This window comes from Psychrobacter sp. AOP7-A1-24 (assembly GCF_052376235.1).
GTDB lineage: Bacteria > Pseudomonadota > Gammaproteobacteria > Pseudomonadales > Moraxellaceae > Psychrobacter.
This window is the reverse complement of the sequence record NZ_JBQSVM010000008.1, coordinates 1-57,671: the sequence shown is the minus strand read 5'-3', so window position 1 is coordinate 57,671 and position 57,671 is coordinate 1. Positions and strand designations below refer to the sequence as shown.

At 42.3% G+C, this 57,671-nt stretch carries 41 protein-coding genes (1 of these 41 running past the window's edge); 28 read left to right on the top strand and 13 right to left on the bottom strand.

Features of this window, described 5'->3' with window-relative positions; genetic code table 11:
- On the top strand, window positions 1-414 hold the end of the coding sequence (locus ACT3QQ_RS04510) for a sodium-dependent transporter (protein ID WP_444527093.1). The gene continues 939 nt to the left of window position 1, outside the view; the window shows 414 of its 1,353 coding nt (coding positions 940-1,353); the start codon falls outside the window, past its left edge; its stop codon occupies window positions 412-414.
- Between the two features lie 131 nt (window positions 415-545).
- Here the strand turns inward: ACT3QQ_RS04510 and tgt are convergent, their stop codons facing one another.
- On the bottom strand, window positions 546-1,697 hold the full coding sequence (gene tgt / locus ACT3QQ_RS04505; RefSeq protein WP_444527092.1) for a tRNA guanosine(34) transglycosylase Tgt: 1,152 nt from the start codon (window positions 1,695-1,697) through the stop codon (window positions 546-548).
- Between the two features lie 264 nt (window positions 1,698-1,961).
- Between tgt and ACT3QQ_RS04500 the strand changes: the two genes are divergently transcribed.
- A complete protein-coding gene (locus ACT3QQ_RS04500; RefSeq protein ID WP_444527091.1) occupies window positions 1,962-2,618 on the top strand; it encodes an SOUL family heme-binding protein in 657 nt (218 codons plus the stop codon).
- Between the two features lie 64 nt (window positions 2,619-2,682).
- Here the strand turns inward: ACT3QQ_RS04500 and asd are convergent, their stop codons facing one another.
- A complete protein-coding gene (asd, locus tag ACT3QQ_RS04495) occupies window positions 2,683-3,816 on the bottom strand; it encodes an aspartate-semialdehyde dehydrogenase (RefSeq protein WP_444527090.1) in 1,134 nt (377 codons plus the stop codon).
- A gap of 417 nt (window positions 3,817-4,233) precedes the next feature.
- Here asd and ACT3QQ_RS04490 point away from each other — a divergent pair, with 417 nt between their 5' ends.
- Window positions 4,234-5,364 (top strand): endonuclease/exonuclease/phosphatase family protein, encoded by a 1,131-nt coding sequence (locus ACT3QQ_RS04490; protein ID WP_444527089.1) that lies wholly within the window; start codon window positions 4,234-4,236, stop codon window positions 5,362-5,364.
- Between the two features lie 477 nt (window positions 5,365-5,841).
- Here the strand turns inward: ACT3QQ_RS04490 and ACT3QQ_RS04485 are convergent, their stop codons facing one another.
- Both ACT3QQ_RS04485 and ACT3QQ_RS04480 read right to left on the bottom strand, forming a co-directional pair.
- Window positions 5,842-7,233, bottom strand: a complete 1,392-nt coding sequence (locus tag ACT3QQ_RS04485) for a peptidylprolyl isomerase (protein WP_444527088.1) — start codon at window positions 7,231-7,233, stop codon at window positions 5,842-5,844.
- Between the two features lie 156 nt (window positions 7,234-7,389).
- A complete protein-coding gene (locus ACT3QQ_RS04480; RefSeq protein WP_444527087.1) occupies window positions 7,390-10,458 on the bottom strand; it encodes an LPS-assembly protein LptD in 3,069 nt (1,022 codons plus the stop codon).
- 381 nt (window positions 10,459-10,839) lie between these two features.
- Here ACT3QQ_RS04480 and ACT3QQ_RS04475 point away from each other — a divergent pair, with 381 nt between their 5' ends.
- Together ACT3QQ_RS04475 and murU are read left to right on the top strand one after the other, a co-directional pair.
- On the top strand, window positions 10,840-11,943 hold the full coding sequence (locus ACT3QQ_RS04475; protein WP_444527086.1) for an aminoglycoside phosphotransferase family protein: 1,104 nt from the start codon (window positions 10,840-10,842) through the stop codon (window positions 11,941-11,943).
- A 46-nt stretch (window positions 11,944-11,989) separates the two neighbouring features.
- Window positions 11,990-12,727 (top strand): N-acetylmuramate alpha-1-phosphate uridylyltransferase MurU, encoded by a 738-nt coding sequence (murU, locus tag ACT3QQ_RS04470; protein WP_444527085.1) that lies wholly within the window; start codon window positions 11,990-11,992, stop codon window positions 12,725-12,727.
- 323 nt (window positions 12,728-13,050) lie between these two features.
- On the opposite strand, the gene cydB is transcribed toward murU, so the two are convergent.
- The 6 genes from cydB to ACT3QQ_RS04440 all read right to left on the bottom strand — a co-directional run bounded on the left by cydB (window position 13,051) and on the right by ACT3QQ_RS04440 (window position 22,401).
- A complete protein-coding gene (cydB, locus tag ACT3QQ_RS04465) occupies window positions 13,051-14,067 on the bottom strand; it encodes a cytochrome d ubiquinol oxidase subunit II (RefSeq protein ID WP_444522326.1) in 1,017 nt (338 codons plus the stop codon).
- Window positions 14,067-15,563 carry a cytochrome ubiquinol oxidase subunit I gene (locus tag ACT3QQ_RS04460; RefSeq protein WP_444519459.1) on the bottom strand — a complete coding sequence of 499 codons (1,497 nt, stop codon included), beginning with the start codon at window positions 15,561-15,563 and terminating at the stop codon, window positions 14,067-14,069. The genes cydB and ACT3QQ_RS04460 overlap by 1 nt, the downstream gene beginning before the upstream one ends.
- Window positions 15,564-16,014: 451 nt before the next feature.
- Entirely contained in the window at window positions 16,015-18,489 is a 2,475-nt protein-coding gene (locus ACT3QQ_RS04455; protein WP_444527084.1) for an esterase/lipase family protein, read from the bottom strand.
- Window positions 18,490-18,867: 378 nt separating this feature from the next.
- The gene (locus ACT3QQ_RS04450) at window positions 18,868-19,992 is read right to left on the bottom strand and encodes a tetratricopeptide repeat protein (protein ID WP_444522324.1); all 1,125 of its coding nucleotides are present in this window, start codon (window positions 19,990-19,992) and stop codon (window positions 18,868-18,870) included.
- A 239-nt stretch (window positions 19,993-20,231) separates the two neighbouring features.
- Entirely contained in the window at window positions 20,232-20,870 is a 639-nt protein-coding gene (coq7, locus tag ACT3QQ_RS04445; RefSeq protein WP_444519835.1) for a 2-polyprenyl-3-methyl-6-methoxy-1,4-benzoquinone monooxygenase, read from the bottom strand.
- Window positions 20,871-21,069: 199 nt separating this feature from the next.
- Complete coding sequence (locus tag ACT3QQ_RS04440) at window positions 21,070-22,401, bottom strand: MFS transporter (RefSeq protein ID WP_444527083.1); 1,332 nt, start codon at window positions 22,399-22,401, stop codon at window positions 21,070-21,072.
- Between the two features lie 464 nt (window positions 22,402-22,865).
- Between ACT3QQ_RS04440 and ACT3QQ_RS04435 the strand changes: the two genes are divergently transcribed.
- Window positions 22,866-26,372 carry an autotransporter assembly complex protein TamA gene (locus ACT3QQ_RS04435; protein ID WP_444527082.1) on the top strand — a complete coding sequence of 1,169 codons (3,507 nt, stop codon included), beginning with the start codon at window positions 22,866-22,868 and terminating at the stop codon, window positions 26,370-26,372.
- Between the two features lie 85 nt (window positions 26,373-26,457).
- Window positions 26,458-31,449 (top strand): translocation/assembly module TamB domain-containing protein, encoded by a 4,992-nt coding sequence (locus ACT3QQ_RS04430; RefSeq protein WP_444527081.1) that lies wholly within the window; start codon window positions 26,458-26,460, stop codon window positions 31,447-31,449.
- Window positions 31,450-31,593: 144 nt separating this feature from the next.
- Here ACT3QQ_RS04430 and hemP read toward each other — a convergent pair whose 3' ends face one another.
- Entirely contained in the window at window positions 31,594-31,752 is a 159-nt protein-coding gene (gene hemP / locus ACT3QQ_RS04425) for a hemin uptake protein HemP (protein ID WP_444519836.1), read from the bottom strand.
- A gap of 299 nt (window positions 31,753-32,051) precedes the next feature.
- On the opposite strand from hemP, the gene ACT3QQ_RS04420 reads away from it, so the two are divergent.
- The 19 genes from ACT3QQ_RS04420 to ACT3QQ_RS04330 all read left to right on the top strand — a co-directional run bounded on the left by ACT3QQ_RS04420 (window position 32,052) and on the right by ACT3QQ_RS04330 (window position 54,634).
- Window positions 32,052-33,167, top strand: coding sequence for an NUDIX domain-containing protein (locus tag ACT3QQ_RS04420; protein ID WP_444527080.1), 1,116 nt, complete (start codon window positions 32,052-32,054; stop codon window positions 33,165-33,167).
- A gap of 427 nt (window positions 33,168-33,594) precedes the next feature.
- The gene (locus tag ACT3QQ_RS04415) at window positions 33,595-34,674 is read left to right on the top strand and encodes a lipocalin family protein (RefSeq protein ID WP_444527079.1); all 1,080 of its coding nucleotides are present in this window, start codon (window positions 33,595-33,597) and stop codon (window positions 34,672-34,674) included.
- 331 nt (window positions 34,675-35,005) lie between these two features.
- Window positions 35,006-36,448, top strand: coding sequence for a glyceraldehyde-3-phosphate dehydrogenase (locus tag ACT3QQ_RS04410; protein WP_444527078.1), 1,443 nt, complete (start codon window positions 35,006-35,008; stop codon window positions 36,446-36,448).
- 289 nt (window positions 36,449-36,737) lie between these two features.
- The gene (gene cgtA, locus ACT3QQ_RS04405; protein ID WP_444519468.1) at window positions 36,738-37,943 is read left to right on the top strand and encodes an Obg family GTPase CgtA; all 1,206 of its coding nucleotides are present in this window, start codon (window positions 36,738-36,740) and stop codon (window positions 37,941-37,943) included.
- Window positions 37,944-38,020: 77 nt separating this feature from the next.
- Window positions 38,021-39,193 (top strand): glutamate 5-kinase, encoded by a 1,173-nt coding sequence (proB, locus tag ACT3QQ_RS04400; RefSeq protein ID WP_444519469.1) that lies wholly within the window; start codon window positions 38,021-38,023, stop codon window positions 39,191-39,193.
- 90 nt (window positions 39,194-39,283) lie between these two features.
- Window positions 39,284-40,420, top strand: a complete 1,137-nt coding sequence (gene hemE / locus ACT3QQ_RS04395; RefSeq protein WP_444527077.1) for a uroporphyrinogen decarboxylase — start codon at window positions 39,284-39,286, stop codon at window positions 40,418-40,420.
- A gap of 109 nt (window positions 40,421-40,529) precedes the next feature.
- The gene (argC, locus tag ACT3QQ_RS04390; protein WP_444527076.1) at window positions 40,530-41,597 is read left to right on the top strand and encodes an N-acetyl-gamma-glutamyl-phosphate reductase; all 1,068 of its coding nucleotides are present in this window, start codon (window positions 40,530-40,532) and stop codon (window positions 41,595-41,597) included.
- A 103-nt stretch (window positions 41,598-41,700) separates the two neighbouring features.
- Window positions 41,701-42,567 carry a hypothetical protein gene (locus tag ACT3QQ_RS04385; protein ID WP_444527075.1) on the top strand — a complete coding sequence of 289 codons (867 nt, stop codon included), beginning with the start codon at window positions 41,701-41,703 and terminating at the stop codon, window positions 42,565-42,567.
- 173 nt (window positions 42,568-42,740) lie between these two features.
- On the top strand, window positions 42,741-43,136 hold the full coding sequence (locus ACT3QQ_RS04380; RefSeq protein WP_444527074.1) for an ATP-dependent Clp protease adaptor ClpS: 396 nt from the start codon (window positions 42,741-42,743) through the stop codon (window positions 43,134-43,136).
- Between the two features lie 637 nt (window positions 43,137-43,773).
- Window positions 43,774-46,308 (top strand): ATP-dependent Clp protease ATP-binding subunit ClpA, encoded by a 2,535-nt coding sequence (gene clpA / locus ACT3QQ_RS04375; protein ID WP_444527073.1) that lies wholly within the window; start codon window positions 43,774-43,776, stop codon window positions 46,306-46,308.
- Window positions 46,309-46,482: 174 nt separating this feature from the next.
- Window positions 46,483-47,220 carry a uracil-DNA glycosylase gene (locus ACT3QQ_RS04370; protein WP_444527072.1) on the top strand — a complete coding sequence of 246 codons (738 nt, stop codon included), beginning with the start codon at window positions 46,483-46,485 and terminating at the stop codon, window positions 47,218-47,220.
- 18 nt (window positions 47,221-47,238) lie between these two features.
- Complete coding sequence (gene tadA, locus ACT3QQ_RS04365; RefSeq protein WP_444527071.1) at window positions 47,239-47,772, top strand: tRNA adenosine(34) deaminase TadA; 534 nt, start codon at window positions 47,239-47,241, stop codon at window positions 47,770-47,772.
- Window positions 47,773-47,960: 188 nt separating this feature from the next.
- Window positions 47,961-48,728, top strand: coding sequence for a (d)CMP kinase (cmk, locus tag ACT3QQ_RS04360; RefSeq protein ID WP_444527070.1), 768 nt, complete (start codon window positions 47,961-47,963; stop codon window positions 48,726-48,728).
- 307 nt (window positions 48,729-49,035) lie between these two features.
- Window positions 49,036-50,724: a 30S ribosomal protein S1 gene (gene rpsA, locus ACT3QQ_RS04355; protein WP_444519478.1), complete on the top strand. Its 1,689-nt coding sequence runs from the start codon at window positions 49,036-49,038 to the stop codon at window positions 50,722-50,724.
- 323 nt (window positions 50,725-51,047) lie between these two features.
- On the top strand, window positions 51,048-51,347 hold the full coding sequence (locus ACT3QQ_RS04350; RefSeq protein ID WP_444527069.1) for an integration host factor subunit beta: 300 nt from the start codon (window positions 51,048-51,050) through the stop codon (window positions 51,345-51,347).
- 59 nt (window positions 51,348-51,406) lie between these two features.
- A complete protein-coding gene (locus ACT3QQ_RS04345; protein WP_444519480.1) occupies window positions 51,407-51,814 on the top strand; it encodes a lipopolysaccharide assembly protein LapA domain-containing protein in 408 nt (135 codons plus the stop codon).
- A gap of 104 nt (window positions 51,815-51,918) precedes the next feature.
- Window positions 51,919-52,617: an orotidine-5'-phosphate decarboxylase gene (gene pyrF / locus ACT3QQ_RS04340; protein ID WP_444527068.1), complete on the top strand. Its 699-nt coding sequence runs from the start codon at window positions 51,919-51,921 to the stop codon at window positions 52,615-52,617.
- 224 nt (window positions 52,618-52,841) lie between these two features.
- Entirely contained in the window at window positions 52,842-53,639 is a 798-nt protein-coding gene (locus ACT3QQ_RS04335) for a metallophosphoesterase (protein ID WP_444527067.1), read from the top strand.
- A gap of 158 nt (window positions 53,640-53,797) precedes the next feature.
- The gene (locus ACT3QQ_RS04330; protein WP_444522305.1) at window positions 53,798-54,634 is read left to right on the top strand and encodes a histidine phosphatase family protein; all 837 of its coding nucleotides are present in this window, start codon (window positions 53,798-53,800) and stop codon (window positions 54,632-54,634) included.
- Between the two features lie 154 nt (window positions 54,635-54,788).
- Here the strand turns inward: ACT3QQ_RS04330 and rpsT are convergent, their stop codons facing one another.
- The gene (gene rpsT / locus ACT3QQ_RS04325) at window positions 54,789-55,055 is read right to left on the bottom strand and encodes a 30S ribosomal protein S20 (RefSeq protein WP_296134742.1); all 267 of its coding nucleotides are present in this window, start codon (window positions 55,053-55,055) and stop codon (window positions 54,789-54,791) included.
- A gap of 464 nt (window positions 55,056-55,519) precedes the next feature.
- Here rpsT and ACT3QQ_RS04320 point away from each other — a divergent pair, with 464 nt between their 5' ends.
- The gene (locus tag ACT3QQ_RS04320) at window positions 55,520-56,221 is read left to right on the top strand and encodes an NAD-dependent epimerase/dehydratase family protein (protein ID WP_444519484.1); all 702 of its coding nucleotides are present in this window, start codon (window positions 55,520-55,522) and stop codon (window positions 56,219-56,221) included.
- A gap of 173 nt (window positions 56,222-56,394) precedes the next feature.
- Window positions 56,395-56,931 (top strand): ribonuclease E activity regulator RraA, encoded by a 537-nt coding sequence (gene rraA, locus ACT3QQ_RS04315; protein WP_444527066.1) that lies wholly within the window; start codon window positions 56,395-56,397, stop codon window positions 56,929-56,931.
- A gap of 118 nt (window positions 56,932-57,049) precedes the next feature.
- Here the strand turns inward: rraA and ACT3QQ_RS04310 are convergent.
- A partial coding sequence (locus ACT3QQ_RS04310; protein WP_444527065.1) for a BCCT family transporter occupies window positions 57,050-57,671 on the bottom strand: 622 nt, incomplete at its 5' end.

Below are 57,671 nucleotides of genomic sequence, written 5' to 3'. Positions count from 1 at the left end.
CTATTCTTCTTGCTTATTACCTTTGCCGCTATCACTTCATCTATCTCGTTACTTGAGCCGACTGTTGAGCTATTGGAAGAGCGTACCTCAATGAGTCGTACTGTATCGACTATCGCTGCCAGTACCGTAATTTGGTTATTAGGTATTGCCGCATTGTTATCATTTAACCTATGGTCTGACTTTACTATTATGGGTAATGGCATCTTTGATGCATTGGATAAACTTACCAGTAAATTCCTATTGCCTCTAACAGGTCTTGCCGCTATCTTATTCGCTGGCTGGAAAATGAATCAACGTAATATCCAACAAGAGCTTGGGCTGTCTAACGGTGCATGGCAGCTGTGGCAAATTGTTGCGAAGTTCATCGCGCCAATCGCTGTTGTAGTAGTATTCGTAACTTCATTGATGGGATAGTAGTTATCATTGTCGATTCTATCTGAATCATTGGGTTATAAAAGCAGCACGAAAAAAAGGGCTTAAGATTATTCTTAAGCCCTTTTTTATTTCAACAGATTTAGATAACAAGTAGTGAATGCTAAACAGGATTAACGCAAGTTTAATTCAGGAACCGTTTGACCGCGTTTGGTATAAAATTCGCTGACAAATTCATCAAATTTATCTTGCTCGATAGCGTCTCTAATACCCTGCATCAAACGTTGGTAGTAGCGCAAATTGTGAATAGTGGCTAGTTGAGCGCCCAGCATCTCTTTGCACTTATTAAGGTGATATAAGTAAGCACGGCTAAAGTTTTGGCAAGTATAGCAGTCGCATTCAGGATCTAATGGGCCTTCATCGTTGCGATATTGGCTATTACGAATGCGTACCACTCCAGCGTTGTCTGTATCGCCTGTCACAAAGTAATGGCCGTTACGGGCGTTACGCGTTGGCATCACACAGTCGAACATATCGACGCCGCGGCGTACGCCTTCAACTAAATCCTCAGGCTTACCAACACCCATAAGATAGCGCGGCTTGTCTGCTGGCATATCATCAGGCAGGTAGTCTAAGACATCTATCATCTCTTCTTTGGGTTCACCAACTGAAAGACCGCCAATAGCATAACCATCAAAGCCAATCTCTAACAGGCCTTCAAGCGACTGCTGACGCAAATCAGGATACATACTGCCTTGTACAATACCAAATAGGGCGTTGGTGCTGCCCAGTCTGTTGTGCTCATCAACACAGCGCTGTCCCCAACGTAGTGATAGCTCCAAAGATTTTTTGGCTTCATCATGAGTTGCTGGATAAGGGGTACACTCATCGAACTGCATGACGATGTCTGAATTCAGGCTATACTGAATCTGCATGGATTTTTCTGGTGAGAGAAATATCTTTGCGCCATCGATAGGGGATTTAAAATTCACGCCTTCTTCGGTGATTTTACGCATCGCGCCAAGGCTAAAGACTTGGAAACCACCTGAATCAGTCAAGATAGGTTTGTCCCAATGCATGAATTTATGTAAGCCACCAAACTTATCAATGACTTCGGTACCCGGACGTAACCATAGATGAAAGGTATTGCCCAAAACAATATCAGCACCAATGGCTTCGATATCACGTGGCAGCATGCCTTTGACCGTGCCATAAGTACCAACAGGCATAAAAGCAGGCGTTTGTACGTCGCCATGATTGAGATGAACTGTACCACGGCGTGCACGCGTTGCACCGCTGGCCGTTTTATGTAAGACAAATTGCATATGATAACCGCTATTTAAGCTATGAAAATGGCGCTAATTATAGCATTGTTAGCGATTTTTTTGGACATGGATATTCAGCGCTAACGATATATGGTCAGTATATGTTTCGGTAACTTTATTTAATGTCGCCTTGTTATAACCAAAAAACACAGAGAGTACGTTAAAAGACACAGACAGGGCTGACGCTGTATTGATACAGTAGAAATTATACAAGTGAGGTAATAGTTATTGCCAAACTACGCTTTTAGACGCTGGAGACACAATATGAAAAAAACAGGGTATTTATTATTGGCAGGTGGATTATTGTTAATATCGAAAGGGGTGGTAGCTGCTGAGACAGAAGAGCCAGAGTACACGTTATTGGCACAAACAGATGACTTTGAGTTGCGTCGCTATGATGAGCAACTAGTAGCGCAAACATGGGTGAGTGGTGACCAGGACTCAGCAAGTCGTGAAGGGTTTAAAGTGTTAGCGGACTATATTTTTGGTAACAACACAGCACCAAGTGGAAGTAGTAGTAAGATTAGTATGACTGCACCTGTCACGATGCAAGCTGATAGCACAGACAGCAGTGAGTCACAGAAAATTGCGATGACAGCACCAGTCAGTATGCAACAGGAAGATGGTAAGTGGCGCGTACAATTTACGATGCCTAGTCAATATACGATGCAAACATTGCCTAAGCCAAACAATCTAAACGTTGAGATTATAGAAGTACCCGCACAGACGTACGGTGTGATTAAATTTTCAGGGTTGGCAGGTAGTAAAAAAGTCGCAACTAAAACGGCAGAATTACAATCTTGGATGGAAAGTCAAAAACTAAATGTGACAGGACAACCTGAATTAGCGCGTTATAATCCACCTTGGACGCTACCATTTTTACGTCGCAATGAGGTGATGATTGCGTATCAACCCGAGTAGTAAGCAATCCATAAAAAAAGACAGCAATTGCTGTCTTTTTTGTGCTTAATTTAGGATGTCTGCGTTAGACGTTTTGCTCACGGATGATGTTAAGCATACGGCGTAATGGCTCAGCAGCACCCCACAATAACTGATCGCCAACAGTAAATGCGCCTAGATACTCAGGGCCCATATTAAGCTTACGCAAGCGGCCAAGGGCAACGGTTAGGGTGCCGGTGACGGCTACTGGAGTTAGACGATCCATAGTGGATTCTTTGTCATCTTCGACTAAGTCTAACCACTCATTACCACTGTTTTTGAGAGCAGCTTCGATCTCTTCTAGTGGAATGTCTTTTTTGAGTTTGATCGTTAGGCCTTGTGCATGACAGCGCATAGCACCGACACGTACACACATACCATCAATAGGAATTGTACTGGCTTCGTCGTTACCTAGAATTTTATTAGTCTCAACGCCGCCTTTCCATTCTTCTTTTGACTGCTTGTTCTCTAGCTGCGCATCGATATAAGGAATCAAGCTACCTGCAAGTGGTACACCGAAGTATTGCTTAGGGAAATCTATTGAGCGTTGAGTCTGAGCGATTTTTTTATCAATCTCAAGAATAGCACTAGCAGGGTTGGCCAACTCGTCTTGGACAGCATCATGTAATACACCCATGCCATTGATGAGTTCACGCATATTGTTTGCACCAGAACCACTAGCGGCTTGATAAGTCATCGCGCTGACCCATTCAACCCAGCCCTTGTTAAACAGCTCACCGATAGCCATCAGCATCAACGACACTGTGCAGTTACCACCGATAAAGTCTTTTTTGCCATTGGCTAGAGCGCTATCAATGACAGCACGATTGACTGGATCTAGAATGATGATACTGTCATTTTCCATACGTAATGTACTTGCTGCATCAATCCAATAGCCGTTCCAACCACTATCACGTAATGGTTGATGAACTTTTGACGTGTAGTCACCACCTTGACAAGTAATAACGACATCACAAGCAGCAAGTGCTTCAATATCATGAGCGTCTTTTAGTTGGCTGGTTTCAATACCATCAAACTTTGGTGCATCACCACCAGCATTACTGGTAGAGAAAAACACAGGCGTGATGCCATTGAAGTCGTTCTCTTCCTGCATACGTTGTATCAGTACTGATCCTACCATACCGCGCCAGCCTACCAAACCTACTGTTAAATCACTCATGAAGTTCAATCCTATTTACAATTATTTGTTGCATCGTCAACCGATAACAATGCCGTGAATAGCGCGAAAAAGCAAGGCGTTTCGGCCATTATTTGGTCGTTTTCGATACACTATTTACTATGTTGACTATAACTTTAAGTTATTACTACTGAAGAAGTACTTGGCTATCTAGCGACCTCAAAAACATAATATTCAACAAAGCGTTCATTATACCGAGTGAGCTGATATTGTAACGTTTTATGATAGTTGTCGCATATTTGAGACTCATCAGTAGGCGAGAATCTTTCGAAATGATAAAGTAAGTCTCAAGCATTGCTTTTTTAACATTGATTGAATTGCCACCACGCTATTTTTTATAAAATAAAAGTTTAACCAATATATATCATCAACACTCCAATCAACGGTTAGTATCTACTTATGGATCTATCACTATTATATTATGCCCTACAAGGTCTAGCAGGATTCATCGCATTTGTCACAATGTGGGGCTGGTTGCCGCTGGATAACTGGTGGGTACGTGGCGTTGAGTTTCCACGCATTCAAATAATGGTGCTTGGGGTTATCGCTTGGGTCGGTATGATGATGTTTTTCTCAGAGTGGGAGCTATGGCAGTGGGTATTGTTTGTTGTGTTAAGCGGTACATTAACATTTCAACTGAGAATGGTACTGCCTTATACCAAACTGTGGAAAAAAGAAGTCCAAAAGGCAAAGGACAAGCCCGAAGGACAAGCGCATCAACTAAAACTGATGGTATCAAATGTATTGACGCCCAACGATGAAACGCAAAAACTGGTTGATTTGGTTAAGCAAAAGCAGCCGGATATTTTAATTACCCTTGAGAGTGACAAAAAATGGGAGCAAGCCTTACACCAGATTGAGCCTGATTATCCTTATACAGTGAAAGTACCACTGGATAATTTGTATGGCATGCATTTGTATTCTAAGCTTGAGCTTATCGATCCTGAAATTAAATATCTGATGATAGATGACATACCTTCTATTCATACGCAGCTGTGCTTGCAAGGGGGCCGTGTCGTTTGGCTATATTGTTTGCACCCTATGCCGCCTAGCCCAACTGAAGCGGATAAATCTACCACGCGCGATGCTGAGCTACTCATGGTAGGTAAACATATAAAAGAAAACAACCAAACCGCGATATTGGCAGGTGACCTTAATGATGTGGCATGGTCAAAAACCACTCGTCGTTTCCAGCGTATCTCTGGACTGTTAGATCCTCGCATTGGTCGACATTTTATTAACACTTTCCATGTTAAATATCCATTCTTACGCTGGGCTTTAGATCATATTTTTCATAGCGCTTGCTTTACGGTAGTTGATATTCAGCGTATGCCATCTATAGGGTCTGATCATTTTCCTGTGATGACTACTTTGCAATATGAGCCAGAAGAGACAAGCAAGCAAGAGGGCAATACGCCTACTGCACAAATAGAAGATATCCAAGAGACTGATGATAAAATCGAAGAAGGAAAAAAAGAAGGCGAAAAAGTTTCAGAAGAACATAAAAAAGAGCAACGCAGTTTTGGTTGATAAAAGAGGCTATTTATCAGCTGTCATATATAGAGATGACGTAAGCATATGCTTACGCAAAATAGAGTCTTTAGCTTCTATCGGCACCAAATTCATTGGCCTATAATACAGTCATCAACACAAGGATATGCATGGATGTGGTGTTGAAACAGTATGAATAAAAGCACAGGTCAGCCCGCTGTCTTAAATAATACTGTTAAATGACTTAGGATGAGTCAGCATGGAAGAGAGATAATAACAACAACATGAAGTATTGAAACCCTGAACCAATCGCCCTAGGTTCGGGGTTTTTCTTTGTGTATAGGTTATGGTTTGGCAAAGTTCAGAATATTTATCTTTGAGGTGTTTTCAAAGCGCGCAGTTAAATATTTAACTGCGCAAATAAAATAAGGGTATATGCAATGGCATATACCCTTATTTTATTTAAATAGATTCAATACTTTTGCTAACTTAGTGCCATTAGCTTATTGCAATACATTAGCCAAGTATCTGAATGTAAGCGCCAGCACGTAGCTCTTGTAGCCAGTCTTCTTGAGCTTGCGGGGCTAGGCGTTGATACAGTGCTTGACGCGCCATATTACGACGATATTGCTCGCTAATATCTTGTTCACGCTGCCCTTCAACTTTTAGGATATGCCAGCCAAATTGTGTCTTAAACGGTGCTGAGTAGTCACCAACTGCTGTATTCTTCATTGTGGCTTCAAATGGCCCAACCATATCTTCTTCGCTAACCCAATCAAGATCACCACCACGTCCAGCAGAACCTGGATCGTCTGAATACGTCGAGGCTAGGCTAGCAAAGTCAGCACCGCCACGAAGTTGCTCGTACAAATCATTGATTTTTTGTTCAGCAAGCGCATCAGTCTGTAGATCATCGACTTTTACCAAAATATGGCGAGTATGCCACTGTGGTACTAGCATTGTATTACTGGCTTTTTTATCAGCAAGCTTGATGATATCAATACCTTCAGGAGTTAATAATGGCTCGCTTACGGTACCAACGTCTAGCTTAGTAATTTTGCTAGACAGCTCTGTCGGTAAAGAAGCGGCCTTATGAAAGCCCATGTCTCCACCTTGTAATGGAATTGGATAGCTACCTTGGCTAGCAGCAACAGCTTCAGCGACATTGACGTTTGGCTCAAGCAAACGTGTACGCAAGGTTTGCGCAACTTTTAATGCTTCTTCACGTTGAGCCGTCGACAAACGACTATAATCATCTATATAAGGAACACGTACGTGAATGGTTTGATATTCACTTTGGTTCAGGCGCTTAGCTTCAGGTGAGGCCAGAAACGCATCAATATCTTGCTCGCTAATACGTACTCGGCGAGTAATTTGACGCTGTTGTAACGCTTGAATAGAAGCTTCTTCGATCAGTTGAGCACGTAGATTGGCATAACTGCCAGGTTGCGCTGCATCTAAGCGTTGCTGCAATGCCGAGATGCTATTAAGCCCTTCAGCTTGAGCGATTTGAGCAAGACGTTGATTGATCTCTGCTTCATCAGCAGATACCCCAGAGCGCTTCGCCATTGTCAACTGCAACTCACGTAAAATAAGCGCGTTTAACACCTCAGACTGCAACTGTGCTGAATTGGCAACAGGCTCTCCAGCAGCTTTTGCACGAGCTTGGGTTTGCTCGATAGCATTGACCAGTTCGCTTTTCAAGATAGCACTTTCATTGACCAAGGCGATAATACCGTCTGTGCTATTGGCTGGCGTCAAACGATTAACTGAGTTTTGCGTAGCAGAGGCAGAAGCTTGAGCCGCTTCAGGTTCGACAGTAGCAGCGTTGGCACTTAACGTAAGCGTAAGGCCTGCCATAGATAGCAATACTGCTCTGCTAGTCTGACGTAAAGAAAAAAATCTCATGATGCTCCTCATCAATGTCATTGCATCGGATGGTAGTCGGTCAACTCTATCCAATACTCTTAATAATAAAATATTCGACAGCGTTTCCCTTAATAGGGGTTCAAATCGTGTCTTATAAATATTTATGTAAATAACGCTAATCTAGCAAAAAATTGGTTAGTCTTTCCAAGCTGTCTGCACAGGTTCAAAGCCCAAAATCTTATCAGCAAGCAATCGTGTCAAGCGGCTGCTACCACTGCCAAGGCCGTTTAATCTAACTTCTGCCATTATGGCTTGTGTCGGCTTATCTTTCACGTTTAAGTCATTGTAATAGCGGCGACCATAAACAGCAAAGCCGAAACAGCAATCTTCGTAATCAACGCCGATGAGTGAATCAAGCATTCTGTCGCTGTCAAGATCATATTGTCCTTGAGCCAAGATACGCCAACTGTTATTAATAGGGAAAACAGCGGAAGCGGTAAACGCCGACAATGGTAACTGATCGGTGTTGTCATCACGCTGACGTTTGACATAACCCACATTGAACAAGCTATTGTCTGATGGCTGATAACGCAGTTCAGTCGTAATATAGTTTAAGTCATAATTACTGGTTAAGGCACCGCTGACATCAACCCAAAAGTTATTGTAAGGCTGAGTGCTGGTATCCCATACCATACCTGAAGAAGACGAAGTGAAAACTGGCTGATCGTCGTCAAGTGTTACACGTCCATCATCTAGATAGAACTGTTCTGCAATGCTACCATCAAAACGTGTCACACCCGTTGCATCGATGTAACGATAATTGACGCCAGGCGTAATAGAATGTAGATCCTGCAAACGATCATGACCTAAAAACCAACTGTCTGAAAATAGCTGCTCATAGTTAATAGAGGCAATACGCGTATTAAAGTTAGGGATGTCATTTTGGTTCTCATACGGCGAGTACGTATATTTTACGCGCGGGCTAAGTAAACGATAGCCGCCCATCGTATCGTCAAAAGCGCCAAATGGTGAACCTGCTTGGTAAAAATTAAGACCAGCATCAATACTGGCTTGCGGAACAAAGACAGATTGATTGCCATCTTCTTCACTAAGTTGGTTATCCGCTAAGCTATCTTCATCATATGAGGTATAAAGATGCTGCAAGCTAAGTTTGGGTTTGATGTAACCCCAAGAATTTTCCATCGGATAGGCAGCGCTTAGTTTATTATAAATGCGTGTGCCACTCTTCTCATTTTCAGAGCCGTCATCGATAGATTTTTTGAAGTATGCAGAGTCGTGAACACCAGTAATATCGAAGTGCTCGGCCCAAGGTAGTCGATAATTTAATTTGAGTTGTGGCAATCGTGAGTACGGCTTATCTTTATCTTCCAACGCCTCGCCATTATCAGTAAAAGCATCTAGAGTCTGAAAAGTTTCTACTTTTAACTCACCATCGACATAATCGTTGTAATAATTGACGCGAGCACGACGTGGTAAGTTTAAGGTATTATCCGATAAGCCCAACGTATCAAAATCATCAAGGTAATCGGCATCCGATACATAGTTGTATTCGGCATCAGCACTCAACCGTGGAATGCTTTTTGATGACCAAGTGTGGTCATAAAACAAGCTGGTACGATCTTCGTTATCATACTCTTTATCGTTTGGTAAGTATGAACTGTTTAAAACACCTTCCCCATAGTTTTCAGTCAAATAGCGGAACTCTCCTGATAGCATAGGGTTACGATCAGTATAGATATGTGTATTAAGGGTGGCATCATAGTTAGGTGCCAAGTTGAAATAGTATGGAATATCAACTTCAAGGCCATTTTCACTACTGACGGTAGCACTTGGCAATAAAAACCCGCTACTACGACGGCTGTCTATCGGAAAGTTAAAGTAAGGAAGGTAAAAAACAGGTATGTCAGCAACACGGAAAGTTGTATTGTACGCTTCGCCGCGCCCCGTATCGGTATCTAGATCGATACTTTTGGCTTCAAACTGCCATTTACGGTTGGTAGGTGGGCAGGTGCTAAACATAACCTGATCCAACTCGTACTCATTATCGTTGGGTCTGTTTAAGTGTTTGGCATAGCCGTGTGCTTGCAGTCCAACACTGGCAAACGCCACATTATTGGCCGTTGATTGACCAGTTTCAGTATTATAATTTAAGCTGTCCGCCACACCAATGAGGCCACCTTGTGCCGCTCTATCATTAAAGCCGGCCTGCCCATTGCGCGTACGTTGTATAGGCTGTCCAGTCGCATTATCTGTAAACATCACCTTGCCTTGAGCAGCAGCAACGCCATTGTCCAAGTCAATCATGACTTGTTCTGCTTCGATATGCTGAGTACCTTGATCTATTTTCACATTGCCAGATAGCTCAGCATAATTGACATTGTTGTAATAACCGTAATCAGACTCGGTAAATAATGGGGCCTGATTGTTCGGAACGCTAGCCACATTTGGTGCTGGTTGTCCGTTTGCATTACCTGTTTCATTCACAGCACGTTGGTAATTGGGATTGCTCTGCGGATGTACCCACTGGCCTTCGCAGCGTTGAGCACTGTTCACGGCATTTGGCAACAGACGTAAGTCTCTACCGACCTTTGGAATCGTCTGTGCCGCAGGCATGGCGTTGTTATGAGCATTGTTCGTTTCAGCACTGCTAGTTTTTTCGACGTTGTTTAATGTAGAAGTGTCGGTATCTGGTGTCAGCTCATAAAACTCTGCTAAGCGCATCAGGCTGGCTTGAATACTCTCATCATTAAGATCTAGTTTGCCATTATCTGTTGTTATCGCTTTAGGAACAAAGGCGTTGCTATCTGCCTCAGCACTATTTGTTTGATCACGGGTTTCTGTATCTAAATTAGCAGAATTAGAAACTTCACTGCTAAAGGTGTCAGAGTCAGTAGTTTCATCAATACCTGTAATGTTTAGGTCGTTGTTCTCCGAGAATCTGCTCTCTAACGCAGTATCATTCGATACAGGTGCATTATTCGTATTAGCAAAATTAACATTATCCTGATAGCTATCATTTAGAATATCTGTTTCTTGATAGCCGTCAATATTTTGGGTGCGACTAATATTATCAGCGTCAGTCGCTACACTATTAGAAACATAGCTGCCCGTACTGTCCGTAGTGAGTGGTTCAGTTTTTTGCGTATTGGCATCACCAATGGCAGCACTGACAGTTAGACTAGATAAGCCTAAGGCACCAAATAAGATCAAGCGGATGCTTTGGTAAAGCGGAGAATATAACAAGGGCACACCTATGATTGCAGAGCTTATTGGATTGCATGACTGAGTTTAGTAGCGGTATCACCGAACGATATAAAGTAGTGAACGAGCAACTAAAATATGACTAATGTATTCTCAAAAATTTGGATGTTTTACATATAATGACGACTAATCATAGTCAAAAAAAACCAAATCAGCTACACTATTTACCAAAATTTATAATATAGCCATGCTGATTTTTAAGTAGCGACAGCGATTCTATCCGATATTAGGTATTGAATGATATAGCAATACGTCTATGACAGCCTGTATAGCACTGCCACATATCGCTATTTTAGCAAGTATTTGTCTGACTTATCACTACTTTAATTATTTATGATTTATATTTAACCAGCGATGCCCAATATGACTGACAAAACGCCTTTAGAGACTGATATGATCGAAGAGAACAACAACCGCCAACAGCAATTAGAGCAATGGTTACAACAAGTATTTTTAGATCAAACATTTAGTCTAGACAGCTTACCTGGCGACGCTAGTGCGCGCCGATATCATCGAATCGAGTTGTCAGAGACAGATAAGAGCGCCAACAAACATTATATCGTCATGGACTCCGCTGACGAGCAGGATGCGATGCTGCAGTTTATCAATGTTGCTAAACTGATGTCACCCGCTGTCAACGTGCCGACTTTGACTGCACAAAATGTAGAAAAAGGATTTTTAGTATTACAAGATTTTGGCACAGTAGAATTTGCCCACTTGCTTGTCGATGCAACTGCAGGCCAAATTAATGACTACTATCAGCTAGCAATGCAGACATTAGTCGCGCTACAAACGGTACCAGTAGAAACAGCAAGGTCGCAACACCAGCTGCCAGATTATGACACAGCATTATTAGACCGTGAGATGGATTTATTTAGTGAATGGTTTATATCTTATATTGGTGTAGCGCTAAATGAGCAAGTCTGGGAGAATCTAAAAGCCGCATTAGTGAATGAGGTTTTACGACAGCCACAAGTAGTGGTCCATCGTGATTATCACAGCCGCAACCTCATGCAAGATCAAGCAGATAAATCTCAGTTGGGGGTGATTGATTTCCAAGATGCCGTCATTGGATCGTATGCTTATGACTTAGTGTCGTTAGTACGTGATGCTTATGTCGATTGGCCAGATAGCCAAATATCTACATGGATTAGTGAATTTTGGCAGTTACAAAAACAAAAATCATTAACTACTGCTGATAACGTGGTGCAGTTTGAAAATGATGTGAATGTCATAGGCGTACAACGTCACCTAAAGGTACTAGGGATTTTTATTCGATTGTCTGAGCGTGATGGCAAAGATCGCTATTTGGCGGATATCCCTAAAGTTATGCGCGATTTAATTATTGAATTAAACTGGCTTGCCGAGCATGGCAGTGATGAGCTAAAGCAATCAATCAATCCTTTTCATCAATGGCTACAAGAGGCAGTGCTACCTGCTTATAAAGAGAAGTTTGCCTCAGCGTAGATAACGCTCAGCTAAATTAATTTAAATAATAAAAATAGGAGCGCAGATGTCTACCTCTACGATTACACAAGCCATGATTTTGGCAGCGGGTAAGGGCACACGCCTACGTCCGTTAACACTTGAGACGCCGAAGCCTTTGGTTGAAGTCGCTGGTCAACCGCTTATTGTTTGGCATATTAAAGCCTTAAAAGCAGCGGGTATTACTGATATCACGGTCAACGCGTCATGGTTAGCAGATAAGTTAATGGACACGTTAGGCGACGGTTCACAGTACGGCGTAAAGCTGCACTGGTCAGTAGAAGACGATGAACCACTTGAGACAGCGGGCGGTATTTTTCGGGCCTTGCAATCAAGTAAACTAAAGGATGAACCATTTATTCTGGTGAATTCTGACGTCTGGACTACCTATGACTTTTCTCAATTAACAGACTATACGTTGGGAGCGGATCAGCGTGCGCATTTATTATTGATTGATAACCCAGAGCATAATAATGGTGGCGACTTCGCAATTAATAACGGTCTTGCTAGTGAGCAGCCGATCGGCGATGCGGACAAGTATACCTTTGCTGGTATTAGCGTAATGTCACCGAAATTGGTAGAAAGCCTGGTGTCAGGGCAGCCTGCGGCTTTAGCACCATTACTAAAGCAAGCAATGATAAAGTTTCAGATCACTGCTGAAGTGACGACAGACAATTGGATAGACGTGGGGACATCTGAGCGCTTAGTACAGGTCAATGAGTTTATCGAACAGAATGATATCGAGCATCAAGGTAAACCAGGCTGATGAATTCGAGATAAATAAAAAGCAGCGTCGATTATTCAACGCTGCTTTTTTATGTATGTAGAAATAGTTGTCATAGCAGTTTTAGATACTACGTATGATTAGGCAATTATACTAAACACCCATGGCCATTTTTATTAGCTGAGCAATGGTAAACACCACTAAAAACCCTGCCACATACAGACCCAAAAACCATGCCCATTGTGATTGTTTTTTACTGAACTTTTTCATAGAGATCTCCTGATTAGCGTATGAAGTGTGGCTACCATCTATAAACGATGATAGCCATCCCTTTTAGCTGATCCGTTACCTGCCGCGATTAGCGACTAGTACATTGGATTGTGATCAGATTTACCTTTAAAGGTATAGTAAGCAAATGCTGTATAGCTCAAGATAATCGGTAACATGATACATGCGCCAATTAGCATAAATGATAATGAAGTATCAGCCGCAGCCGCTTCATAAATCGTCATTTGATACGGTACGATATAAGGGAATATGGCAAAACAAACCCCAATATAACCCATTAAGAATAGAGCCACCGTTAATAAGAACGGACGATACTCACGCTCAGTTTTTAAGTCTTTACGCATGATAAAGAATAAAAGCATGACGATGATAGGCATAGGAGCGAGGTATAACAAATCTGGGAAACCAAACCATCCTTCTAATGCATCGATGTCTGAGAAGTACATAAATGCTGTGACTACAACCATCGCAACCAATAAAGCAATGAGCATCCATTTAGAAACTTGGCGTGCCCATACTTGTAACGTGTGCTCTGTTTTTATGATGAGCCAAGTAGAGCCAAGCAAGGCATAGCCGATAATCATGGCAAATCCACACACTATAGAGAAAGGTGTGAACCAATCAAAAGGGCCACCAGTATATAAACGGTTACTGGCTTCTAATCCTTGTACTAACGCCCCAAGCATAATACCTTGAGAGAAAGTAGCAATGACTGAGCCGACAAAGAAAAAGGTGTCCCATACATGCCTACGTGCAGACGACTTGAAGCGAAACTCAAATGCTACGCCCCGCATGATAAGACCGAACAGCATGGCAGTTACTGGCAAATATAGACCTGTCATGATGATGCCATAAGCAACTGGAAACGCTGCGAATAGTCCACCACCACCTAGTACTAGCCACGTCTCGTTACCGTCCCAAAATGGCGCGATTGAGTTCATTATACGGCTACGGTTTTTATCTGAACCTGCAAATGGGAATAGGATACCGCAGCCTAGATCAAAGCCATCAAGCAGTACATAGACAAAGACAGATAAAGCAATCAAACCGCCCCAAATGAGAGGTAAATCTAATACATCACCGAAGTTAAACATTAGCGTAACCCTCCATCATCGACATCATTTGTAGGCTCATCTAAGCCTTCTTCAGTACTTTTAGCAGGGTTACTATCACCACTTAACGTGCGACCTTGACTTTCGGTCACTGAATGTTCGTAGAAGTTGTCTTCTGCGGGATCTGTGTAAGGCTTAGGCCCTTGAGCAATCAAGCGCAAGATATAAAAACTGCCTGCACCAAAGACAAATATGTACAGTACGATAAAGCCAATCAACGTGGTAGCTACTTGTTGTGCCGCAAGTGGGGACATACTTTCAGCAGTGCGAATGACACCATAAACCGTCCAAGGCTGTCGCCCTGTTTCAGTGACGAACCAACCTGCTAATAAGGCGATAAAACCAAGTGGTGTCATCATCATCCACGCTCGGTGGAACCACACACTGTCAGTATTGAACTGCTGTTTTTTGAAGTATTTATACAGACTAAATAAGCCGACTAATACCATTAGCGTACCAATACCAACCATGATACGGAACGCCCAAAACACGATAATCACTGGTGGTTGGTCTTCAGGCGCCCAGTTTTTGAGGCCTTTAATTTCACCATCTAATGAGTGAGTGAGGATTAGCCCAGATACGTAAGGAATAGCGACTTCATATTTGTTGGTCTGGTTTTCTTGATCGGGGATTGCAAACAAGCGTAATGCGGCACCGCGCTCATCCTCCCAAATACCTTCCATCGCAGCAACTTTAGCAGGTTGATGCTCAAGTGTATTTAAACCATGCTCATCACCAATCAATACCTGCGCAGGCGCAACAAAGATGGCCATAATCATTGCCATACCTAGCATTACACGGCCGTGTGCGCGATGTTCAACGTGTTTTTTAGATTGAATATAATATGCGCCGATACCACCAACAACAAAAGCAGTTGTCAAAAATGCGGCGGTCATCATATGAGCATAACGGTAAGGGAACGATGGGTTGAAGATAATTTCAAGCCAGTTGGTTGGATAGAGCAGGCCATCTGCACCCATCATAAAACCTTGAGGGGTCTGCATAAAGCTGTTGGCAGCCAATATCCAAAAACCGGAAATCAATGTACCGATAGCAACAATGGCTGTTGAAGCAAAATGCATGCGTTTGCTCACGCGGCCCCAACCAAATAGCATAATACCCAAGAAGGACGCTTCTAAGAAGAACGCTGTTAATACTTCATAGGCGAGTAAAGGACCTAGAACGTTACCGGCTTTATCAGAGAATACTGCCCAGTTAGTACCGAACTGGTAGGACATTACCACGCCCGATACCACGCCTAAACCAAAGACAACAGCAAATATTTTTACCCAGTGCTTGTAGACTTCAGCATAGATAGGTTTACCAGTTCTCAACCAACGAAACTCAAGTACCGCAAGCCAGCTGGCAAGTCCAATAGAGAAGGCGGGGAAGACAATATGGAACGAGATAACAAAAGCGAATTGGATACGCGCAAGCATCAGCGCATCCATCTGGTCAATCATAAATGTAGCGAACATAAAAGGTTACTCTCATCTGTTAGCTGAATAGCGCTGACTTCCATACAACGCTCAAGTAACTGTCCGTAACTATCCATAGATCAAAGCGGCAAGCATTACGGGCAATAGCTCAGTGTCATGAGCTTAGCACTATTAGGCATAAATTGTGGCTAAGTCTGCGATTCACTGTTTAGCTGAATTGAATAATTTATGTCCTTATAAATTTATATATTACTGTCGTGTGCTATAGATATATTATGCGCCTACCTATATACACACGCAAGCAACCTAACCCGTTAGTTGCAGACCTAAGAGTCATCAAAATAACATAAATCAAACATTGAAAAATAAAATTAATATTATTAAAAACAAAGTAGTACGCGTGAGAATGCTGCTTATTTGAAACCTATAACCTCAACTTAAAGGTTACGATTCATACGTCAAAAACATTATGAAATAACAAAAATCTACATCATTCTTGAAGCTGCTTATGCAAAATTCTTCGCAATGTCAAAATAGTCTGCGGGTTGGTCTGAATACTATGACCGCCATTGATGATGGTTTCTGATGCAGCCCCATCTAGATGGGCACTGCTATAGGGAACGATACCATCTGATAATCGCTCAGTCAGTGCTTGACTGATATCATCATTGACCGTTACAGCAGCAACAAGTGGCTCTGATGGTAGTTTTGATGTCTCAGTATTGTCGCTGACATCCACGCTCGCCGTTTCATTTCCAGAATTGTCTTCTACCGCTTGAGACAAATCGATTTTGGCACCGTTTGGTTGCGTTTGTGCGAGCCCTTTAGTGATATCAGCATCATTATTAGCAATAATGGAATGGTAGGTAATACGCTCATTCATAGTTAGGTTTTTGGTTAACTCTATAAAAGAGGACTTGTCACTTAATTGGCTAGCCCCGTTTTGTAAATACAGCGCGCCTAGTGGGTTTTGCGCCAAATCACCTTGTGTAGCAATCGTTGCTAAGTTATCTGTGACTGTCTTAACCAGACCTACAGGTAAGTAAACGATGCGGCGTAATGCACGGGTAAACCAACGATCTGCATAATCCGTACCACGGAAAGGTGCAGATAGAAAAACAGCAGTGTCTACCTGCGGTAATGCTTGTAGCTCAAAGCGTTCTTTTAACTCATTTTCGCCAAAAGAAGTCCTTAGCGCGTTACGGATTTTCTGTTTTTCACTGTTGGAGAGCATATCTTTATCATCGAGCTTATCCAAATCATTGACTAAATTTTCGTCAGATAGCATCATACGAGCGATGACGGCACCCATACTGTGACTGATAATAACACTGTTTTGACTGGCACGATTTTGCCCGTTGGGATCAGTTTGCTGATATGTACTGTTGATCAACTGCTGAATCTGGTAGCGATTTTCTAAAATAGGCAGGTTGGTTGGATAGAATATTTGCCAAACTTGGTAATTATCGCGCAGCTTGTCATCATTGAGAATATCGTTGGTTAGGTTGACCCACGTGGCTGGGCTAGAGGCTAGCCCGTGCAACATAATCAACACGCGCTTATCAGGGTCATAGGGCTCGAGCATGAAGAGTTTGGGTAGCTGAGCATCTGGCTGGCGAGTAATCAAGTTTAAATAACCGACGCCATCTAACTGGTTTTCTGATAGCCATAATCCGTATCCTGCTGAAAAATTGGCTGCCAGTGGGTAGTCATCGTTGAGGATGTTGACGGATTCAGTTTGGTACGGATTATACAAATGAACATCAAGCTTACGACTACTCAGAACGTCTAATACGCTATCGCCATCCGGCTTAATCAGACCAGTCAATAACAAATGTCCAGTAGGGTAAATACGTGAGCTTGGCTCACTATCGTCCGTGTTTTTCTTCTCATTTGTCAATCGACCAGATAAGGACGCGGCTAATAACTGACGGATTGTAGTGGTATAGCGATCATCCAATGATGCCACTAAGCTGATGCCTAAGCCGGGGCGCTTACTCACTGAGTTTAGGCCAGAGAGCCGCAGCTGATAAGTAGATGTTAGATCTGCCAGAGCAGAAGTTTGTTTATGGGCATTTTGCAGATAGTTGTTTTCGTTGGGTAAATAAATACCAAGGTTGTAGTCATCTACTGTTACTTTCATGACTTTAACTTGATCTATTGCTTTACCTTTTAGCGGTGGTCGATTGGAAATTGCTGCCTCATTGCTATTATCACGCTTGGTAGACGTGATCGGCAGATACTCTACTGTTGTATTACCCATCAACTTGTTAGTGTTTTCAGTTGATTGATAAATTTGAGTAACAACGTCGTTACTAGCAGCGTTGTAAATATCTTGGGTTTGAATATCGTTATCATTTGGAATACGGTTTTGCGTATGAGCACTACTACTTTGCCCAGCACCTTCAAAGTCATGGGTCAAACTGTCATAGAACAGATAGGTGTAGCTATATTTGACGGCATCAAACAGTCTTGCTTGATAATCGGTTAAACACAGATCAGTCTCTTTTTGTTGCGTTTTGGCATCTTCATCACTTAAAGGAGCATTGGCGTAATACGGATCAAGCGGTGGACGTGCAAGCGAATTACGGCAACTCTCTGAATCAGATAATTGACGTGCTTTTGCATAATGTAGTTCTGCAAAAATAGCCAAAGCAGGGCGATAATGCCGGTTGAGCATACTGTCAGAAAGCTGAGTCAAACATAAGTTAAATTGCTGCATACAGGCTTGTTCATTCAGTCCTGCTGACAGTAAAGCAGATGCTGTATCACTGCTTAGCGCGTTGTCAGTGACTATATTGCCGCGCTGAGCAGAGATCGTCTTGGCAGTGGCCTGTTTATCTACCGTCACCGTACTACATGCTGGTAGCAATACCGCTGCTGCCAAAATCATAAGCGAAGTAATGGGCAGGGTTTTTTGATTAATATGCATTACTGTCTGTTTGCTGAAGCCCGCGAGAGTCATAAGTCAGTCCAATGAATGGTAGTTATGAGAGTATAAGTAATGAAAGTAGCAGCTGATAATGAGTGTAGCGCAACTCTTGGCGTTAGACTATTCATTTGAGGATATATAAAGGCATGTTTTAAAATGAATGCATTTCTAATAGCCGAAAAAAAGCGCTTTTGTTTTATAAATCTAAAACAAAAGCGCTTGGTATTTTAATCTTAAATTATTTATTAAGGCATCTATTGGTTAGCGCCTTTATCTATTTCTATTGGTTAGCGCCTTTATCTATTAAAGGTATTGTCGATTAAAGACTTATCAAGTAAAAGTCTTATGAATCTAACCCTCAACCCTCAACCCTTAAAATTTTAATTACTAGGCTCAACGAATATAGCGTTTCTATGCACTTGGTTTTACACTGATATCAGGAGCAGGAATATCCCAAATATAGAACTTACCTTCTTCAACGAGTTTGATTTGTTGAGGAATGACAGTGTTGTTAGGATGTTGCCCTTCAAGCCGACGTAATCGCTCTAATGCATTCTCACGGCGGTCACTAAGTAAATCTGACTGTGCCAAACTTTGTTCCGCTTCGGTATATCCTAGAGATACCGCTTTATCTAGATACTTTTGACCTTCTTTAAACCCGCCACCTTCTGATAGCATCATGCCATATAAGAAATTAGCCTCACCACTGTCAGGTTGCAGCTTGATCGCGCGATCGACATACTGACCACCACGTACCGTATAGTCTGAACCCAAGTCTAAGTTACGGCCCATACCGTTTAGTTTGGCGGCACGGAGCAATACATCATAAGAAGCGTTTGGCGACTTAGCATATGGTTCGATCCAATCAGCCAATACTTTGATTTTCTCACGCGTATAATGACGCTGCGTGCGGTTAGGGAAGTTTGGTGGATAGTGGCGCGCATTAGGGGTTACGTCAGCGATAAAATCATCTAATAAACTGACATCAAGCTTGTCAGTACCTAGCCCTTTTTGTTGCGGGATCAGTACGGTTTTGACAAAGCTCATGTCCGAGAGCTGTACTTGCGGTGTAGGAATATTAGAAAGCTGTCCGCTACGCAGATCGATACCAGTAGCTGTCATTGGACCAGGCTCATAAACGCGAGTCGTGCCGTTCATGACAGGTGCAGCGGCAGGGGTCATCATTTGCGGTGTTTGAGGCTGAGCAGTACTGGCAGATGCGTTGTTTTGCTGAGTATTGCCTAGCTGCATGTTAGTTGTTTGCGAATTAGTCGGCTGGCCGTTACTAGCAGAGGTTGCTGGCAAGCTTGTCTGTGCAGTGTTGGATTGAGCAGGGCTGATAGCTGCATTAGGGCGAGCAAGACGGATCACACGTTTGCTTGAGTCCATTGCACTAGGTACAGCTGTTGCAGTGGCATCAGTTTCTGCCGCATTCACAGGTGCAGATAACAGCATGGCACAAGTTGCTGCCATGACGGTCAATGTTGCAAACTTCGGTGACTTAATAGAGTGGCTACTAGGGAGAGTCGCTTTCATAAAAATCGTTACCTTATTTAATTTATTTGGTTGTTATTCATTGATCGGACGGTAATATAAATAGCGCATTACTGCAAAATCGTACAAATTTTTAATACCGTAGCAAATTAAGCTTCAGGCTATCTATGGTAGGATTGTTAATCGCTAGAATTAAGTACACCTACGTAAATTAGTGAAGCTAATGATGATTAAAAAATTAGCGACAGCAGCAGCTAATAACAGTGTTTACAAATGGTAAGCTATAAGTGATAAGCGGTATCTTTCATACGATTTGCCATCCATCGCATGGTTCGACGTACCGGAGGTGACAGGGCAGCGCCGCCACTTGCAAGTGCAAGTTCGCGATGGTGTAGCTCTTCCTTATCCATCTGGGCTAGTATTTCTTTTGAGCGCTGATCATGTTCAGGTAACTGCTTGATATGATCCTGTAGATGCTCGCTAACCTGCGCTTCTGTCTCCGCTACAAACCCTAGACTAAACTCATTCGAAATCGCGCCTGCTACCGCACCAAGTCCAAAGGACATACCGTACCAAAGCGGTGTAAATACGCTGGCATGGCTACCAAGCTCACTTAAACGAGTCTCACACCAGACCAAATGATCGACCTCTTCTTCGGCTGATTGCTGCATAGCTTGTTTGACACCACTATCTTTTGCAGCAAACGCCTGGCCATGGTATAGACCTTGCGCGCATACTTCACCTGTATGATTGATACGCATAAGACCTGAAACGTGCCGCGCCTCTGTGATGGTTAGCTCAGGAATCTCATCGCTACTGACGGGCAATGGACGCGTACTTGGATTGGAATTTGGCACGACAGCCCGTAATGCCTTATCGACCCCAAGTAACAACTGGTCAATTTTAGATAAAGGACGCAGGGTCATAATTCACTCCTGATGGTGTTAAAAACTGTCAATAAAATAAAGTGTGTTACCGTCCAAAAGCAACGGTATTATGCATCTTACTATAACGAGCAGTCCAAATAATCTGCTCGAATATTGCGGTCTAGATAGTTCGTAAATAACTCATAGATAGTCGCGAACTGCGATAGCTATCATAACGATGATTAGACTGTATTTACGGAACTATACCGTCGTTGGTTTGAATAACGGCATGCTTAACGTGTTTGTTGAGTTTAATATATAAAAACGTGCCAAATACGATATTTAGTAGCCCTGTCACTAGGAACAGCTGCGGTAGCGTAAACCCTAACGTGTTTAATATAACAATGGCAAAAATCGCTGATGTAACCATAAATATCGCGTTAAAGATATTATTCGCCCCGACAATGCGTGCTCGGTGACTCTTAGGTGCATAGGCTTGCATAGAAGCATATAGCGGTACGATATACAAGCCACCACTGAATCCTAACAAGAACAAATCCGCAAAGACGCGCCAGCTACCACTTATATTAAACAAATCACTAATGCCAAGTAATGTGTCATTATTCACATTTATGTCTAAACCTGAAAGCGAAAAATACAAATCAATAGCAAAGATACTTAATCCAGCAATACCGAAAGGCAATAAATGCAAGCTGACTTTGTTTTTGGTTAATGTTTTACACATCACTGAACCGATTGACACGCCAACAGAAAACAATGTGAGCAAGAAAATAACGACTGACTCATCACCAAGCAAAATAACTTTGCTGAACTCTGGTACTTGGGTCAAAAAAGTCGCGCCATAAAACCAAAACCAGCTATTACCAAGAATGATACAAAATAAAAAAGGCAGAGAGTACAAGTAGCGTACAGTCGCTAAGCTAGTTGTAATGATATTCCAGTTAATCTTTAGGTTAGGCTGCATCGCTGGCATATTAGGAATATAACGTGCAGCTAAGTATCCCAAAACAGCGACAACCAAAACCGTGGCGCTAATCCAATACAGTGATTGTGATAGCTGAGTCAAAACACCAGCGACAATCATACCGACTAAAATAGCCAGCGAAGTACCCATCTGAAAAAGGCCGTTGGCGCCGACCAGCTCATCTTCTTTCATTGCTTGCGGCAGATAAGCGTATTTAATCGGTCCAAAGAATGTCGAATGTGTGCCCATCAAAAACAATGCGACAAATAGCAGTGCATACCATTCGAAGACGAAGCCCACCGCAGCAACGGTCATAATGACCAGCTCAAGTAGTTTGATAAACTGTGTGAGCTTTGATTTTTCATACTTATCAGCAATCTGTCCTGCTAAAGCTGAAAACAAAAAGTAGGGCAGGATGAATAACATGGCGGCCAAGTTATTAAGGATGCTGACCTCTACTCCCAATTTGCTGGCGGCAGTATAAGTCAGCATCAGTATGAGTGCCTGCTTAAAAACATTGTCATTAAAGGCGCCCAAAAACTGGGTAAAAAACATAGCGCTAAAACGACGGCGCTTAAATAACTGAAACTGGTTGGACATGGACATTCCTACAGATAAATCGCGGCTGATGAAGAAAGGAAGGGCGCTGAATGACAGGTATTGTGTGATAATAGTCACAAATTTTATCAAAAATTATATCAAGGTACGGCATAGGTTTTATCAATATTAAGCCGTATAATAGCAAGGCTTCGCTGAAAATACATGCAGTCAATGCTATGATTCGATATTTAACTAAGTTATGATTTATACATTTTATGTGATGGCGTTGTAGGCTATAGACAGTAGTGAAAACAAAAGTGCAATTCATCAACACTGTCTATAAGCTATCAGGTTTACAAGGCAGTAGACACACAGCGTGGAAATCGACACTATAGATAACCAGTCGTAAAATTCAAGTAGTAAACCATTAATTCTAGATAACTGCTATAAGTTTATTCACCGGTCAGAATCGACGATTGTTATCGTTGATAAGATTGTGCCGCGTGAGCTGACAGGACGTAAAGATGATAAAGCAGCCTTCAACTCGAGCATGCAAGGGTCTAATGATGCAGCGTGACACGATCACAATCAAAAATGATAGTAATAACTTAGGTACGTATTCAGTAGAAACGCGTACAAATTTTAGACGCTCAGCACTGTGCACTGCCCTTGCGACCAGTTTGGTCGGTATGGCACCTACGGCGATGGCAGAAACTACCAATAGTGTAGATAATAACGCTATCACTAGTTCATCTGCTGTTGACCAAGTGGACAGTAATCAAACGGTTAGTAACTCAAGTAGCGACAGTCAAGCTGCTAGCGATCAGGCATCTATCAATGCAGTAACCCTGTCAGATGATGATACTCAGTTAGATATGGCTCTAGATGCGTTACGCCTAAAAAAAGCAGTAGAACAAGGTATCATCGATCAGTCAGTATTGGACGACTATAGCGAACAGAGCTTGGGAATTAAAAAACCTAACTTGACAGAGTCAGACTCTACAAGCTCGACAACGCAAAATACCAGTGCCCAAAACTTATCTTCTCAGAGTAGTAGTTCACAAAACACAACGTCTCAAAGTAATAGTTCTCAAGACCTAGATGCTTTTGCTGAGAATCCAAGCACTCCATATAATCCAAATAATGATCAGTCAATCGCTTCTAACGACGAGTTGTTGCAACAAGCAACCGCGATCCAGCAGCAAGGCTATCAGATGATGACGCCTGAGCAGATCGATCTTGAGCTAGCGGCAATAGATGCGCAGAACGCCCAAGATATTGATAGTATGAATTTCAGCAACAACGACAGTGATTTTGATGCGCCAATTGCGACATTGGATGATACGACATCGCCAATCGGTCTCGATGTAGAACTAGATGCGGCAAACTTGCCAGCGCCTAGCAATCTTGATACGTTGGGTAGAAATGAAATAATAGAGGAACAGACATCCACAGATGGCGTGGTGTCACGTCCTATTGAGGTGAGTGGTGAGGTAATAATCGGTACGAATGAGCCTGCCAATGGAGAAGGTACGACAACAGATATTATTAATCCTAATGACTATCTACCAGATTATCAAAATGATACTCAGGCCGTCGACCAAAGTATCGAACAAGCCAATAGACCACGGCCACGAGCGCGAAATAGAGGTAATATCGTCACGCGTCTCTACAATCGCTTGTTCAACGATGGTGGCGTGGTGGCTTTACCAAATGTAGAAACCACTGTTTATCTAGAGCAGGTATCAGCTGAAGACGCTCCCGATGGTGAGGCTAAGCTCGTCGAGGCTGACAATGATATTCAGCCGATGAAAAATATTAAAGCGGCGCTTGATGATACGTCCGTTCAGTCGGTCGTTGACTTTACTGCGGCATTGCCACGTTTGCGTGAAACGGCACAGAATGCTGCCAAAGCCGTTGGTTACTACGAGGTTGAGCTGCGTTTGACCCAGCCTGATCGTGATACAGTCAATGTTGTGATTGAAGAGTTGGGCGAGCCTGTACTGGTAGACAGCCGTATTATTGATATTCGTGGTGAGGGCAGTGAGCAAGAAGAGTTTGTAATGCTTGAGACAGATTTGCCGCCGCAAGAAGGCGATATTTTCAATCATCGCGTATATAAGAGTAGCAAGGTGGCTTTAGAGTCTCTAAGCAATACCTACGGGTATTTTGACCAGTACTGGTTGAACAAATCCGTGGATATCATCTTACCGGACAATAAAGCAGATGTTTCGTTGGTTTATAACACCGGTGATCGCTACGAATTTGATGATGTAGTGTTTTTTACGTATGACAGAGAAACTAATACGTTAACCCAAGACCCTGACAAGCTACCAGTAGAGCTCTCATTATTACAACAGCTCTATGGCTTTACGCCGGGCGAGCCGTTTTATGGTCCATCAGTCACAAAGTTCAGTAATGACTTGTCAGCAACTCGTTACTTTAATACAGTCAACGTTGAGTCGATACTACCGCCAAATGATAGTAGTGAAGCTGGTACCTTAGCGTTTGATAATGCTGCTATCGATGACAACGCTACATTGGATGACGATATTAACAACGTTGACAATGATGGCATCCCGAGTCTCAGTAGCAACGATGTCGCAGTCGCCTCAAACGTGACTGATAGCACAGAAGATACGGTTAATGATAATAGCGATATAGGTGCAGAGAGTGATAATACTCTAAGTGCTAGTAGTGGCGAGATGGTCAATGAAGCGGATATCGCTGCTATTGATTTTGAGGCCGATGAAGCGACCCTTGATAAATTGCAAGCTATCAGACAAAAAGCAGAGCGGTTAAGTAGCTTGCCGAATGACCGTGTGCTTGATGAAAAAGAGCAAGAAGCTGAAAATCTACTGGGTAAAATCAGTGATTCAATCAGTAATGTCGCACAAAAGATATTCCCTGATGAAGAGAGTCTGATCGCTGATGAAAGCTTTGTACCACCAACCCTAGATGGACGTAAAACACCACAAGACGTTGCAGAAAGCAAGAAAGTACCGCTATACGTTTTTGTATACGCGGATAAACCGCGTGATGCTCAGGTTGGTCTTGGCTATGGCACAGATACTGGCGTTCGCGCAACCGCAAAAATAGACTATAACTTGATTAATCGTCAAGGCTACCAAGCAGGTGCAGAGGCAGAAGTGTCGAGAATCAGCAAGAACGTGGCTGTCTATGCCAGTCGACCATGGAAACACCCGCTTAATGATAAGTTAGATGGGCGTCTGACCTATGAAGAGGAAGTGATTGACCAAGGTGAAGGTAACTTCGATCTATCGACTAGAACACTAAAAGCGGCTTTGGCACGTAATATCCGTAGTGATACTGGCTGGAATCATAGCTACTCTGTGCGTTACCGCTTAGATGAGCTTGAGACAGGTGTTGATGGTGCAGAGCTAGATGATCTTCCTATCCGCTTTACCTCTTCAAGTCCGAAACAGCGCGCGCTATTGTTTGGCTACGGTGTCAATAAAACAGATACTGACAACGCTACCAACCCAACGCAAGGTATGCGCCAGTACTACTCAATTGAGGCTGGAACTGATGGCGCATTCAGTGATACCGATATGGCGATCATTCGTGCAGGCGTTAGTGGTATCTATAGCTTTGGCGAAGACAAGAAGCATCAAGTATTAGGTAGTGCCAATGCAGGTTACATCTGGGCAGATGATTTTTATGACGTACCTTATAAGTTGCGTTTCTTTGCAGGCGGTGATCAGAGTATTCGCGGTTATGACTACGAGAGCTTGTCACCACTGGACAAAGGCTATTTGACGGGTGGGCAAGTACTCGCGGTTGGTAACGCTGAGTATAACTATGAATTCAAACCAGGTTTCCGTGGCGCATTTTTCACTGATGTCGGTAATGCTTACGACGAAGATTTTGACACTGAGACGAAAGTCGGTGTCGGTGTCGGTATTCGCTGGGCATCGCCTGTAGGGATGGTGCGTGTCGATGTGGCTGCTGGCGTGACCGAAGAAAGCATTCCAGTACGACTACACTTCTTTATTGGTTCACCGTTATAATCGCTTAATGTAGTAGCTCTAAATGTTCTATTTATTACTTATCGTACCGATTGCTGGTCTTCATTTTTTAACGTAGTTGAGTGTCATGCTGACAGAAAATACCCCGCCCGATAATGCACCAGATGAAGATCCAGCACAGCGTGATGCCCGTGCCGTTAAGCGTTGGTATCCGTTGTCATTTCTGCTCAAACTTCTGGTATTGGTACTTATCGTACTAGCCATCATGTTTGCCCTCTTTTTTTATGCAGCAGGGACTGATGCTGGTACAAAGTTTATATTGGAGAAAATCAGTGTTGAGACAGGTATTGATTTCAAATACGGGCGCGGTAACCTGCGCGATGGTATTTGGGTTACTGATATCGATATCGAAGCGACTGAGGATCTTGAAGTACTAGTAGATAAAGCCTATGTCAAAATAGGCTGGCGCGCAGTGTTTGCAAAAGAAGTACATCTGAGTGAAGCACACATTCAGACTATAGAGATTCTCAATAAAAAACCGCCTACTGGTGAACCGTTTGATTATAAGACCTTAAAATTGCCAGTAAACTTGCGTTTTGGCCAAGCAAAAATTAAGAAAATCACCTACAAACAAGTGACTAAAGATCCTATTGTTGTTCAAAATATTACGGCTCGTGATCTGACGTGGGTAGGTAGTACGGTGACAGTTGGCCGTGGTGACTTGCAGTATGCCGATATCGTGAAAGTCAGTGCCTTACAAGGAGAAATCGACTTACAAGGCGACTATCCACTAGATTTGAGTGCGATTGCGGAAGTCAGTGCTCTTGAAAAAGCCTATATCGACCCATTAAACATCTCTGCGACGGGAACGCTCAAACGTACTGTCGGCAAAGTACGCAGTCGCTATAATGATAGTGATGTTAAAGGCGACTTCGTAGTACAAGGGTTAGACTCAGGTGCGCCATTTAATGCAAAATTACAGTGGGATGATGTTCTTATTCCTTACGCTGATAGTCAAGATATTCGCCTACAAAGCGGTACTGCTACTGCTACTGGTGTGATTTCTGAAATACGGCTGCGTATTAATACTGAATTGACGGCCAAAGACATCCCATCAGGTCATTACCAAGGCCGCGCCGTTATTGCTGACAGTCAGCTACGTATAGATCGTCTAAGTGCTGACGTACCAGCTGGACGTTTGGCATTACAAGGTATTCTAGATTGGAAAGACAGTTTTGAGGCCACGGTGCGTGCGACAGGTAATAACTTTGAAATTCGCCGTGCTATTCCTGATGAGTACACTGATTTCAAAGCTTATGCTCCGCAAACTCTTAATGGTAGGCTTTCACTACGTTATCAGCAGCAGAATGCTACTGGTAATACGCAGATTGATGCAGATTTACGTCAGCGTGATGGTGAGCACATTAATGCCAATATGATTCAAGGTAAAACCTCTGCTAAATCTAAGCAGGTTGCGCCTTGGTATATTGATGCCAACTGGAAAAACCTAATTCGCCGTAACGTACCCAATATTGGCAATATTAATAGTCCTAATGGGCAAGCGAACGTTATCGTTCGTGGTTCGACCCTATCAGTCGATGCCAATGCCGTTATCAATGAGCTCAATGCTGCTCCCAAGGGTAACTACGATGTACGTATACGTAAGGCTGGCGATGTCATAGATATCAGTCGCCTTAACTACAACGGTATAGTAGGAGATTTATCGGGTACAGGACAGATTCAGTTAGCGAGCAATCAGCGTCCACTAACATGGCAAATTGATGCCAGTACCAAAGGTCTACTCCCTAAAAAGTATCGTAGTGACTTACCGATTGAACGTCTAACAGGCAATATAAGCGCGCGTGGTCGATTGTTGAATATCACTAAAAATGGCGAAAGTGGTCAGCGTCACGTGATTACTTTAAACAATACGGATATGCAAGCACAGCTTGATGCGACCCAAGCAGGTCGTGCTATCGGTATCGCAGGTGCTGGTGATGCCAGTGTCGATATCGTGGCTGGTGAGCTGTCGGTATTCGATGCGCGTTTTGATGGTCAGATTGATACGGCAGATGTACCGCAAGGACGTCTGTCTATTAATGCTGCGGGTACGCCAAAACTGATTAGTATTCGTAAGCTAAACTATCAGGGTGAAGCTGGCGCAGTTGATGCAAAAGGGGTTGTTGATTTACGTGAAAATATCGGCTGGAATGTAGATGGTCGTTTTGATCAGTTCAATTTGGGTTATTTTTTACCCAATAATCCAGTGATTATTATAGGCGATCTAAAGACCAGTGGTGAATGGCAAAACGCGCCAAACAACAGCAATACCGCTAGCAGCTTGCAACGCTTTGCCGTAAATTTCAACGGTATATTGGATGCTGAGCAATTGCCAGCAGGCAAGCTGAACATTCAAGCCAATGGTGACAGTCAGTTGATACGTATCAATCGTTTCAGTCACGTAGGTGCGGCAGGTAGCATTGATGCCAGCGGAACCGTTGATGTGCGTCAAGGTGTTGCGTGGGATATCAATGCAGTCATGAATCGTTTTAACATTGGCTACTTCTTAAAAGATACCCCAAGCCTTATCACTGGTACTATTGATACAGATGGCCGCTGGAGTGACACGCAGCAAAGCATCAATATTAAACAAGTCAATCTGAATGGTATGCTAAAAGGGCAGCAACTGAGTGCCAAAGGCAGCTTATCGGCGAAGATGCGTTTGCCTAAAGATTTAGCAAGTTACTTCAAGCGTCTACAGACCCAAGATGCCCAAACACAATATGAACAAGTAAATGCTTTAATTGATAGTCTGAATGCCAACAACCTTGTGCTACGTTGGGGTGACAACTATGTTACGGCTAATGGTAATGCCAAACAGCTACAAACCAAAATTAACATCACCAGTTTAGATCAACTATCAAACCAACTGGCTGGTAAAGTCACTGGCGGTGCCACGCTGTCTCAACCAGTGGGTCAAGCACTGCCTACTATATATATTGATTTGGTCGGTGAGCGACTTGCGCTGCCGGGCTTTATATTACGTCAAGGCAGTGTACGCGGAAAGCTCGTCAATTTAGCCAATAGCCCAAGCCAACTAGTCGTGACTGCTGAAGGCCTAGATGCTGCTGGGCAAAGCTTTGATAGTGTCAAAGCATCTTTTAGTGGGACAGAAAAATCTCATGTGGTCGATCTAAATATAGCCAATAAGCAACTCGATGTTGGTGCTAGGGTTAAAGGCGGTTTTGATCGAGACAAGCTAAGTTGGTCAGGTGTCATTGGAAAAGGTCAAATCAAATCCAAATATGCGACTTTAAATCAATTACAACCTGCACAGTTGATTGTGAATTTACCTTACAACCAAAATGGTGAGAACCGAGATCTAAAAGTACAGCTTGCCGCTCATTGTTGGCAGGCTGCGGATCAAACAGGAAAACTGTGTCTACGAGAAAAATTAGTAGCATCGCCAGACCAAGGTGAAGTTGATGTAGCGTTGCAGAATTTAGATGCGTCGTTATTCTCAGTGTTTTTACCAGAAGATATTGATTGGAATGGTAAGATTAATGGTAAAGCTATTGTTGGATGGCAACGTGGTCGTCCACCAACCATCAATACCACCCTATACTCAGACAATGGCAAGATCGGCCTAGCTCAAGACGGTGAGAGCACATCGATGACTCTGCCGTACAAGCGCGTGTCGCTCATCGCTGTATCTGTGCCTGAAGGCATCAAGCTACGTACTGATATCAATACTGGACGCGGTGCCCGTGGTTATGCTGAAGTGATTGTAGATCCTTATAAGGACCCTAAACCAATCTCTGGGGCACTAGTGCTGAACGAGCTTGATCTTGCGATATTTAAACCTTTCTTCCCTGGTATGCGCGTTCTAAGAGGAAACGCCACAATGGCTGGTGGCTTAGGCGGTACCTTAACCAAACCGCAGTTCTATGGTGACGTAAAACTCTCTAATGGTCGTATTGCCATGCTTGATTTGCCAGTGAATCTGTCTAAAGTAAATGCTGAAGCCAAAATTCGTGGCACGCAAGCAACGATTGATGGCACTTTTAATAGTGGTACAGGTGAAGGCGCATTAACTGGTACAGTCGACTGGCAGCAAAAATTACAAGCCAAATTGAGTATTGTCGGTGAAGGTCTAGTCATTACTCAGCCGCCACTACTGGTAGCCGAGATTGATCCTGATATCGATATTATCGTGCGCCCAGGTGACCGTTATGTCGATATAAAAGGGGCAGTCAGTGTACCGTCAGCGACCATTCGTCCGCCTGAAGCCAGCGAAGACATCATCACTCAAACTGAAGATGCAGTCGTACTAGATCGTCGTTTGATTGGCAATATCGAGGAAGTACTGGCTATCTCAAAACCTTGGTCAATCAATGCTGATATCGGTGTTGATTTAGGTGATGATATAAATTTCCGTGGTTTTGGCGCAGTCATTCCATTGGCAGGTGCAATTAATATTACTCAGAATGGTACAGGTATCATGCGTGCTAGAGGTGTTGTACAGGTTTCACGGCGTACCAATATTAATGCCTTTGGACAGAGCCTAGAGCTGAACTATGGTCAAGTCCGTTTCAATGGTGACGTGATGAAACCTAGCTTGAGTATTGAAGCGGCCAAAACGATTAATAGTAAAACAGTTGGTCTGCGCGTCAAAGGGACAACTGAAAGTCCCAATATTACTGTATTTAATAATGCAGGACTGACCCAGCAACAAGCAATGAACGCATTGGTAACGGGCCGCATCGATAACAAGAGCGCGACGCAAATCAGTGAGCAGGGGTTTAAATCGCAAGTAACTAATAATTTGGCCGCTGCTGGATTGAGCTTTGGCCTTAGTGGTACCCGCAGCCTAACCAATCAAATTGGACAGGCTTTTGGCTTGCAGGGTCTGACGGTTGATGCTTCAGGCAGTAGCGAAGATACCAATGTTAATGTCACAGGTTATGTGACACCTGATCTGTACATCCGCTATGGTGTGGGTGTTTTTAACGCACAAAACAGTCTTTCTGTTCGTTATCAGTTGACACGTCGTATCTATGTAGAAGCAAGTTCAGCAGCGGAAAATGCAGTGGATGTGGTCTATAGTTGGCAGTTCTAACTTATTTTTTAGTGGAAAGCCGCTTTCTGTTTGATAACGACGCTATCGGCTATAGCTTTTAGATTGTGCAACTCATAAAAAAACGCCTTCATTATGAGGCGTTTTTTTATGAGAATACGGAGAAAGGTTTTGTTGAAAGAAACGTTATTTGGTTAAAATTAAGCGGTTGTTACGAGTTAGGCGTAGTCGATACTCTTCGCCTCCATGCTCGATACGTACCTCTTTAGTTAATGCAAATAGATGTTGTGATTGCAAAGTAGGTAGACGGTTTTCACGACAGTTTAAATAACGAGAGATGACCATGCTCATAGTAAATTCCTTTTGGAAAGAAGTGGCTTAAAAATTGGCTAACCATAGCGTAATTGTTTACTAACGATAATAATTATCATTTAGATTTGATGAATTTGCAAGGTAATTGATAAAATAAAATGCAGTTATTATGTAAACTTATCTAAACTTAGTGTCATAAACTGTCTTAAACTAATATTTTATCTATATAAATTAATAGGTTGGGTAATAAGTTAATACAAGACGCTCAGCCTATAAAAACCATTAAATTATCAAAAATAATCAGAGTGAACGTCGAAATAAAGGATACAAATATGTCGAATGAGCCAGATCAACAGTCAGAGACGACTACTAAAACCAATAAACCAAGCATCATCAATGTCGCAGTAGCTGTTATTCATCATAAAGATAAGTATTTGCTGGGGTTTCGAAATGCCGCTCAACATCAGGGTAACTTATATGAATTTGTAGGCGGAAAGATAGAGCCAAATGAGCACGCAGAGCAGGCGTTGATAAGAGAAGTGGCTGAAGAGACGGGTATACTGCTTAACGACAATACGATCGTTAAGCTCGGTCGCTTACATCATGATTATGGCGATAAGCAAGTCAGCTTGCAGGTCTATAAGATTGAGCTAACAGTAGAGCAGTATGAGCAGCACAAATACTGTGAGAAAGGGTTAGAAGGGCAGGCATTGACGTGGGTAAGTAAGTCGCAGCTTTTGGCAGGAGAGTATCATCTGCCCGCTGCTAATAAGACAATCCTTGAATGGTTGAAACTCCCATCGACGATAGTGATTACGTATCCTTTGACACATTTTGAAGCGCAGTCAAACCCAAAAGGTGCGTGGCTAAAATATCACCAAGAAAAATTAGCATCAGATTCGTGGGTGTATATCCGTTTGAAGGACTCTGACTCAGAGAGTGTTGCCGAACAATTGATGAAGGACCGTCCAGATATTTTAGTGATTCTACCTAACGATAATGAACAATATTTAGATGACAAGCACTTTTCAACTACCGGTGATACAAAGACTACTCAGCAAGTAGTTGCCAAGCATTTAACACACTCGACACTAATACAGTTATTTGACGAGATTGGCAGTTCTACAGCTAGCATACAGTCACTGCCCAAAGATTACCCGCTTATCGTCAGCTGTCACGACATTGCGAGTATCAAGGCTGCCAATCAGTTAGCCAAAGCTCGTCTAAACCACAATTTGCCACCAATCATAGGCGCGTTCTTATCTCCTGTATTAGCGACGCAAACGCATCCTGATACACCACCACTTGGCTGGAAGGCGTGGGCAGACCTAGCAGAGTTGGCAGATATGCCTATCATCGGTTTGGGTGGTTTATCACCCACTATGGCTGAGAAAGTAATAATGTATGGTGGTATTGGCGTGGCAGGGATTCGACAATTTCATCAATAATATGATTTAAACATATGTCGTAAACTAAGATTTAACCATGAAAATCGATTAACGGTAGTTGAATAGTTATAAACTCAGTAAACGTAGATTACTAATTTTAAATTTATTTATCCAGTAAGTAACGATGTGTGCGCCCTACATCATAAACCCATCGTTATTTACAAACCGTTGCTTTTCCCTACATTGAGCTACTGTTTTAATAGTCCAGTTGTCTTTAGTATATATTGCATATTTACGATGCGTTGATCTTATTTCTATAGATGACTGACTAAAAGTAATGTTCAAAATATAATAATAAAAAAACTTTTATACGGTTACATTCTGCACAAATGATTTATATCGAAGCAAGTGGCTTACAGAAAACGAGATCAAATAGGTGCCGTATACAAAGCGTTTTTAACAATCACTATTTAAAAATGGTACTCCTATGAAAACCAATAAGTTACCTGAGTCAGCGTGGAATGACTCACAGGCAGCTGGTTCTCACCTTCAGCAGCCCAAAGAGTCGCTCAATGACAATGAATATGGCGATAGTGCCCAACAGACAAACCAAGCTAGCAATGATGCTAGTTATGATCGCGACCGCTCTAATGATGACAGTCATGACATGGCTAGCAGTTATAAGTCATCTGGCTACAAGTCATTGCGAGAGAAGCAAAATAAAAAGCCAAATGAAGATGAGCCACTAATGTCAGGGCAGTTAGATGATGAAATAGATGACCTAAACGGTATTTCTGAAAGAAAGACCGAGGCTGAGCGGATTGGTGTTGCATCGAAAAACAATAATTCACCCTACAAAGAAATACCAGAGCGCATATTTATGAATGGACTTATCAAACATACAGGCATTGCTTTAGCGATCATTATACCGTTAGCAGCGTTTTCAGCCTATGCAGCCACACCACCAATGGACGTGGCGAATCATGGAACGTCTGATAATGCGATGAGCGAGAAAACCACGACCGATATGTTATCAGTCGAGCCAAGTGATATTATTCATAAATCTGCAAGCACGCCAACTACCGTAGATAGCGTAGACTTAAATACCTATGCGGGTACTTGGTATGAGATTGGCCGTTTGCCGATGTATTTCCAGCGAAAATGTGCTGGTGACGTTACTGCCAACTATGCTCAAAAAGATGATGGTTCAGGAATTACGGTTACTAACAAATGTGTGAGCGAGGACGGTTCGGGTATTGTCGCCGAAGGGTTGGCAAAACCAGTAGATGAAAGCGGTAGCAAGCTAAAAGTGACGTTCTTACCGAAATGGATACGCTGGCTTCCAGTTGGCCGTGCCGATTATTGGGTACTGGCACGCGATGCAGGTTACAAAACTGCGCTAGTAGGAACGCCTGACAAAAAATACTTATGGTTATTGGCACGTTCGCCAAATATGAGTCAGGAAACTTATACCAAATATCGCCAAATTGCTCAGCAGCAAGGTTATGACTTGAAAGAGTTTACATTGACGTCGCAGAGCAACCAAACGGTGAGTCTAGCGCCATAATAAACTTAACTAAAATTGCTGCTTTAACTAATTAAATTCTACAGTAATGCTTATTTAAACTACGCCCCGACAAGGCAGCATGTAAGGCTGCCTTTATTTTTATTACTATATGTATATGAGAATGAAAATCATTGTAATCGCTAGCTAAACGGTTACTACTGGCAAAATGAGGCGTTTTAGGCTAAAATCTATGCGATTCAAATACTCTAGTGTTAATAACCTATATTGATAGTGGTTGATTATCATATTAGAGTCGCCATTTAGAGCATATACGACCTATCTAATTTACACTTCTTCATATTTTATTGATCATATATTACTGACCATAAGGATGTTTCTCGTGAGCAACGCTGATACCTTACGCCAATTACATCAAGACCACTTGAACAACTACAACACTCAAGAGCAACAAGCGATTGAGCTTATGGGGCTACTAAACAAGCTCTATAACAAGCAAGACGTACAAGTGACTTTGTTTGGCGAAACGCTAGACTCTACCTCAGTTGGTCAAATACTTGCTTTGCATCAAAAAGTAGCGCTACGCGACCATGGCGTCAAAGCTATCGATATCACTGATACTTTAGCGATGGTAAAAGTCATTTCAGAAAACACTGATATCCAAGCCACTCGTGTCGATGTTGGGCAATTGATTGTCAACGATACTGACGTACAAACCGCTCTACAGTCTATTAACAACGCTAGTGCTGTAAACGGCGCGACGGATGTTGTACTTTACGGTTTTGGCCGTATCGGTCGTATCTTGACTCGTCTGCTACTATCACAAGCGTCAAGTGCAAAAGGTCTACAACTAAAAGCTATCGTGGTGCGTCCAGCCGCTGCTGGTGACTTGGCTAAGCGTATCTCATTGCTTGAGCGTGACTCAATCCATGGTAGATTCCTAGGCGGCATCAGCATTGATGATGATAACAACGGCATGATCGTTAACGGTCGTTTTGTACAAGTTATCTATGCCAAAGACCCAAGCGAAATCGACTATACTGCTTACGGTATCGACAATGCGCTCGTTATCGATAACACGGGTATCTGGAAAGATGAAGCAGGTCTTGGTAAGCACTTACAATCTACTGGCGTGAAAAAAGTACTATTAACCGCACCTGCTGGCGGTGATATCAAAAACGTCGTTTATGGCGTGAATAATGATACTGTTGGTGACGATACGATCGTTAGTGCTGCTAGCTGTACGACCAACGCCATCACACCAACGCTAAACGTGTTAAATGATGAATACGGTATTGAAAACGGTCATGTAGAGACTATTCACTCATTTACCAATGATCAAAACTTAGTTGACAACTATCACAAATCAGACCGCCGTGGTCGTAGTGCTGTGATGAACATGGTTATCACTAGTACTGGTGCCGCAAAGGCTGTTGGTAAAGCATTACCAGAGTTAAATGGCAAGCTAACTGGTAACGCTATTCGTGTACCAACGCCAAACGTCAGCCTAGCAATTTTAAACGTGAATCTAAAAACAGCACCAGCAAGTGCTGACGCGTTGAATGAATTCTTGCGTAAAATGGCTAACAGCAGCACTTGGCAGTCGCAGATTGCTTATACCGATTCTACAGAAGCGGTATCAACTGACTTTGTTGGTACGACTCATGTTGGTATAGTCGATGCTCAAGCCACTATTCTGACTGACAACCAAGCTATCGTATATGTTTGGTATGATAACGAAGTAGGCTATAGTACTCAGGTATTGCGTTTGGCGACTCAAATGGCCGGAATCAGCTACGCTCAGATTCCAGCATAGAGTACCAACTACAGTAGAGCAATAACGTTATACCAAGTATAGTAGGGCTATAATGTCATAAGAATGATGCTATAGCAGATTCTACTTTTAATAGCTTGGCAAGATTTTAACTGTCATACTTAAACACCCGATAGTCCGATTGATTATCGGGTGTTATTGTCATAATGGGCACTAAGTAAAAGTAGCATTTATACAGTGTTCGTTGTGCCATAAAATATAGCAAAACCCTAAAATACAACCGTTGGTTGTAACCAGTTTATAGACTGGATTGTGAATTAAGGAACGTAAGATGCGATTTATTGATGAAGCCGTCGTAACGGTAAAAGCAGGTGACGGTGGTAACGGAATCGCCAGTTTTCGCCGAGAGAAGTATGTCCCACGTGGTGGACCTGATGGTGGTGATGGCGGCAAGGGCGGAGATGTGTACGTCATTGCAGAAGACAACACCAACACCCTAGTTGACTATCGCTATACGCGTCGTCACGATGCCATGCGTGCTGAGAACGGCCATAGTAGAAACTGTTCAGGCAAAGGATCTGATGATCTTTATTTGCCAGTACCAGTGGGTACGACGGTAGTTGATACCGAAACAGACGAAGTATTGGGTGATTTGATTGAGATTGGCCAGACACTACTGATTGCCAAAGGTGGGGACGGTGGTCTAGGTAATACCCATTTTAAAAGCTCAACCAACCAAGCGCCGCGTAAAGCAACATCAGGTTTTGAAGGTGAATTAAAAGTTCTTAAGTTTGAGCTAAAAGTAGTGGCTGATGTTGGTTTGATTGGTTTGCCTAATGCTGGTAAATCGACCTTTATCCGTCAAGTATCTGCTGCTAGACCAAAGGTCGCTGACTATCCATTCACTACGCTAGTGCCAAACTTGGGTGTGGTCGATATTGGTCGTCATCGCTCATTTGTAATGGCAGATATTCCAGGTCTTATTGAAGGTGCATCAGATGGTGCCGGACTTGGTATTCGCTTCTTAAAACATGTTGCGCGTACGCGTCGTCTGCTACATTTAGTTGACGTTAAACCAGTTGATGGCAGTGACCCAGTCGAAAATGCTCGTGTTATCTTAAATGAGCTTGAGCGTTTTTCACCTGAATTGGCTAACTTACCGCAGATTTTGGTATTAAACAAAATAGATCAGGTCAATGACGAAGATTTGAATGCGCTTTGCACACATATTGTGGCAGAATTGGGCTGGACAGGTATGGTATTCCGTACTGCAACGCTAACTGGTGAAGGCGTTGACGCGGTCAAATATCATTTAATGAACGATATCGAGCTTGAGCGTGAGCGTGAAATCGAAGATCCTATCTTCGCTGAAGCACAAAAAGAACGTTTTGAGCGTTTAGAAGCTGAAGTACGTCTGAACACTGAAGCACAGCGTGAAGCGTATCGTGCAGCTCGTAAAGCGGCACGTGAAGGATTGGATACGTCTGATTTTGATGACGATGATGACGATGGCGTTGAGGTAATGTACGTTCCTTAAGCTAGTATGCTTGAGCAGTTATACTTAAATTGTAAACTTAATCCCTACACTCAATTTATATGAAAAAAGGAGTTTATATGGCAGATGACATAGCAAACACGATGGAAGAAGCAAGATTTGTTAAGCAAACTCGCAACTTTGATATTCAGCGCGTTATTGTCAAAATTGGTTCATCGCTGTTAACTAATAATGGTCGAGGGCTGGATCGTACTGCCATATATGAGTGGGCAAAGCAGATTGCTCGCCTGCATAAACAAGGGGTTGAAGTACTGCTAGTATCGTCAGGTGCTGTCGCTGAAGGTGTCGTACGTATGGACCTTGATGAGCGCCCTAAAAAACTAGCAGCATTACAAGCTTGTGCATCCATTGGACAGATGGGTCTGATTGAAACATGGTGGTCAGCATTGATTCAGCATGGTATTCAAAGCTCACAACTATTGCTGACTCATGATGATTTATCTAATCGTAGTCGTTATCTCAATACGACGAGCGCGCTGACGCAGTTATTAGAATGGCGCGTACTCCCTGTTATCAATGAAAACGATACCATCACCATCGATGAGATTAAATTCGGTGATAACGATACCCTAGGTGCAATGGCAGCCGCAATGGTCAACGCTGACTTGTACATTATCTTAACCGATCAGGACGGTGTCTTTACTGATAATCCTCGTGACAATCCTAATGCTAAAATGATTCGTCAAGAACGTGCAATGGCTGATTATTTGTTTGATATTGCAGGGGACGGCGGTAAGCTAGGTCGCGGTGGTATGCTAACCAAAATTCGTGCTGGCCGCCTTGCGGCAATGGGTGGCTGTCCTACCGTTATTGTCAGCGGTGCCATCGATGACGTGATTACCCGTGTGGTATCAGGTGAAGCAGTAGGTACATTGCTGACGACTAATGATGAAGATAAGATCATCGCGCGTAAACAGTGGCTGGCCGCGCATCTACGTATGTCAGGTAGTTTAGTCGTTGACGCAGGGGCTGCCAAAGCATTGACCGAGCAAAATAGCAGTTTGTTGCCAGTCGGTGTTGTCGAAGTCCGTGGTGGTTTTGATGAAGGTGATGTTGTAGAAATTATTCATCAAGATACTGGCGAACGCATAGCTGTTGGGCAGGTCAATTTCTCATCAAATGATGCACGTCGTGTCGCTCGTGAGCGTACCGAACATTTCGATAAGATCTTTGGTAGCAACGAAGAACGTGTCGTTATGGTGCACCGTGACAATCTTGCATTGACTGTATAACGCTTCTATTTAACTCTTTATTCCATTCATTTTATTCAGCACGACATCCATCTATAAATGTGGATATTGTGCTGTTTTGGAGATTTGCACATGAGTGCTTCAGACGGTAGTAACTCGGTTCAGCAACAGTTTGCACCTTTAAAAAACGATAGATTGCTACGTGCATTGCGTTTTGAGCCTATTGATACCACACCAGTATGGATGATGCGCCAAGCCGGTCGTTATTTGCCAGAGTATAAGGCAACTCGCGCTGAAGCAGGTGATTTCATGAGTCTGTGTAAAGATACAGACCGCGCGACTGAAGTGACTCTACAGCCATTGCGTCGTTATGATTTAGATGCTGCTATTCTATTTAGTGATATTCTAACTATCCCTGATGCGATGGGACTGGGACTATACTTCGAAACAGGAGAAGGCCCTAAATTCAAATATCCTATTCGTGAGCAGGCGGATCTTGATAGATTGCCAGTACTTGAGCCAAATGACTCTTTAGACTATGTGATGCGAGCCGTCACCAGTATCCGTAAAGCATTGAATGGTCAAGTTCCATTATTTGGTTTTTCTGGTAGTCCGTGGACATTGGCTACTTATATGATAGAAGGCGGTAGCTCAAAGGATTACCGTTATACTAAAGGCTTCTTGTATAGTAACCCTGACTTTTTACACCAGTTACTAGATAAGCTGGCAGCATCTGTCATTGACTATTTAGATGCCCAAATCGTAGCGGGCGCTCAAATCGTTCAGATATTTGATAGTTGGGGCGGGGCACTAGGTCATCGTCAGTTTATCGATTTTTCACACAATTATAATAAACGTATCGTCGCCGAACTAAAGGAACGTCATCCACAAGTACCTGTCGTGTTATTTACTAAAGGCGGTGGGTTGTGGCTTGATATTCAGGCTGATAGTGAAGCGGACGTATTAGGTCTAGACTGGACGATGTCGATTGATCGTGCGCGTCAAGTATTGACCGAGAGTCAGCGTCAATTGACCAAAAAGCATAAAAGACTGCAAAGCAGCAAGGCTCTCCAAGGCAATTTAGATCCAGCGACGTTGTATGGCTCACCTGCAACTATTCGTTCTGAAGTGAATGCTATGCTTGATCGTGCTTATGCTGATGGTGAAAAGACTGGTTACATAGCAAACCTAGGTCATGGTATTACTCAGTGGGTTAACCCTGATAATGCCAAAGTGTTTGTGGACGCAGTACACGATTATAAAATTTAAAAGTTAGGATATTTAGAGGTTGATTCTATATTTGTAGAGTTGCATGCATTATAAGCAAATATAGAATCAATCAGTGCATATTTAGTATTTACCATGAAAAAGGTGTCTTATGATTTCAGCAGCGATCGTCGGTGGTACAGGCTATACAGGTATTGAGCTTATTCGCTTATTATCTTCTCATCCTGAAGTTTCTATTGATTTATTAACTTCTCGTAGCGAAGCTGGCACTCGTGCTGATGAAATCTTCCCAAGCTTGCGCGGTGTGTCTGACATCGTTTTCAGCGACTTAGGTGATAATACCCTTACTGCACTACAAAAATGCGATGTCGTGTTTTTTGCGACTCCACATGGTGTAGCGATGAAGCAAGCTGAGGCGCTTACTCAAGCTGGCGTCAAGGTTGTCGATTTGGCTGCTGATTTTCGTTTGCAATCACTGACTGACTTTGAGCACTGGTACAAGCAGTCGCATGCCTGTCCTGAGTTGTTAAAAACAGCAGTTTATGGACTACCAGAAGTTAATCGTAATAAGCTCGCTGATGCTTTACTAGTGGGTAATCCTGGATGTTATCCAACGACTGCAATTTTGGGTCTAAAACCGATTATCGAAGCGCAGAATAAGCAAGAAAAGCGTTTGATTGAGTCTCGTATCGTTATTGATGCGAAATCTGGCGTATCTGGTGCTGGTCGTCAAGCATCGCTTGCACTCAATTATGCTGAGTCAACAGACAGCTTTAAAGCTTATAGCGTTGAAGGTCATCGTCATTTACCTGAGATTGAGCAGGGTATTGCACAGTTATTAGATAGCCAGTTCGCGCACCGTGTTCGTTTTTTACCACATCTAGTACCGATGATTCGTGGCATGCTAAGCTCTATCCATATGGAGTTGACTGATGCAGGCGCGGCTATCGATTGGCAGCAAGCGTTTGAAAGTAACTACGCATCAGAGTTGTTTGTTGATGTCATGCCGAAAGGTCTTTACCCAGATACGCGCAGTGTTCGCGCCAGTAATCGTTTACGCATTGCGGTACATCAGGATAACGAGCGCGCTGAGCTAACAGTTATCGTTGTTCAAGATAACTTAGTCAAAGGTGCTGCTGGTCAGGCTGTACAAAACATGAACGTGATGTTCGGTTTTGATGAGTCACTGGGATTGAACTTTGCACCGATTGTTCCTTAATATCAATTACTTCATATTCCAATCATTCACATTTACGGTGCTAGGTATTGATTATAAATTCGGCTATAATGATTTGCCCTTACTCTTAAGAGATACCGTCTAAATGCGTGTTCAGTTCGTACTACGCTTTTGCTCACAGCCAGCCCGTCTATCGTGTAAAGACTCGGTTATACATAGCTTGAAGCGCAAACAGCATTCCTTTGGAAACCATAGCGCTTCTATAAGTGGTGTTAATAGTTCACAACGTGGGGCTTCTACATTGGTGTTGGTGCTATTTGTAGTGGCAATACTAGTGACAGCAGTGGTTGGTCTGGTATTCGGTCACAAGCTTGGCTATCAACGTGGTCTTCATTTAATGGAAACAGAAGCTAAGCAAGCAGTTATTGATAGCACTAAAGCGACACAAGCACTAGAAGACTTACGCCTTAGCAACAAGATAGCCACCAACCAAGCGGCAACTGCTAAACAGGAACTGGCTATTAGTTTGGCTAATTTAAAAGATTTACGTGACAGCCAACAAGAACTAGCGATAGAAAATAAACAAGTGTCACAGCTCAATGAGTTATATTCGGATGTCATTCGTAAGAAAGGTGGCATGCCTCTACAAGTATTAGGGGCCAAGATTTCGCCACTACCCGAAAATGCTTTCGAGTATGGTTTTGATATTGGGATGCTTAGTCGCGATGGTCAAGCGAAGCTCTTGACGCCTGTCTTGACGCTGCTTAATAATGACGATTTTGTAGAAGTGCCGCTTGACCCTACCTATCATATGATCGAAGGTATTGTTCGGATACGTGGTCGCTTTGTAATGCCATCGGGGTTTAGAGCGTTGCAAGCAAAACTGACCTTGCAAGCTGGTGGTCAACAGGTAGAGCAACTGTACGACTGGAAGCTCGGTGATAATGTGGATAACATGCTACCATCGCTCCTAGATTTACCGGAAATTGATGAAAGTCCTATCGTACCTTAATTACCTCATGTCTTAACAACATACTCAGTGACGATAGTGGATAGTATGGTTGAAATCGAAGCTCAATAGCTCTAATTAGTGGTTGTGTTTTATACCATGCCTTATCGCCTGCCTTAATAACCTCTTCTATCTTAAACTTACCTTATAATTATATTTTGATTATGATGAAAAAAATGATATCACAAGCCATGCCAACGGTTGCCGATTGGCACTTTCCCAATATGCCTGCTCATCGTGCACAAGACGGTGATACCGATGGTGAAACGTCACCGCAAGCAGATGTATTGGTTGCAGAGCCTGAAATAGCCAAACCGCCCATGTATGCGGTCGTTATGTACAATGATAACTACACGCCGATGGAGTTCGTTGTATACATACTGCAGTCAGAATTTCGTCATAGTATGGATTCTGCGGTCGAGATTATGTTGACTATTCATAATAGCAGTAAAGGTATTGCTGGTATTTATCCCAAAGATATCGCCGAAACCAAAGCCAAAAAAGTAAATAGTCTGGCACACCGTGAAGGTTATCCATTACTGACCCAAATTGAACCACATCAAGGCGAGTAGAGCCAGTTATTAACTTTTATATCGGTATGTCGCTCTATCAAAAATTTACCTGCTATTTTTCACCTCTAAGTAATTCATATCAAAGCTCGCTTTTACAGTGAGCTTTTTCAACTTTTTAGTCATTCTCCTTGTATGCAAGTAGTGTCTCTCAAAAATGGATTTATTATCCATAGAATATTGATTTTTGTAGCAAATAACTCTATCTATTAAAGAGTTCTGTTTAATAGTTTTAGACTAAGCACCGTAGTCAAAGCTGCTAAAACCACGTCATTACTAGATTCTCAAATATCAATATCTCTTTTTATCTAATCAGTTTTTCACTATTTAATATCCGTTGTTAGAGTTGTCGCTACTAGCTCGTAGCACGCTTTGATACATTTTAGTCTGTGTTAATAGATTGACTCCGCCGAAGTATCGTGTTGATATAAAGAAAAGCGGCCATGGATAGTGATGATTACTGTTGGCTGATAGCGAGATTATAGTATTTGATAAACAGTCTACCGCTCACCTCATTTATTCATGACTTCTAATAATACGAACATAGCCCTTGAACAATTCATCTACCGCCCTGATTTACTTACTAACTCATTCATAAAACTATCAATTATAAAGATAGATATAACCGTAGGAAGTTGTTATGTTAAGTCGTCATCTTGAAGTTTCTCTACGTTTAGCAATGACGCTTGCGCGCCAAAAATCGCATGAGTATCTCACTGTTGAACACTTACTTTTGGCCTTATTAGAAAACACCCATGCTGCCAATACGTTGACTGCTTGTAATGCTAATGTCTCGGCGTTGCGTACTGAGCTTGAGGTTTATATTAATAAACACACGCCAACTATCGATGCTGATACAGAACAGTCTCCGCAGCCAACTCAGAGCTTTGATCGTATTTTGCAACGTGCTATTTTTCACGTGCAGTCGATCGGTGGTGGTCGTTTGGTTGAAGGGTCTGATATTTTAGTTTCTATGTTTTCAGAGCATGATACTTATGCTGTCTACCTGCTCAAAAAACAAGGTATCAGTCGCCTTGAGCTAACTCAGTATTTATCACATGGTCAAGATAAAGAAGAACCATCTGAATCACGCGGTTCAGCAGGCACTGAGCGCCGTAGTGCCTCTGAAAAGACCAGTAAAGATCCCTTAGTTGAATTTGCGACCAATTTAAATCAGCGAGCCGCTGAAGGTAAAACGGATCCTTTGATTGGACGTGCCTCTGAGATTGAGCGTGCTGCCCAAGTATTATGCCGTCGCCGTAAAAACAACCCATTGCTAGTCGGTGAGCCTGGTGTAGGTAAAACTTCTATCGCAGAAGGTTTAGCATGGTTAATTATTAATGACAAAGCACCAAAGCCACTTAACGGCTGCGTGATTTATAGCCTTGATATCGGCTCATTGATTGCAGGTACTAAATATCGCGGCGACTTTGAAAAGCGCATGAAGTCACTGCTTGATGCGCTAAAGAAAAAACCAAATGCAATCTTGTTTATTGATGAGATTCATATGATTATTGGTGCTGGTTCATCTATGAGCAGTAATATGGATGTATCGAACCTTATCAAGCCAGCGCTTGCCAATGGTGAGCTGCGTTGTATTGGCTCAACAACCTTTACTGAGTATCGTCAAGTATTTGAAAAAGATCATGCATTGTCACGTCGTTTTCAGAAAATTGATGTCAAAGAACCCAGTGTGGATGACACCATCGATATCTTACGTGGTCTAAAACCTCGTTATGAAGAGTTTCATAATGTTGAGTATACGGACGAAGCGTTAGTGACGGCCGTACAGTTATCAGCCAAACATATTCATGAGCGTTTCTTGCCTGACAAAGCTATTGACGTAATTGACGAAGCAGGTGCGTATAAGCGTTTAGGCGTGGTGCCTGATGTCGATGATATCGAAGCTGAAGAAAGCTTTATCACTGATTTAGAGCAAGATTTTGATGCACAAATTGATACTGATGAAGAAGATATCGATGCAGATAACGAAATGCAGGATGAAGTCGCAGCTGCAAAAGCAAACGATGGTAATGAGTCAGCAGAGAATGTGAACGTATCAAAAAGTCAAAAACCACCAATGAAAATTGATGTTGCTGATATTGAAGCTATCATTGCTAAGTTAGCACGTATTCCACCCAAATCTGTATCAAGTGATGATAAGAGTATCCTTGAGCATTTAGATCGAGATCTTAAACACTTGGTGTTTGGTCAAGATGAGGCGATTGGCACGCTAGCTGATGCTATTAAGTTATCACGTGCAGGATTGAAAGCACCTGATAAGCCAATTGGTTCATTTATGTTTGCAGGTCCAACTGGTGTGGGTAAAACAGAAGTGTCACGTCAATTAGCCAATTTATTAGGCGTAGAGTTAGTACGTTTTGATATGTCAGAGTATATGGAAGCGCATACGGCATCACGTTTGATTGGCGCGCCTCCTGGCTATGTTGGCTACGATCAAGGTGGCTTACTCACCGAAAAAATCAATCAGCATCCACACTGTGTGTTGTTGCTTGATGAGATCGAAAAGGCGCATCCAGATGTATTCAACCTGTTACTACAAGTAATGGATCATGGTACGTTGACTGACAATAATGGTCGTGTGGCAATCTTTAAGCAGGTCATCGTTATTATGACAACGAACGTCGGTGCTGATAGCATCAGTCGCTCGTCAATGGGCTTTACCCAACAAGACCATAGCCGTGATAATACAGAGTCGCTCAAACGTGTCTTTACGCCAGAGTTCCGTAATCGCTTAGACGCTATTATCCAGTTCAATCCTCTAGATACGTCAGTTGTTGTATCGGTTGTTGATAAGTTCTTGGTTGAATTACAAGTACAGCTTGATGATAAGCAGGTGACATTAGAGATTGATGATGATGTACGTGATTACTTGGCGGATAAAGGCTATGACCGTCTAATGGGTGCACGTCCGATGCAGCGTCTGATTCAGGATGAAATCAAAAAACCACTGGCAAGTATGATTTTGTTTGGGGATTTGGTCAATGGCGGTGTGGTGCATCTGACCTTAGAGCCTAAAGCCGATAACTCTCAAGAGAGTGATACGATGAAGCTTGATAAGGTCTCAGACAAAGGCTCAGCTGATAGCCGTATTGTACTGACAGTCGTTGAAACTCATGAACCACGTCCTGATTCTGAGTCTCTAGCCAGCTGAGATTTTTAATGTTGATATTATAAGAACGGTTACCGTATTACTGCGGTAGCCGTTTTTTTTGTTGCTATAATTCACTAACAAAGCGCACACCGTTTTTTGTTAGTATAACTATCTACATTAAGCTAGCTTTCTATTGAACTTATAACAAGATAACAAGTATAAAAAGGACGCACTATGGAATTGTTCGATGAACCGACAACTAAGACACTAGAGCAAAAACAAGCGATTTTAGATAATGTTCGTTTACCAGAAGATTGGAAAACGGCACTGGCAGATGAATTAACGTCTGAAAATATGGATAACCTACGCGCATTTTTAAAAGAGGCCTACCAGTCGGAAGATAGTATCTATCCGCCTGCACCATTGATGTTCAATGCACTTAACCTTACGCCGTTATCACAAGTGAAAGTGGTAATCTTGGGGCAGGATCCTTATCATCGTCCAGGTCAGGCTATGGGGTTATCATTTTCTGTTCCTAAAGTCATTCCAAAACCACCATCGTTGAATAACTTGCTTAAAGAGATGGCAGATGATATTGGTATTCGTCCCTCATCGCATGGTGATTTGACATACTGGGCGCAGCAAGGTGTTCTACTGCTTAATAGCTCACTGACTGTACGAGAAGGCGAGCCAAACAGTCATCAGAATAAAGGTTGGGAGCAGTTTACGGATGCTGTCATTGATGCAGTTAATGAACAGACAAAGCATACTGTATTTATTTTGTGGGGCAGTAAGGCCCAAAAGAAAGGCAAGTATATTGATACGGATAAACATTTGATTCTGACAGCGGTACATCCTTCACCACTTGCGGCAAACCGCGGCGGGTTCTTTGGCACTAAACCCTTTTCTAAAACGAATGATTACTTAGTGCAATATGGCCAAACGCCAATTGACTGGCAACTACCACAATAAATGCAAAATACACAGCGCATGAAATTAATATCGTCTCTGTCTTCAAATATTCAAACCAGCACCTTTTGGTCAGTTGAAGATGTTAAATGGATGCAACAAGCTATTGAACTTGCCAAACAGGGTGCTGATCGAGGAGAGGTGCCAGTAGGCGCTATACTGGTACATGATAATCAAATTATCGGCCAAGGATTTAATCAACCAATCAGTAGCCATGATGCTACTGCTCATGCTGAGATAGTTGCCTTGAGAGACGCCTGTACACGTTTGCAAAATTATCGTTTGCCGCTACAGACTGCTTTGTATGTCACTCTAGAGCCTTGTACGATGTGTATCGGCGCATTAATCCATGCGCGTGTAAGCAAGTTAGTATATGCAGCAAGTGAACCACGTGCTGGGATGGTTGGTAGTCAAATGGACTTGTCGTTACAACCGTTTTATAACCATAGCATCCAAGCTTATAAAGGGTTATGCAGCGAGTATAGTAGCCAAATATTAAAGATGTTTTTTCGTGAGCGTAGGCAGGCCGCAAAAAAGAATAAAGCCAGTATGTAAACTAAAAAGATTAATAACAAGATATCCGTCTTGGTGCTAGTGGTTACGATGATTTTTTGCTATAATATCGCCCTATTTAATAGCACCCATCTCAATGGGTTATTAAAGAATGACCATTCGAATAAGTACTGTCTTATTAATAACATATGATAAGCGATATTAATAACGCATATTATTGAGTAAGTATTATGACTAGTTTTACATCTGATAATGTTTTACTCAATAGAGATGATAGCCATACTTCATCAGTGCGTTATCCTGTTATTTGTATCGACGGTCCTAGTGGCGCTGGTAAAGGTACGGTTACATGGCGTCTAGCACAAATGCTGGGCTATCAATTGTTAGACTCTGGCGCGCTTTATAGAATCGTTGGTCTAAAAGCATTTGAAGCGGGTTTAATCAACGCAGATGCTAGCCAATCGATCGACGAAGAGGCCGTACTGGCCTTGACTGAAAGCTTAGAGATAGCATTTGTACCAAACAATGATTCAGGACGTATAGATATCATTGTGAATGGACAAGCGGTAGGTGAGCAAGTACGCAATGAAACAGTCGGTGGCTACGCATCACAGATAGCAATCTTTCCACAGGTGCGCCAAGCATTGCTCAAGTTACAACAAGATATGGCTACTCGTTCAGGCTTGGTGGCTGATGGTCGTGATATGGGGACAGTCGTTTTTCCAGATGCTGATGTTAAAGTGTTTTTGACGGCTAGTGCTGAAGCGCGTGCAGAGCGCCGTGTGGCACAGTTATTGAATGCTGGTCAGACAGCAGATTTTGAGGCGATTTTAGCGACGATAAAAGCGCGTGATGACCGTGATGAAAATCGAAGTACAGCGCCATCGAAGCCTGCGGCAGATGCATTATTACTAGATAGTTCAGCGCTCAATGCTGATGCAGTATATGAGCAGGTCAAAAAGCACTGCCAAGATAAAGGTATCTTTTTTAATAGTTAATAATTTAATAGCTAGTAAAAACAACATATTAAGTACTAAAAACTTTCCTGCTAATCATGTTTTTAGTATAAAATAACACGGTTGAGTTAAATATTATCTAAGTAGCAATAAAAACTTAGCTTATTTGAAATATGGCATTCGATACAAGACAGTTGTTGTTAGTCAGTTTTAGCTATGATGAGCTCGCTATCAACAAACGTTTTTTTATATGATTGTATGGGATATAAAACCAGTATTTCGTTCTATACAATCATAAATTTGATCCGTACTGTGCTGGACAGGATACGGCTATACAAAGGTAGACATAATGGAATCATTTGCTGAACTATTTGAAGCGAGCATTGAAGAGCAGGGCCTAGATATCGAGCGTGGCTCGGTTATTACAGGTGCTGTTGTGGCCATCGATAGCGATTGGATCACAGTAGATACTGGTCTTAAATCTGAAGGTATCGTCGCTCGTGAAGAGTTTTTAAGCGAAGAAGGCGAACTTGAAGTTGAAGTTGGCGATAGCGTTGATGTCGTAGTTGAAGCGGTTGATAACGGCATGGGTCAAACCTTGCTGTCACGTGAGAAAGCTAAACGTGTTGAAACTTGGAACTTCCTTGAAAAAATCGCTGATAACGATGAAATCGTTAAAGGTATTATTTCAAGTAAAGTTAAAGGCGGTTTCACTGTAGATATCGGTTCAGTACGCGCGTTCTTACCAGGTTCATTGGTAGATGTACGTCCTATCCGTGATACAACGCATCTTGAAGGCAAAGAGCTAGAATTCAAAGTCATCAAACTTGACCAAAAGCGCAACAACGTTGTTGTTAGCCGTCGCGCAGTTATGGAAGCTGAAAACTCAGCTGAGCGCGAAGAGCTATTGAACAAGCTTGAAGAAGGCATCGAGATCGAAGGTATCGTTAAGAACCTTACTGATTACGGCGCGTTTGTTGATCTAGGTGGTATCGATGGTCTATTGCACATCACTGACATGGCATGGCGCCGTATCAAGCACCCATCTGAAGTTGTTGAAGTTGGCCAAGACCTAAAAGTTAAAGTATTGAAGTTTGACCGTGAACGCAACCGCGTTAGCCTAGGTCTAAAACAACTTGGTACTGATCCTTGGGATAACGTTGGCGGCACTTACCCAGTAGGTAGTGTTGTAAAAGCTCGCGTAACCAACTTGACTGACTATGGTTGTTTCGCTGAGATTTCTGAAGGTATTGAAGGTCTAGTACACGTATCAGAAATGGATCATACCAACAAAAACATCCACCCATCTAAAGTTGTTCAAGTGGGCGATGAAGTTGAAGTAATGATTCTTGATATCGATGAAGAACGTCGTCGTATCAGCCTAGGTATCAAGCAAACTCTAGCTAACCCATGGGACGAGTTTGATAAGAAACATGAGCGCGGTGACAAAATCACTGGTACTATCAAATCAATCACTGACTTCGGTATCTTTATCGGTCTAGACGGTGGTATTGATGGTCTTGTTCATCTATCTGATATCTCTTGGAACGAAACTGGCGAAGATGCTATCCGTAACTACAACAAAGGCGACACCGTTGAAGCAATGGTACTGTCTGTAGATGCAGAAGCTAACCGTATCAGCCTAGGCGTTAAGCAGTTGAGCTCTGATCCATTCAACGAATACCTAGTTAGCAATGACCGTGGTGCTATCGTTAATGGTAAAGTAAAAGAAGTAGACGCTAAAGGCGCTACCATTGAACTTGCTGACGAAGTTGAAGCTTACCTACGCGCTTCTGAAATCCAACGTGACCGCGTTGAAGATGCTACTAAGCATCTGACTGTTGGTGATGACGTTGAAGCGAAAATCATCAGTGTTGATCGTAAAACACGCAATATCAACTTGTCTATCAAAGCGAAAGACGAAGCTGAAGAGCGTCAAGCAATCAAAGAACTAAGCAGCACAAGTACTACTGCCGCTACTGGTTCTGATGCACAGCCAAAAACTATTGGTGATTTGATCAAAGAGCAAATGCAGTAAGCTGCAAACTATTGATATAAAAGTAATAAAAAAAAGCGACTTCGGTCGCTTTTTTTTATGGTTATATTTTATCAACACAGTTAGTAATAGAGGTTTTTAGCCAAATGGGCAAACTCTTATTCCCATTTACGCTAATATCCGCTATCATTTGCACCATTGAGTAACGAGATGATAGTTATAAGCTTTTTATAGTTACGATGTAATTTTGAAGATTGGTTTTTAAAAACTCAGTCTTTATAATTTAATTATCCATACGTATTTTCGTACTATCGAGCATTGACTTATCATCAGCTTATCCATCAATCAACAAGGCAAGCGTAATAATGCAGCAAGCGATTAACAAATCCGAATTTATTAGTAATTTGAGTGCAAACTGTGACAACATGGCAGATACCGTGGTTGATGACGCAGTGCGTGAAATCTTAAATTTGATGACTCATACTTTAGCCAATGATGGCCGAGTCGAAGTTCGTGGATTCGGTAGTTTTTGTCTACATCATCGTCGTGCCCGTATGGGACGCAATCCTAAAACAGGCGAAAGTGTACCTGTACCAGCTAAAGCGATTCCACACTTTAAACCAGGCAAAGCTTTACGCGAAGCAGTAAATGATACGGTAAGTTAAACTAATACTGATTATCGAGCTGTTCAATATTTATCATTCCAAACTGAGGTAACTGTCTCATGCGCTTTCTATTATTTGTATTGCTGTTTTTGAGCTTTGCCTATTCGCTTGGTTTGGTATTGGCAAATAATACTGAGGTCGGAGTCAATCTGTTGTTTTCGCAAGCACCTACGATGAATCTAGGGTTGCTACTGATCTTGTGTTTAATACTTGGCATCATTATTGGCATATTGCTTGCACTTCTTATGTTCCGTGTATTGCAAAATAAGTGGGAAATTTCACGTTTGCAAAAAGCAAATACAAACCTACAAGAGCAATTGACTCAAGCCAATACAGTCATAGATCGTCAAGCAAGCGCGCCAACAGTAGATGAAGCTGTTTATGGTACTTCTGCTACCAATGTGCAAAATACTGACGCGACTAGCCTAACTGAAGGCTCTACTCTGACTAAACGTAGACGAGATTAGGTCATTAGGTAATCTTTTAGGTGATCTGCTAAACGATAATTCAATGACCTTGTTGTTGACCTCAAATAAGATACTTTGATAACTTCAAAATATATGGTAAACCCATGAATAATGTAATTAACTCTCCAGTTGTCGTCGCTTTAGACAATATGACGGTAGAGGCGTCTTTAGCGCTGGCTGGCCAGCTAGATCCATCTCAATGTCGATTGAAAGTCGGTAAAGAGCTGTTTACGCGTTGTGGCCCTGATATCATCAAGGCACTGCATCAACGTGATTTTGAAGTGTTTCTAGACTTAAAATTTCATGATATTCCGAATACCACTGCTCAAGCCGTATTGGCCGCCGCAGAGCTTGGTGTATGGATGGTGAATGTTCATGCTAGCGCAGGTCTAGAAGCTATGTCGTTGGCAAAACAGCGCTTACTAGATAGAAATCTTGATACATTACTCATCGCAGTTACCGTATTAACCTCTATGGATAGCGAAGCGTTAATGCAAACAGGTATCATTGATAGCTTAGATGCCCAAGTGAGCCGACTGGCACAATTGACTAAGCAAGCTGGTCTAGATGGGGTGGTATGCTCGGCTCAAGAAGCAAAGACACTTAAATCATTATGTGGTCAGGACTTTAAACTGGTGACGCCTGGTATACGCCTAGCTGAAGACAGTGCGGATGATCAAAAACGTATCTGTACACCAAGTCAGGCGTTAACGGACGGTTCTGATTATTTGGTTATTGGACGTTCGATAACTCAAGCTGCAGACCCTGCTGCTAAACTACAGAAAATACTCCAGAGTATTTAATTTTGAGTAGATACTAAGTAAAAGGACAGCCTAAATGGCTGTCTTTTTACTTTTTGATGGTATATAAAAAACTGCTACACTACTTAAATTTATTCTTATAACTTTTCTAAAATATAATAACTATATTAAAAACGTTCATTTAGATAAATAGCAGTACTACTATTATGAGCGTTTATCGCTAATTAATTTTTTAATAATAACACTACTAAATGATGTTGGATAATATGAAATTACAGATATTGAGTGACTTACATATTGATAGTTATGCACGTCAGTCGCACCCCGTTGGACATATTCCTAAAACTGATGCAGATTTAGTACTGGTAGCAGGGGATACTGCTAATAGCGACAAAGGTATGCCATGGTTGCAAGAACAAGCAGCACGCTTAGAAGTCCCCCTGATTACTATCGCTGGTAATCATGAATACTTTGATGAAGACGTATTGAGCTTTGACAATAAACTGGCAACCTGGGATAACTATGATACTGCGTCCGAAAAGGGAGTTCGCGTATTACAATGTCAGCATATCGATATTGGTGATATACGCATATTAGGCTGTACGCTTTGGACAGATTATCAGTATCATGCCAATGAAGACACAATGGCAGCTGCTCGTCATTTTATGCGTGACTATAAGCAAATCTATGCAGGCGCCGAACTGTTTTCGCCTGAAGTATCTATGCAGATTCATGCCAAGCATCGTCGGTGGCTACAGCAAGCGTTAATTGAATCTCATAAATTAGGTAAGAAAACAGTAGTTATGAGTCATCATAGCGTCAGTGCGTTATCGGTGTCTGAAAAGTATGCTGATTTACCAAGTAATGCTGCTTTCGTCAGTGATTTATCAGGATGGATGCATGAAGATTGGGCACCGGTGCTTTGGGTACATGGACATACTCATGAAGCATTTGATTATAAAGTCGGTAATACGCGAGTGATTGTCAATCCACGAGCCTATCCTAATGAGGTCAGTAGTACGGCACTAGAGTTTGCTTGGGACAAAGTGATTGATATCGGCTAGAACCGTATTAAGTATCTGATAAACCTTTACTTACGCTAGACATAGACTCTTTTGAATAAAGCGTTTTATTTGAAAGAATGAAGAGGGTATATCAGATATATTGCAACTAGGTTTGTCTGTTGTTCATTCCTGATAAGAAATCTGCTAGGCTTGTTGTCATGAGTAAATATCTGAATAACACCCTGTCAAAAATATCTGCTGACAAGCTTGCCAGTCACATACCAAGCGCGCCTGCACCTTCGCACCTGCCAGATAGTATGATTCCCTCTGTCAGCTTATTGCCTGAAAATAAGCGACTCATTCTATTTACTAGGCACTCTTTACGTGAGCGTTCTGATGGTAATGGTTTTGCCAGCTATCAGTTACCGTTGACGCCTAAAGGCCGCGTATTGGCAAAGTCTTGGGGGCGATGGTTATCCGGTCATTTACCATATTCGCTCGACGTCGATAGTATCTCTAGTCCTATTGGGCGTTGCATCGATACCGCGCAGCTGATGCAAGAGGGAGCTGGTCTAAAGCGTGATATTACACACCAGTCGCTGTTGGTAGAGCCTGGTAGTCTCGTTACTGAGCCTGAAATAGCCAATCCAGTGTTCAAAGAGATTGGTGTCCTAAATTTCATTAATCGTTTTTTGCAAGGTAATCTCGAAGGGACCAAAAACACCTACCAAGGCGGTCTGGATATTCTGTCGCTTTTTTACCAAAATCAGCCGCAAGATGGCCATTTAATGCTTGCTGTAAGTCATGACACGTTGCTATCTGCGTTCTTAGCAGTCATGTTCGATGTGGTAGAGATTGATTGGAATGATTGGCCAAAGATGATGGAAGGTGTGTTTCTATGGTTTGATGATAAGCCCTTTGATCAAGCGAGTGCACATTTCATCTGGCGAGGACAAGTATATACGCGGCCGATTAATTCATTATTAGAGGGTTATCGTGCAGCTGGCTATCACCCTAGCAAATTACTATTGCCACCAGAAGTACAATGGAAGTGATGTCTTATCTAAATATTGAAATGAGTTGATAGGGAGGTTGTTCATTCAATATATTCGAGTAGGCATAAAAAAACCTTGCTCCAGTATTAGAACCAGTAGCAAGGTTTTAGTCATTACGCTATAAAAGCGCAATGGGGTCTAACCAACACAAATCCTAAGCTTGTAGGCCTTTGATTGTTTTGTTTAGGCGGCTCTTACGACGAGCAGCTTTATTCTTATGAATAATACCTTTGTCAGCCATACGATCAAGAACTGGTACCGCTTTTTTGTAAGCTTCGGTAGCCGCGTCATAATCTTTAGCTTCGATAGCCGCATCAACACGTTTTAAGTAAGTACGAACCATAGAGCGTTGTGACGCAGAGTTCTGACGACGTTTGGTGTTTTGACGGGCGCGTTTACGAGCTTGTGCAGTATTAGCCACGCGTATCTCCTTGATAAAGATAGATAAAAATATGAATGTTGATTGCAATAATGGGTTTAACAATCATCGGTGACGAGCAGCCGTCTCGTCAAATATGATGTCGATGTCTAATATTAAAGTATCTAATATGAGTAGATCATCGTAAGCGTCAGAGCTGTTTGGAATAATTAAACAGCGTTGACGTGTAAAGCCGATTATCTTAGCAAATTATTGAACTAAGGACAATATATTTGATGATTAATGCTCAAAGAAGTTACGTAATATCATCGAATTTGAGTCATTCAGGTAACTACATCAATAGTAAGTGCTGATAGATCTAGGTAGTTGATAAAATCTCTTACAATATATCCTATATAATAGCGTCAGTTATTGAGGAATTTAGGTATGATATTCTAACGACAGACCTTGATATAGGTATTTTCTCATCAATATAGTTCATCTAATGTTATATAAGTGGATAGAGTATGCAGCGAAAAGCAATTGTGATTGGCGCAACAGGGTTAGTAGGGCAGCATTTGGTAAAGCAACTGAGTGAGCTTTATGACACATTGATTGTGCTTGCTCGTCGTCCGCCACGCTATATCAACGCCAGCATGCGTTTTTATCAAATTAACGATTTTGATAATCTCTCTGAAGTATTTGCAAGCGTTGGTGCCGATCGAACGACAGATGCTTTTAGTTGTTTAGGTACGACAAAAAAGCAGGCTGGGAGTGATGAGGCTTTTCGCAAGGTAGATCGAGACTATAATGTAAATTTTGCCAAGTTATGTCGCGACAAAGGGGTGGAAAATTTCTTTTTACTATCTTCAATGAATGCGGATATTGATAGCCGTTTTTTGTACAATCGAGTCAAAGCTGAGACAGAGCAAGATATTATGGCATTAGGTTTTGGACAATTGGTCGTCTTTCGTCCATCCTTGTTACTTGGTAAGCACAAAGGTCGTCCACTTGAGAGCATTGGTCAAAAAGCTTTCAAGATTATCTCGCCTCTGGTATCAGAGTCGCTGTCGTTACATCCTATTTCTGCTAAACGTGTTGCTAGTGCGATGGCCATGAGTGCTCATGATATCTATCATCGTAGTAAATACCGTACTGAACCTCAAATTAAGCATACTGATATTATCGAAAATAAGCAGATGCTATCGATGACCCGCGTTAAAAAATAAAGAGACCGTTTTTTCTGGTGACAGATTCATTTTTGAAATTAAGAAACTACAGATATCGGTTTTTAACTATAGCAGAACAAAAGTACGAGAGTAAAAAATAACAACTATTATCTAAGCATTGATAAGTATTGAAATACCAGTCAGTTGAGTCACTAAAACAAGGAGCAGAAGCAATGTCAGAATCAATACAAATGGATAGAGAAAATTTTGTCACTTGTGATTTATTGGATGCCAATCCTGAGTCGCAAGTATGCTTACCAAATATCGAAGGTAAGTCATTCCATCATTTTGGTGCGAAAGACAAATTCTGCGGTGAAATCGTGACGGTCAAGTGCTTCGAAGACAATAGCCGTGTTAAGTCACTGTTGAATAGCAATGGCAAAGACAAAAACGGTAATGGTAAAGTGTTGGTCGTTGATGGTGGTGGCTCTATGCGGTGTGCATTACTAGGCGATATGATTGCACAATCAGCTATCGATAATGGCTGGGCTGGGGTTATTGTATATGGCTGTGTTCGCGATGTTGATGATATGGCAGAAATGAATATTGGTGTGATGGCGCTTGGTTGTATACCGCGTAAATCAACCCGCCGTGATGAAGGTCAAACGGATATTGAAATCAGCTTTGGTGATTTGATGTTGAACTCAGGCATGTTTGTCTATGCAGACAACAATGGTATTATTGCAAGTAATGAACCTTTAACAGCGTAGATTATCATTAGTTTAAATTTAATATAACTATAATCAAGTCTATATTACAAACGACTATAAACATAAAACCCAGTTCTATGACAGAACTGGGTTTTTTAGATCAAAAATCAGCAATTCGTTAGTATTTTTCAAGCTCCGAGAGCATTTGCTCTCGCGCCTTATAAATCCTGCGTAAGCCAAGCCATAAGCTGATACACATTACGATCAATACCGAAGTAAAAGGTAAGCCTGTACTTACCGCACCTGCTTGAATGGTTTTTAGAGCTTGTGCGCCGCCGCCATAAAGAAGCGCAATAGCAATAAGACCTTGAGCAACAGCCCAAAATACACGCTGGTATATGGAAGCTTCAAGCTTACCACCTGCTGTAATCGTATCAACTACCAAAGAGCCTGAGTCCGATGAAGTCACAAAAAATACCATCACTAGAATAATAGCAATTAAAGAGGTAATGGTTCCTAGAGGAAGATTTGCTAGCATCTGAAACAAGGTTAAGGAAGCATCACTAACCCCTCCTGCTAGCTCGCCAACTTGATTGTCATACTGACTCAACCCTGACTGTCCAAACACTGTCATCCAGACGATGGTCACAAGCGTAGGGGCTAACATTACCGAGGTAATAAATTCACGTACCGTACGGCCCTTTGAAATACGAGCAATAAACATACCTACAAATGGCGACCAGCTGATCCACCATGCCCAATAAAATACGGTCCAACCGTGAAAGAAATCACCATCACTG

Bases quoted from the DNA above. Each gene is read 5' to 3' on its own strand.
- tgt (WP_444527092.1), bottom strand. From the start codon at position 1,697: ATGCAATTTGTCTTACATAAAACGGCCAGCGGTGCAACGCGTGCACGC.
- ACT3QQ_RS04500 (WP_444527091.1), top strand. From the start codon at position 1,962: ATGAAAAAAACAGGGTATTTATTATTGGCAGGTGGATTATTGTTAATA.
- asd (WP_444527090.1), bottom strand. From the start codon at position 3,816: ATGAGTGATTTAACAGTAGGTTTGGTAGGCTGGCGCGGTATGGTAGGA.
- ACT3QQ_RS04490 (WP_444527089.1), top strand. From the start codon at position 4,234: ATGGATCTATCACTATTATATTATGCCCTACAAGGTCTAGCAGGATTC.
- ACT3QQ_RS04485 (WP_444527088.1), bottom strand. From the start codon at position 7,233: ATGAGATTTTTTTCTTTACGTCAGACTAGCAGAGCAGTATTGCTATCT.
- ACT3QQ_RS04475 (WP_444527086.1), top strand. From the start codon at position 10,840: ATGACTGACAAAACGCCTTTAGAGACTGATATGATCGAAGAGAACAAC.
- murU (WP_444527085.1), top strand. From the start codon at position 11,990: ATGTCTACCTCTACGATTACACAAGCCATGATTTTGGCAGCGGGTAAG.
- cydB (WP_444522326.1), bottom strand. From the start codon at position 14,067: ATGTTTAACTTCGGTGATGTATTAGATTTACCTCTCATTTGGGGCGGT.
- ACT3QQ_RS04460 (WP_444519459.1), bottom strand. From the start codon at position 15,563: ATGTTCGCTACATTTATGATTGACCAGATGGATGCGCTGATGCTTGCG.
- ACT3QQ_RS04455 (WP_444527084.1), bottom strand. From the start codon at position 18,489: ATGACTCTCGCGGGCTTCAGCAAACAGACAGTAATGCATATTAATCAA.
- ACT3QQ_RS04450 (WP_444522324.1), bottom strand. From the start codon at position 19,992: ATGAAAGCGACTCTCCCTAGTAGCCACTCTATTAAGTCACCGAAGTTT.
- ACT3QQ_RS04440 (WP_444527083.1), bottom strand. From the start codon at position 22,401: ATGTCCAACCAGTTTCAGTTATTTAAGCGCCGTCGTTTTAGCGCTATG.
- ACT3QQ_RS04435 (WP_444527082.1), top strand. From the start codon at position 22,866: ATGATAAAGCAGCCTTCAACTCGAGCATGCAAGGGTCTAATGATGCAG.
- ACT3QQ_RS04430 (WP_444527081.1), top strand. From the start codon at position 26,458: ATGCTGACAGAAAATACCCCGCCCGATAATGCACCAGATGAAGATCCA.
- hemP (WP_444519836.1), bottom strand. From the start codon at position 31,752: ATGGTCATCTCTCGTTATTTAAACTGTCGTGAAAACCGTCTACCTACT.
- ACT3QQ_RS04420 (WP_444527080.1), top strand. From the start codon at position 32,052: ATGTCGAATGAGCCAGATCAACAGTCAGAGACGACTACTAAAACCAAT.
- ACT3QQ_RS04415 (WP_444527079.1), top strand. From the start codon at position 33,595: ATGAAAACCAATAAGTTACCTGAGTCAGCGTGGAATGACTCACAGGCA.
- ACT3QQ_RS04410 (WP_444527078.1), top strand. From the start codon at position 35,006: ATGTTTCTCGTGAGCAACGCTGATACCTTACGCCAATTACATCAAGAC.
- cgtA (WP_444519468.1), top strand. From the start codon at position 36,738: ATGCGATTTATTGATGAAGCCGTCGTAACGGTAAAAGCAGGTGACGGT.
- proB (WP_444519469.1), top strand. From the start codon at position 38,021: ATGGCAGATGACATAGCAAACACGATGGAAGAAGCAAGATTTGTTAAG.
- hemE (WP_444527077.1), top strand. From the start codon at position 39,284: ATGAGTGCTTCAGACGGTAGTAACTCGGTTCAGCAACAGTTTGCACCT.
- argC (WP_444527076.1), top strand. From the start codon at position 40,530: ATGATTTCAGCAGCGATCGTCGGTGGTACAGGCTATACAGGTATTGAG.
- ACT3QQ_RS04385 (WP_444527075.1), top strand. From the start codon at position 41,701: ATGCGTGTTCAGTTCGTACTACGCTTTTGCTCACAGCCAGCCCGTCTA.
- ACT3QQ_RS04380 (WP_444527074.1), top strand. From the start codon at position 42,741: ATGATATCACAAGCCATGCCAACGGTTGCCGATTGGCACTTTCCCAAT.
- clpA (WP_444527073.1), top strand. From the start codon at position 43,774: ATGTTAAGTCGTCATCTTGAAGTTTCTCTACGTTTAGCAATGACGCTT.
- ACT3QQ_RS04370 (WP_444527072.1), top strand. From the start codon at position 46,483: ATGGAATTGTTCGATGAACCGACAACTAAGACACTAGAGCAAAAACAA.
- tadA (WP_444527071.1), top strand. From the start codon at position 47,239: ATGAAATTAATATCGTCTCTGTCTTCAAATATTCAAACCAGCACCTTT.
- cmk (WP_444527070.1), top strand. From the start codon at position 47,961: ATGACTAGTTTTACATCTGATAATGTTTTACTCAATAGAGATGATAGC.
- rpsA (WP_444519478.1), top strand. From the start codon at position 49,036: ATGGAATCATTTGCTGAACTATTTGAAGCGAGCATTGAAGAGCAGGGC.
- ACT3QQ_RS04350 (WP_444527069.1), top strand. From the start codon at position 51,048: ATGCAGCAAGCGATTAACAAATCCGAATTTATTAGTAATTTGAGTGCA.
- ACT3QQ_RS04345 (WP_444519480.1), top strand. From the start codon at position 51,407: ATGCGCTTTCTATTATTTGTATTGCTGTTTTTGAGCTTTGCCTATTCG.
- pyrF (WP_444527068.1), top strand. From the start codon at position 51,919: ATGAATAATGTAATTAACTCTCCAGTTGTCGTCGCTTTAGACAATATG.
- ACT3QQ_RS04335 (WP_444527067.1), top strand. From the start codon at position 52,842: ATGAAATTACAGATATTGAGTGACTTACATATTGATAGTTATGCACGT.
- ACT3QQ_RS04330 (WP_444522305.1), top strand. From the start codon at position 53,798: ATGAGTAAATATCTGAATAACACCCTGTCAAAAATATCTGCTGACAAG.
- ACT3QQ_RS04320 (WP_444519484.1), top strand. From the start codon at position 55,520: ATGCAGCGAAAAGCAATTGTGATTGGCGCAACAGGGTTAGTAGGGCAG.
- rraA (WP_444527066.1), top strand. From the start codon at position 56,395: ATGTCAGAATCAATACAAATGGATAGAGAAAATTTTGTCACTTGTGAT.